General features: G+C 38.3%; 20 protein-coding genes (1 of these 20 running past the window's edge). 1 reads left to right on the forward strand and 19 read right to left on the reverse strand.

The window, feature by feature from the left end:
- From PHE88_06835 to PHE88_06860, 6 genes are all read right to left on the reverse strand, one after another.
- Positions 1 to 3166, reverse strand: a 3166-nt coding sequence (locus PHE88_06835; GenBank protein MDD5687530.1) for an Ig-like domain-containing protein, incomplete at its 3' end; no start/stop codon positions are given.
- A 117-nt stretch (positions 3167 to 3283) separates the two neighbouring features.
- Positions 3284 to 4285, reverse strand: coding sequence for a PorV/PorQ family protein (locus tag PHE88_06840; GenBank protein ID MDD5687531.1), 1002 nt, complete (start codon positions 4283 to 4285; stop codon positions 3284 to 3286).
- Positions 4286 to 5252: 967 nt separating this feature from the next.
- Positions 5253 to 10574, reverse strand: a complete 5322-nt coding sequence (locus PHE88_06845) for a discoidin domain-containing protein (protein MDD5687532.1) — start codon at positions 10572 to 10574, stop codon at positions 5253 to 5255.
- A 746-nt stretch (positions 10575 to 11320) separates the two neighbouring features.
- Positions 11321 to 14701 (reverse strand): chitobiase/beta-hexosaminidase C-terminal domain-containing protein, encoded by a 3381-nt coding sequence (locus tag PHE88_06850; protein ID MDD5687533.1) that lies wholly within the window; start codon positions 14699 to 14701, stop codon positions 11321 to 11323.
- 8 nt (positions 14702 to 14709) lie between these two features.
- Positions 14710 to 20397 carry a chitobiase/beta-hexosaminidase C-terminal domain-containing protein gene (locus PHE88_06855; GenBank protein ID MDD5687534.1) on the reverse strand — a complete coding sequence of 1896 codons (5688 nt, stop codon included), beginning with the start codon at positions 20395 to 20397 and terminating at the stop codon, positions 14710 to 14712.
- Positions 20398 to 20534: 137 nt separating this feature from the next.
- Entirely contained in the window at positions 20535 to 21485 is a 951-nt protein-coding gene (locus tag PHE88_06860) for a PorV/PorQ family protein (GenBank protein MDD5687535.1), read from the reverse strand.
- A gap of 638 nt (positions 21486 to 22123) precedes the next feature.
- Here PHE88_06860 and PHE88_06865 point away from each other — a divergent pair.
- Positions 22124 to 22915, forward strand: a complete 792-nt coding sequence (locus PHE88_06865) for an AraC family transcriptional regulator (GenBank protein MDD5687536.1) — start codon at positions 22124 to 22126, stop codon at positions 22913 to 22915.
- Between the two features lie 52 nt (positions 22916 to 22967).
- On the opposite strand, the gene PHE88_06870 is transcribed toward PHE88_06865, so the two are convergent.
- The 13 genes from PHE88_06870 to PHE88_06930 form a co-directional block, all read right to left on the reverse strand.
- Positions 22968 to 26192, reverse strand: coding sequence for a carbohydrate-binding protein (locus PHE88_06870; GenBank protein ID MDD5687537.1), 3225 nt, complete (start codon positions 26190 to 26192; stop codon positions 22968 to 22970).
- 923 nt (positions 26193 to 27115) lie between these two features.
- Positions 27116 to 28183, reverse strand: coding sequence for a discoidin domain-containing protein (locus PHE88_06875; GenBank protein ID MDD5687538.1), 1068 nt, complete (start codon positions 28181 to 28183; stop codon positions 27116 to 27118).
- Positions 28184 to 28322: 139 nt separating this feature from the next.
- Complete coding sequence (locus tag PHE88_06880; GenBank protein ID MDD5687539.1) at positions 28323 to 31034, reverse strand: carbohydrate-binding protein; 2712 nt, start codon at positions 31032 to 31034, stop codon at positions 28323 to 28325.
- A 166-nt stretch (positions 31035 to 31200) separates the two neighbouring features.
- Positions 31201 to 33654, reverse strand: coding sequence for an extracellular solute-binding protein (locus PHE88_06885; protein ID MDD5687540.1), 2454 nt, complete (start codon positions 33652 to 33654; stop codon positions 31201 to 31203).
- Between the two features lie 242 nt (positions 33655 to 33896).
- Entirely contained in the window at positions 33897 to 36566 is a 2670-nt protein-coding gene (locus PHE88_06890; protein MDD5687541.1) for a carbohydrate-binding protein, read from the reverse strand.
- 185 nt (positions 36567 to 36751) lie between these two features.
- On the reverse strand, positions 36752 to 39466 hold the full coding sequence (locus PHE88_06895) for a carbohydrate-binding protein (GenBank protein ID MDD5687542.1): 2715 nt from the start codon (positions 39464 to 39466) through the stop codon (positions 36752 to 36754).
- A 91-nt stretch (positions 39467 to 39557) separates the two neighbouring features.
- A complete protein-coding gene (locus PHE88_06900; GenBank protein MDD5687543.1) occupies positions 39558 to 41999 on the reverse strand; it encodes an extracellular solute-binding protein in 2442 nt (813 codons plus the stop codon).
- Between the two features lie 168 nt (positions 42000 to 42167).
- A complete protein-coding gene (locus tag PHE88_06905) occupies positions 42168 to 43643 on the reverse strand; it encodes a hypothetical protein (protein MDD5687544.1) in 1476 nt (491 codons plus the stop codon).
- 25 nt (positions 43644 to 43668) lie between these two features.
- A complete protein-coding gene (locus PHE88_06910) occupies positions 43669 to 44922 on the reverse strand; it encodes a neutral/alkaline non-lysosomal ceramidase N-terminal domain-containing protein (GenBank protein MDD5687545.1) in 1254 nt (417 codons plus the stop codon).
- Positions 44923 to 46179, reverse strand: coding sequence for a DegT/DnrJ/EryC1/StrS family aminotransferase (locus PHE88_06915; protein MDD5687546.1), 1257 nt, complete (start codon positions 46177 to 46179; stop codon positions 44923 to 44925).
- A gap of 342 nt (positions 46180 to 46521) precedes the next feature.
- Positions 46522 to 54870: a carbohydrate-binding protein gene (locus tag PHE88_06920; protein MDD5687547.1), complete on the reverse strand. Its 8349-nt coding sequence runs from the start codon at positions 54868 to 54870 to the stop codon at positions 46522 to 46524.
- A 156-nt stretch (positions 54871 to 55026) separates the two neighbouring features.
- Entirely contained in the window at positions 55027 to 56025 is a 999-nt protein-coding gene (locus PHE88_06925) for a PorV/PorQ family protein (GenBank protein ID MDD5687548.1), read from the reverse strand.
- 1226 nt (positions 56026 to 57251) lie between these two features.
- Positions 57252 to 57671 carry the final stretch of a PKD domain-containing protein gene (locus PHE88_06930; GenBank protein MDD5687549.1) on the reverse strand. The gene runs 3411 nt beyond the window's last position, so 420 of the gene's 3831 nt are visible here — the last part of the coding sequence; its start codon lies off the right edge, out of view; it ends in the stop codon at positions 57252 to 57254.

Raw genomic sequence — 57671 nt, forward strand, 5'->3', positions numbered from 1 at the left:
AATCACTGCCTACGGCACTTAATATTTTTGTCAAACTGTAATTCCTGCCGGTTACATATGAACCGGTATCCGTGGTAGTCATTACAAACGGACTGCCGGTTATCTCGCTTACTCCTTTCTTTATATGGACTCTTGGATACCCTGTCTTCGGGGCATCGCCATCGGCATCGGCATACTTCACTCTATACACATAACTCGTATTGGTTGTGCCGGTCTCCGGATTTATGCCATCTGATGTATAGTTTGTTTCACCGGTCCAGCTTATTGTCGGAGCTGTATTTACACGGGTTACACTTATGGATGTTTCAGTACTATTGTTTGAGGTGTCGGTTACCTTCACATATACTGTGTTTGAACCATTTACTAATGTTACGGTTCCACTCCATGAATTTGTCCCTGTAGCTGATGCATAAGTGCCTCCGGCACCTAACTTAATCTCAACTTTGCTTATTCCTATATTGTCATTTGCAGTACCACTTAACGTTAATAACGATGTTGTTAATGTAGTACCATTAGAAGGTGATGTTATAGCTATACTTGGCGCTGTTGTGTCTGATGGTGTATAGGTTACCGTTATTGATGTTTCTATGATATTATTTGATGTGTCAGTTGCCTTAGCATATATTGTATTTGAGCCACTTACTAATGTGACAGAACTATTCCACGGATTTGTCCCTGTCGCTGATGCATATGTGCCGCCGGCACCTAACTTGACTTCCACTTTGTTTATCCCTATATTGTCAACTGCGGTACCACTTATTGTTATCAATGCTGCTGTCGTTATTGCAGCGCCATTTGCAGGCGATGTTATGGCTATTGTAGGCGGTGTTGTATCAGGAACATATGTCACGGTTATTGACGTTTCGGTTATATTTCCTGTTGTATCTGTTGCTTTTGCATATATTGTGTTTGAACCGCCTACTAATGTGACAGAGCTACTCCACGGATTTGTCCCTGTTGCTGATGCATAAGTGCCGCCGGCTCCTAATTTAACTTCCACTTTGCTTAAGCCTATATTATCAGAGGCAGTACCACTTACCGTTAATAACGATGCTGTTAATGTTGCACTATTAGCAGGTGATGTTATAACTATACTTGGTGGTGTTGTGTCCGGTGGTGCATAGGTTACTGTTATTGATGTTTCTATGATATTGTTTGATGTGTCAGTTGCCTTCGCATATATTGTGTTTGAGCCATTTACTAATGTTACTGTTCCACTCCACGGATTTGTCCCTGTCGCTGATGCATATGTGCCGCCGGCTCCTAATTTAACTTCCACTTTGCTTAATCCTAAATTGTCTGATGCAGTACCGCTTACCGTTAATAACGATGCTGTTAATGTCGCACCATTAGCAGGTGATGTTATAGCTATAGTTGGCAGTGTTGTGTCAACTACCGGCGTGCAAGTAACTGTTATTGATGTTTCTTTTGTATTACCTGACGTATCAGTCGCTTTAGCATATATTGTATTTGAGCCGCTTACTAATGTTACAGTTCCATTCCAGGGACTTAATCCTGTTGTTGCGACATATGTACCACCGGCGCCTACTTTAACTTCTACTTTGCTTAACATTGTATCATCTGATGCAGTACCACTTATGTTTAACAAAGTTGCCTCTACCGTAGAACCATTTGAATGTGATGTGATAGCTATACTTGGTAATATAGTATCTGCCTTGTTGGTGGCGGCATTGGATATGCCTGACCAGTTGCCTTCAACATCTGCTACTTTCATCACAAAATAATATGTCTTATTCACCGTATCTAAACCACTTACTGTAAGACTTTGGTTTGTTCCTGATACTTGCGGAACCGGCTCGTTTGTGCATTGTGTTGCGGTAGCCCAGTTATGAGTTATACCGGCCGGAGTCGTTGCATACCTGATATCATACTGACTCGCTGTTCCCTTAAAGCCATTTGCTCCTACTGCGACCCAATTTAGCACCACACTGGTAGGTGTTATGTTGCCTACGGATAATGTAGCGATTGATGCGGGCGGGCAGGGGATATTTGATATTATCTCGCCGCTCGTGAATCCTAACCAGCTGGGGTCTCCTATATCTAAAAACATATTTCGAGGAACATTGAGTTCAGAGTTCCCTGCTACACATAGTGCTTTTGTATTCCAGCTATGTCCCCAATTAATTATCTTAAAGATATCTTGCCAAAAACATTGTGCTGTAGTCGCTACTTGGTTATTTGCCGGACCCGTTAAAACACAGCCTGTCTGATTAAAAGAAGCAGCATTATCTATAAATGTTCCCGGCACTAATGGTATTTTATTATTTAATCTGCCGCTATTGGTCTCCATAAAATCACATACCCATTGTACATCACCGAGAGCTTGATCAACCTGTTGTATCCATAAATCCATTAACGGATGTGTTTGATGCCACAACATATCTACTCCTGAAACATTTAGTGAATTATTAGTGATTGATGGACAGTTTTCTGATATATTGAATGTCGGGTTGGGTCTATTCACCGAAATCCAATCAGAAAATTCCTGCCAAAACGAATTCATTGAATCTTTCATTGCTTTTATTCTTCTTGTATCATTTGTATCTGGTCCTAACGTAGCAGTTGATACTACTATATTTATTGGAGTCGAATATGATAACCCGTCATATTGAGGTTCTTCAAAATGAATCCCGTCTATTGTGGGATAATTCTGAATAAGAAATTTTACTAAATCAAGCTCATAAGCTCTAATTTCCGGATATGCTATTTCTATTCTTTCTTCTGCCATACCTCCATCTGAAGACATTTGAGAATATCCATAACCCCATCTCCTAAAAAAACCACCTTCGTAACCTCTGGTTGGTCCATAACCAATATGTATCTTCATTCTATTGTTATGACACCAGGCAATCGCTTTACCTAACATGTCCCAACTTGCCTGAGTATTCCATGAACCACAATTTACAGGGTCTTTCGCTGCTTCTAAATAGTCTTCCCTGAGGAAAAAGAATACAGCATCAAAATTTGCATCTTTCCCGGTTTGTAAATCGGCATATAATTTAGCTTCACTATCTATCTCATACCAATGTGTAACAAACATATCGCCGCGGGTAAAATTAACAGGAACTAACGCACTGACCTTACTAATTACTCCACAAAGCATTACAAAAATAACTGCTAAACATACTCTCTTCTTATTCTTCATAGCTCCTTCCTCCTTTAAAATGTGTTATGTGTAATGTATGTTATAGAGTTTTAGGGTTTTAGAGTTTGTAGAGTTAAAACCCTATAACCCTATAACTCTATAACTCTATAACCCTTTTTAGAATTTCAAATTCAACGATACTCTATGTGTATCGCCTAAATCGCCAAACGGGACAAATGCATAATCTACACCGCAACTCTTAAGCTCTATTCCTGCTCCTAAACTTAATCCTTTCAACCCGCCTATGTCTTTTGTCTTTGTATTATATCCTGCCCTGCCTATTAGTGTTGCTCCTTCACTCGCTGCATACTTGTACTCTGTTCCTGCTCCTATACCAAGCTCACTGTCATTTACTGCTGTCATTTCTAAACCTACTAACCACTCAGGTTGAATATTATATCCTCCGCCTACACGTATCGTCATCGGCAGATTATCGCCGGATTCTATATACTTCATCTTTCCACCTAGATTCTGGAGCGATATTCCTAAGCTCGTTTTTCCTTCAGCTGGCTTGTATAACATTCCTATATCTCCTGCTATTGCTACCCCCGTATCCTTTATCTTGCTGCTTATATACTTTATTCCGGCTCCTAATGATACTTCGTCGCTTACGTCATTACCATACCCTAATGTTATTGACATATCAGAAGGACTGTAATTGCTCGTTAATACTCCAGATGTATCATTGCCTTCTATAGAACCATAACTTAAATACTGTATCCCTATTCCTAACCCGCCGGTTTCGGTTGGCTGTCCATATCCTATCCAGGTATAGCCTATGTCCTCAAACCAGACCGCATGCATTACACTTATTGATGTTTTCTCTATTCCCGCTAATCCGGCTGCATTCCAATATATATTACTTGCTCCTTCACTTACGCCTACTCCTATATCACCCATGCCACTACTGCGGGCTCCGGCGCCCAGCTTTAAAAAATGCACTGCACTTGTGCCGGCATCGCTTTTACTAAAAGCGGCATATGCACTACCTGAAGCAAGAAGCAAGAGGCAAGAGGCAAGAAACAAGCGGATTTTGACTACTTGTTTCTGACTTCTGGCTTCTGACTTCTTACTTCTTACTTCTATCATCTGACCTCGGACTGACCTTACACTTTTCATAAATACCCTCCTTTAAAATAGTGCTATGGCGTAATTGTGCGATTGTGCGATAAAACCTAATTCAGAGTTGATGACCCCGCTTTGCGGGGTTGTTTTTTTGTGTCTCCAGTAGGGGACTCAAAAAAACAAAAAAAGCTTACTAGAAATTATCTATTCACATAAACGTGCTAAGCACCTTTAGTAAATAATTTCTAATAAACTTTTTATTTTCGATAACCTTGCTGGCTTGATAGTCCTGAGTCTTATGTTTGTCGGCAACCTGGTGGCTTTCACTATCTTAGCCCTTGGTTTTGCGAACTCATCCCAATTTCTCGGGAGCAGCCTTTTCGGGTTAGTGCCCGGAGCTCGGACCTACTGGACCGAGCGAGTTAATGCGCGGAATCCGGCTCAACCGAAACGGATGAGCACATAATCCCGTTATTAACGTGGGAACACAACCCCGCAGTTTGCGGGGTAAAAACAACTGCATTTTGATATTCCTACTTTTGTATAATATTGCTATTGACATATTTAAATCTTTCCATATAATATTTGTGTTTCTTCTTGCTCTTTCTATTTAGAGTATAATGTATGGGGTAAAAAAAGTCAATGGCTAAGATTGTTAAAAAGTTGTCTAATGTTGTGGTGCTTATGCACAGTAGCAACGCTATAATTAGAAAACAAGAAAATGTATTAATTAGCTGATTTGTCATTTTGTCTTGGGTTTACTTGCTATTTTTGCGATATTGCGGTATAAAGAAAGAGTTATTTCGGTAAGACGATTGGATTTATTGTTTAAAACGTTCAAGTTAGAGAAACTTGTATCTATAGTAACAGCGGTTATGCTTGCCAAGGGCAAGCGACTACAACATTGAATATCATGTCTTTGCGGTAGAAAAGCTTTGCAAATACAACTTCGGACATTGACTTATGATGCTATCAATCTGTATCCTATCTTATTTCTTATTTCTTACTTCTTGCTTCTATCTTACTTTATCAGTCCTATCTTTCCCGTCTTCTTGCTACCGGAAGCATCTTCTATCTGATATATATATATTCCTTTACCTACTTTGTCTCCATTGTCATTCTTGCCATCCCACTCGAGCCAGCCAAGGTTACCAAAATCGAGCTCTTTTAACTCTCTTATTATCTCGCCTGTCACACTATACAATTTCATAACACTGTTAATCGGCAGGTTTGTCACCTTTAATTTACCAAGTACCGCTGTTGCCGGATTATATGGATTCGGATAGACTTTTATATTATTTAAATCAGCAGATACATAACTACCTAATATTCGGTATGTTGAGAAATGTTTTACTGTTGCGGTTACCGTGTTGTTTACTTTGTCTACTGTCTGGACTCCTGATACCAAATCCCAATCTGTGCCGGTCCAATAGTAAATCCTAAGTCCATCTTCGTTTAATGTCCCTATATCTGCTGCTGTGTATGGTAATGTTATGCTCACTGCTCTCATGAATACCTGGTTTTCCAATACCGGTGCACTTTCATTACCATATGTTAACTCGCCAAAATCATAACATATCGGATTTCTGGTATTAATATATTTCGTTGTGTTAACTATTGACGGAGGTACTTTTGTTTGTATTGCCGCAAGATACTTATTTGCGGACAGAACTCCTATCGGTATTAATATCTTTAATCCGTTGGCTCCCCGTATTGAACCACCCTGGTAACCTACTAACTTCGCTATATACATATCACTGAAATTTATCACTATTGGGGCAGTTGTATCACCACTTAATTCTACCGTAGCTATGTTACTGCGGAATGGGATTGAGATTTCTTTTTCACCTTGATCTGCCTCAATTAACATCGTATCAATCGTATCCAATTCAGTGCCCTTGCTGTTCTTGGTTGTAAGTGTTATAGTACCGGTGTAATTTGTTGCTATAATGTTATCACCTTCATCTAAATTATATACCTGCACCAAGAGCTTCAAACTCGCAGATGTTGATGCGCCTACCTTAGTCGCTGTTGTCCCATCATCGTAGTAATAGGTATATATCCTGTGCTTTATGTTGTTGTTATATGTCTTGAAATTATATTGTGCTGATGTTGCTATATTTCCGGATGAGTCGCGACTATAAACCATGTAATAATAAGTATTGCCTTTCAATAATCCGCTAATCGGAACGCTATGTAACCTATTCATACTGGAATCTAATGTTGTTGTTGTGCCCATTGCCGTTGTAGTTCCATATGTTACTTGTGAGTCTGAGTTCTCATCGGTATTCCATGTTAGAACTGCACTATTTTGTGTTACACCTGCTGACACATTACTTATTACCGGTGGATTAGGATCATTAAGAATAGTTGTAAAACTATAATCGCCGCTAGTTGTTGGATTGCCACTCAAATCTATTGACACAATCCTATAATGATATGTTGTGTTTTCAGTAAGACTACTTAGTGTAACACTGTGCGAGTATACTCCACTGGTATCTGTTACCGGTGTTTCACTGCCATAACTTGTCGTTAAACCATACTCCACTTTACTGTTTGCGAGTTCATTTGTTGTCCAAGTTACTACTGTTCCACTACCGGATATATTTACCGGCGTTATTATACTCACTACAGGTGGTGTCGTATCAGCAGTGAGTCTTATTATCTTAATGTAATTGAAATTACCGTTATATGCTCCTGCTCCGGTGTCCATTACTAATTTCATTATCTGGTTGCCTTGGCTAAGTGCTACTCTTGATGAGACTTCTACATCTTGCCATATCTGCCATCCGCCTGTATCAGGTATTGTCACTGATGGTGTTACTCGATATGGGGTTAAATTATGAGTGCCGAATTCAATGTGGAACGGACTTGCCGTGCCTAATATCGCTCCTCTCATTATTATATGGTACTCAGCAGTCTCACTCATATTTACGCTGTATTCCAGCCACTCGGTTGCTACTGCATATCCTATATCGTATCCGCCACCTGTATCACTGCAATTCTCTATATCTACATCCTCATTTGTCCTGTATGCTCCACTCTGATTACCGGATGTTGTATCATAATATGCTTCGTTCTGACCTCCTGTATCATAGTTCTCTAACTCTATTGTCGTTGTTCCAATTCCTATCAGCCACGGATTTCCATTGTTCGCATATGACATCTGACCTGTTACTGTTATTGTAAAGTTTGTATTTGAACTATCGGTCGTCCCTCCGCTTATCTCTACCAACCTTATCAAACAATTACTGCTTGCACTATTTGGCAAAGTTACTGCTTCACTACCGTCATTAGCTGTGCTGTCTACTAATGTACTCCAATTCGTCCCGCCATTTACTGATATCTGGAGCATTACATTCCCTACCCCACCAACACTTGTCCATGTTACTGTCGGCTGACTACCTACTATTAAATTCTCTCCGCCATTCGGGTACGTTATTGTTATACTCTTTGTAGGTGTTGTTACAAGTGTCCCGTATACTTCGAACTCCCATAACGAATATCCGTAAGTAGTTCCTCTTGCGGTTCCATACATCCGTATATATCTGCCGTTACCGCTAAGTCCGCTTAGTGTCTCTACTCCGCCGGTTCCGCCTGTCTTTGTGTATATTGTTGTCCAGTTTATATTATTACTTGATACTTGTATCTGGTAATCCTTTCCATAAGCGTCTTCCCATCTTAATACAACTTGATTTATATTATATGTCCCCCCTAAATCTATTTCTATCCATTGCGGGTCACTAAATTGTGATGACCAACGTGTTGCTACATTTCCATCTATTGCTTTTGTCGATTCTAAACCTGCCCCTTCTTCTGTCGATGCTGTTACTGTTTTTCCTATTGCTATATTACCTTGGTTATTTGTCTGACCACTTACTACATTAGATATTCCTGACCAGTTTGGCACTTCATCGCCTACCTTCATTCCAAAATAATAGGTTATCCCGGCACTTAAACCCTGTACCGTGTAACTCTGGTTACTTCCGGCTACTAATGGGGTTGGTTCTCCACTGCATTGCGTCGCGGTTGCCCAATTACTATCAGTTATATTTACATTTGAATACCGGATATCATAAACACCCGCTGTTCCTATGTTACCATCATCGCCTACTGATGTCCAACTTAATACTATACTGTTACTGGTTGCAACACCTGTCGCTAATGTGTTTATTGTTGAGGGAGCTGTAATGTCGGGTGCAGTTGTTGCTTTGCTTACTACATTGGATATTCCTGACCAGTTTGGTACTTCATCGCCTACCTTCATAGCAAAATAATAAGTTATTCCTGCACTTAAGCCCTGTACTGTGAAACTCTGGTTATTACCGGCAACTAAAGGAGCAGGTTCTCCGCTGCATTGTGTAGCTGTTGCCCAATTACTATCAGTTATATTCACATTTGAATACCGGATATCATATGTTGTTGCTGTGCCTGTGTTTCCATCATCACCTACTGAAGTCCAACTTAACACTACACTGTTGCTGGTTGCAACACCGCTTGCTAATGTGTTTATTGTTGAGGGTGATGTTGTGTCTGGTGGTGGAGTGTATGTTACTGTTATTGACGTTTCATTTATGTTATTGGATGTATCAGTCGCTTTTGCATATACTAAATTAGAACCGTTCGCTAATGTTACATTTCCATTCCATGGAGATAATGTTCCGCTAACTGTGGTGTATGTTCCTCCCGCTCCTACCTTCAATTCTACTTTACTCAATCCTACATTGTCTGAAGCTGTACCACTAACGGTTAATAGTGATGCTGTTACTGTTGAATTATTTGCCGGTGAGGTTATACTTATTGTTGGTGGAGTTGTGTCAGATGTTATAACTGACGGTGTCATTACTATTAAAGTAACGGAATTTGTCGTATCAGAGGGAACAAATGTGAATGTATGATTTGTACGCGGGGTAAGATTAGTATCCTCAACTTTCTCAAGATATTGTTTGTTTATATTGTACATGCAGTTACTATGTGATCTATCAACTAAATATCTTTCAAAACGAATATTTCCTGACTGAAAATTTACAGGAAGATTATTTATGTTGACATTCACACTTTCGTTGGTGCCTTTTCTGGAAATCATTAAAGCAATACCTGAATTGTCAGCACTTGCTAATGGATATACATTAACAGTTGTACTATCTGCCTTATATCGTGTTGTCTTCTGCATAGACATCATTTTAAAAACATTGTAAAGAGGAAAGACTGTACCATCGGGTAGTGTTCTCAGCAAATTGGCTGGTGCGGTTACTACACCGTCACCCGGTATGGGAGCCACAATAGAACGATCGAATCCTGCATAATCATTCAGGGCGAATTGAAATGGAATTATTTTATTTCCGAGATTAGTGTCCATTAACGTCTTCCACCCGGCAGCAACCCATGCTGCAACATATGAAAGATTATAGTCACTAATATCAGCATTTGGATTATTATTCATTGAATAATGCCATTCTGTAATAAATTGAGGCAAATCAATGCCACGATTTGTCATTTCAGTTCTTACCGCAAGCGAAAAACCTTTAGCTGAATTAATACTGTCATCAAGCACATCACTATAGTGATGATACGTTATGAAGTCACATTGTAAAGAAGGATTAGCCTTAACAAAGTCAAGAAACGAACGAATCATATCCAACTTTGTCGCAGGCTGAGCTGAAATTTCAGTACCACCTAACTTAAATTGTCCACCTTGAGCGTTGATTGCTTTTACAGCATTAGAAGTGTGCAAATAAAATTGCTTGTATATTTCACCATATGGAGAAATACCGGCATTGCTCCATCCGGCATTTACACCAAATGCCTGAGGATACTCCGGTGAATATTGCGTGGCTGGTATTGATAAATTAGGCTCGTTAAAAAGAGCGATATAGACGGTCCCCGGGTACTTTTGTTTAATATGAGTTAGAATATCTCTAATCATCGTTTCATATTGTGTCCACTTACCATTACTTACGGGCCATCCAAGCCAACTGGGCATTGTCTGCATTATTGTAACTAAGGGTGTTGCACCTTCTAAGATTATGTCATCTAATAATCCATCAGAGCCATAATATCCCCACATGTTTTTAGTCCAGTCATATTGTCCTTCTGCAGTACATATAACATGAGGACTGTAAAATACTCGTTCAAGCATAATTCCTGCATCTTTGACATTTTGTGTATCTTTGGTCCCTTTCATTTTAAATATATGATTAGTATAACCATTGTATTTTACAAACGTACCTTTGGATTGCGAAAAATCAACAGTTACATCAGCGTTTAAAAAAACACGAGAGCTCATTAATAAAAAGAAAATAGAACTTAAAATTATAAACCTGAATTTAATGTTTTTAATCATATAATATTTCCTTGTGTTATGTAATATCTAATGGATTGTATCATTCTTGTATTTCTGTTTTATTTTTTTTGTCTCTATTCATCGGAACAAAAAAAATAAAGAAGTCTACTAGAAAACCAGTCAATTAACTTAATTAAGTTTTTCAACTTAATTCATTAATTCACTAATTCACTAATTCACTTCTTTTGTTTTCGGCAACCTTGCTGGCTTGATAGTTTTTAGTCTTGCCACAAGCGGTTTATCACAAAGCGGTTTACACGCTTGTGATTTACTTGCTTGTTGTTCGTCGCTTATCGGCAACCTGTGTTGGCATTCACTATCTTAGCCCTTGGTTTTGCGAACTCATCCCACTTTCATGGGAGCAGCCTTTTCGGAATTCGCACTCGCAGGTCGGAGCTACTGCACCGACCGAGTTAATGCTCGGAGTTCGGACCTACTGGACCGAACGAGAACATAACCCCGATGTTAATCGTGGGAATGCAACCCCGCAGTAAGCGGGGTAAAACAATACTGTTTACTTTAGTTTCTGCACGTTTCTACTAATGAAGTATAACACATAAATTGAAAAAAGTCAATGACTAATATTGCTAAATAGTTGACTAATATTGTGTTATTTATACCTAAAACTACCCATAGTTGAAAAAAAATATATAAATTACTTTATGCAGACCTGTTTTATAACATCCTATGGCTTTAGATTTTGAACCCAAAACCCTATAACTCTATAACTCTATAACGCGTCTATCTTACTTTATCAGTCCTATTTTTCCGGTCTTCTTTTTACCTGTTCCGTCTTCTATCTGGTATATATATACTCCCTTACCTACTTTGTCGCCATCGTCATTCTTTCCATCCCACTCGAGCCAGCCAAGATTACCAAAATCGAGCTCTTTGAGTTCTCTCACTAATTCACCTGTCACACTATACAACTTCATAACACTGTTTATTGGAAGATTTGTTACCTTTAACTTACCTAAAACCGCTGTTGACGGATTATACGGGTTCGGATACACTTTAACATTACTCATATCTGCTGATACATAACTGCCCAATATTCTATATGTTGAGAAATGTGTGACTGTTGCGGTAACAGTATTGTTAAATTTGTCTACTGTCTGGACACCTGTCACCAAATCCCAATCTGTCCCGTTCCAGTAATATATCCTTAACCCATCTTCGTTTAATGTCCCTATGTCCGTTTTTGTATATGGTATCGTTATGTTTACTGCTCGTGTGAATGTCTGGTTCTCCAGGACAGGAGCATTTTCAGCACCATATGTTAACTCGCCAAAATCATAACATATAGGATTAACTGTGTTAACATATTTCATCGTATTTCGAACTGCAGGTGCTGCACTCGTCTTTATTGACGCAAGATACTTGTTCGTAGATAACACGCCTGTAGGTATTAGTATCTTTAATCCATTGGCTCCCCGTATTGTTCCACCCTGGTAGCCTACTAACTTTGAGATATACATATCACTGAAATTTATCACTACCGGCGCCGTGGTATCACCTGTTAACTCTATAGTATTTATGTCACTACGGAACGGGATTGAAACTTCCTTCTCACCTGCATCTGACTCGGTTAATGTTGAATCTGTTGTATTTAGGACACTACTCTTACTGTTCTTAGTTGTAAGAGTTATTGTCCCGGTGTAATCAGTCGCCAAACTACCCTCATCTATATTATATACCTGCACCTTAAACCTCAAACTCGCTGATGGTGTTGCTCCTACCTTGGTTGTAGTTGTCCCGTCATCATAGTAATATGTATATATTTTGTGCTTTAAGTTAGATGTTTTGAAACTGTATTGTGATGATGTTGCAAGGTTACCGGATGAGTCACGGCTGTAGACTTTGTAATAATAGGTCTTCCCTTTCTGTAGCCCGGTAATAGGGACACTGTGTAATCTTGTAGGTGTTGTATCTAATGCAGTTGTCGTACCCATTGCCGTTGTAGTTCCGTATGCTACCTGTGAATCTGAGTTCTCATCAGTATTCCACGTTATCACAGCACTATTTATTGTTACTCCGGCTGATACATTGCTTATTACAGGCGGATTAGGGTCATTAAGAATAGTTGTAAAACTGTAATCGCCGGTCGTTGTCGTGTTACCATTCATATCTACAGACACCATCCTGTAATGATATAATGTGCTTTGAGTAAGCCCGCTTAATGTAACACTATGCAAATACACCCCAGTGGCATCTGTTACCGGAGTTGCACTGCCATAACTTGTCGTTAATCCATATTCTATCTTACTGTTTGCTAACTCATTTGTTGTCCATGTTATAACCGAACCATTGCCGGTTATGTTAGTTGGTATTACTACACTTACTGTTGGCGGTGTTGTATCCGGAGTTATACTTATCAACTTGATGTAATCAAAATTACCGGTATCTGTACTACCGGCGTCCATTACTAACTTCATTATCTGGTTGCCTGCAGTAAGCGTTACTGAGTTTGCGACTGTTATATCTGTAAATGCCTGCCAATTAACAGTATTAGGTACGCTTACCGATGGTGTTATTACAAGTGGTGTTCCATTGTGAGGACCAAATTCAATATGGAACGGACTTGCATTTGATATTCCGCAACCTGCTCTTGCTATTACTTTATAGTTGCCACTTTGATTTACATTTATACTATATTCTAACCATTCGGTTGGTACTGCAAAACCTATATCGTAACCACCAGTTGTGATTGCTTCAATATCCACTCCCTCGGTTAGCCTGTATGCTCCGCCTAAATTGTCGGAAGTTGTATCATGATATGATAAGCCCTCACCACTACCTCCGCTTATTATCCAATCAAAATTCTCTGCCTCTATCGTTGTTGTTCCTGTTACTATATTCCATGGATACCCGCTATTGCCATACGACTGCTGCGTTGAAATGATTGTTACTGTGTATGCTACACTATTTACTGAACTATCGGTCATACCAGTTTTGAACGCACGGGCACGGACTGTTGCACTCGCAGTTAATGTAAACGGTGCTGAATATAATGTTGACGATGATGTCGGGTCTGTTCCGTTTGTTGTATATCTTATCTCTGCCCCGCTGGTTGCACAACCTAATGTTACTGTAACAGAACTTATATATGTTCCTGCTGCCGGGCTAATTGTTGGTGTCGCCACTACACTTGGAGTATCTGCAATTATTTTTACTAATTTAATGAAGTTAATATTACCACAAGTAGTTGCTACATTAGAATCCATTACTAACTTCATTATCTGGTTGCCTGCAGTAAGCGTTACTCCTGTTGAAAGTGTTACATCCGTCCATGTCTGCCAGCCGGTTGTATTAGGTATACTTACTGATGGTATTGTTTGAACATAAGTAGCATTATTTTTAGCGAACTCAAGATGTATTGGACCATTACCTGACAGTTGACTGGCTCCTCTAACTAATATCTTATATTGTCCATCCTGATTAACATTTATACTGTATTCCAGCCACTCGGTTGGTGCTGTATTCTCCACATCGTATCCAGCACCCGTATCGGTGCATGCTTCCACATCTACTCCTTCTGTTGTCCTGTATGCACCACCCTCATTGCTGGTTGTTAAATCATGGTATGAATTACCTTCTCCGGTACCACTCGTCATCATATCGTAATCTTCTGCCTGTATAGTTGTTGTCCCTGTTCCTATCAACCATGCTACGCCCGCGGGATATGCCTGCTGTTGTGGTGTAACAGCTGTTACTGTATATGCCACACTATTTACTGAACTATCGGTCATTGCAGCTTTGAACGCACGGGCTTTTACTGTTGCACTCGCAGTTAATGTAAATGGTGTGGAGTATAATGTTGACAATGATGTCGGGTCTGTTCCATTTGTTGTATATCTTATTGAAGCTCCACCGGTTGTACAACTAAGTGTTACAGTAACAGAACTTGTATATGTTCCTGCATTTGGACTAATTGTCGGTGTATCTACCATATTAGGTATATCTGCATTTATTTTCACTAAATTAATATAGTTAAAATTACCTGCAGCTTCCAATGTACCTGCGTCCATTACTAATTTAAATATCTGATTGCCTGCAGTAATCGCCACATTGGTTGCAACTTCTACATCTATCCATGTTTGCCAACCACCTGTTGCCGGAACAGTGATTGGTGGTGTTATACTATAGTACCAAATTCAAGATGTATAGGATTACCGGTAGTTGCAAGTCCATTAGCTGTTCTTAGTATAATTTTGTATTCACCACTTTGATTTACATTTACACTATATTCAAGCCATTCACCTGGCTGTGTCCAACCTACATCATAACCATTACCGGTATCGGTACATGCTTCCACATCTACTGCCTCTGTTGTCCTGTATGCACCACCTTCATTGCTTGTTGTTAAATCATGGTATGAATTACCTTCTCCGGTACCACTCGTCATCATATCGTAATCTTCTGCTTGTATTGTTGTTGTCCCTGTTCCTATCAACCATGCTACGCCCGCGGGATATGCCTGCTGTTGCGGCGTAACGGCTGTTACTGTATATGCTGCGCTATTTACTGAACTGTCGGTCATTGCAACTTTGAACGCACGGGCTTTTATTGTTGCACTCGCGGTTAATGTAAACGGTGCGGAGTATAATGTTGACAATGATGTCGGGTCTGTGCCGTCAGTTGTATATCTTATTGCGGCCCCACTGGTTGTACAACTAAGTGTTACAGTAACAGAACTTGTATATGTTCCTGCATTTGGACTAATTGTCGGTATTGAAACCACAGGTAAATCTGCATTTGCTTTTATTAATTGGATGTAGTTAATATCTCCATTACCGGATGCAGAACTATTGTCCATAACCAACTTCATTGTCTGGTTACCTGCGTTAAGTGTTACTCCGGGTGAAAGTGTTACATCTGTGAATGTATCGTAACTACCTGTGGGAGGTGTGCCTGCTGACGGTGTTGTTTGAACATAAGTTGCATTATTTTGGACGAATTCAATGTGTATCGGACCACCGTTGATTGTATCTCCGTTGGCGCCCCTAAGTATTATTTTGTAGTTACCGGCTTGATTCACATTTACGCTGTATTCTAACCACTCACCCGGTGCTGTCCAGCCTACCTGGTAACCAGCGCCTGCATCTGAAACAACTTGTCGGACATCTACTCCTTCCGTCGTCCTGTAATCATTACCCATCGAATTACCTTCATTGAGAGATGCTGTATCATGATATGCCTCACCCTCACCGGTACCACTCGTCATCATATCGTAATCTTCTGCCTGTATAGTTGTTGTCCCTGCTCCTATTAACCACGCTACGCCGGCAGGATATGCCTGCTGCGTTGCCGGCGTACCTCCGGTTATAGTTACTACTTGTGCTGATGTCGTGGCTGTAGTATTATTATTATCTGTTGCTTTCGCCGTTATACTGTAACTTCCCGCAGGAACATTATTCCATACAAACTCATATGGCGAACCGGTGTCTGTTCCAAGCCATGTACTGCCGTTGTAAAAATCTACTTGTTTTATACCTAAAGAGCTGGATGCATCTACATCTATAGTTAAAGTTGCAGGTTCCTTACCGCCATTTGAAACGTTAATTGAGGTTATACTTACATTTGGCGGTATAACAGCTGTTGTATCCAATATCCGCAGAGCTATATCTTCAGTATAAGCCGGTGGTGTTAATACCTTAGAACCTGTCGAATTTTGTGTAAAGGTTTCTGTCTTATCTATATTCCCTGTTTTAGTATTAACCCACTCTGCTTTATAATTGCCCGCTACTAAATTAACCGTAAGCGAAGCTTGACCTCCTGATCCTAAATAATAAGCATACTGTTTGTTACTACTATTACCAACCAGCGCTCTCACAGCCGGAGCTCTTGAACTGTCAGGTGTCATTTTAACAAAATTAACGGAATGAATAAAATCTTTAGCAATTTTAATAATACCGCGTAAAGACGGGTCACCTGTTGTAAGTCCGCATTGTGTGCCGTCGGCACACATTGTGCATTTAACCGAACCATCCGGTACCAGATAGGTGAACGAGTCATCACACAAATTCCATAGTGCACCACCGGCTAAAATCCATTTCCATAACATTCTGCGAATTTTAAGATAATTATCACCTTGATATGTTACCTCGGTACATGCTAAAGGTTTGTTATAACTTAAGTAATTAGCAGTAAGATCAGATTGAGCATCGGGTTCTTCATCATAATGATCCCATGCAATCACATTTGCATTTGTAAAAGGAACAGGATCGCCATTATTATCACCGACAGCGTTTTGAACAATAAGATGCTTTTTCGGGAGGGATGCCTCTGCTGCGATTATTTTATTCATTGTGTTACTGTCAAATGAACCTGACATAACTCTATTAGTTTCAGTTCCATTGTAATTAGGTTCCATTGTTAGAAGATACATAACATTGTCAAATCCATTTAATTCTGTAACCACCTTAGTAATCATAGCGTTTATATATGGTGTCAAACCTCCGTTACTGTTAAGATCCCAAACACTATTTAAACCACTGGTTGTCCAAGAAGCTGTGTTTCCTACGCCGTTGATATTATTAATTGAATTCATGGGATTACGTTTCCAGAATTCATCACCCGGAAGATCATTCCGGTTCCAAAAAGGAATGAAAAAGACAAAGTCCACTACTATACCGCGGTCACTAGCTTTCTGAACGAAATCTTTGAGACGGGGAAAATATGAATTAGCCGACGTGCCTTGATCGTCCCACTTGGACAGATCAAATTTATATGTGTTCAGGTCTACAGTTCTTCTCCAAGGACAGACAAATTTGTTATCATCCGGACCAAGAGGGTTATCTCTATAATTCCACCAGTTGTGATAACCTGGATGATTCCACCAATTGTTTCCGGCTCCTTCAGCATACATTCCGGAACAAATTTGCACATAATTAAGTCCTTTGGACTGGAGTTCATTCAAATATGGAACATAATCAAAAGCAAGATTCATTACCGAACCATAATGTTCATTGGACCCAACCAGGACTGTCGGTTTGCCTTTATATAAAAAGTAATGCGGATTATCAGGATGAAGTTTTATCGGCTCTGTAGTTATTACTTTCGTGCCTGGAGTTCCTATTGTTGCAGTCAAACTGCGCCATGCGGATTCTATCGTATCTTTAGTGGTTGCATAATCGCGACTATCGGCAAAACCTATTGTAAAATATGCCGGTGTAAAATTCATATTCTTTACTAAATAATCTGCACCTCTACCAAACCCGAACACTGTCATTGGAGTTGTAGGACCTGCCATTGTATAGTATGTATCATATAAATTATCCGGTTGGTTATGGTTAATTACATATAAACTCCTGTTTATTGTTCCATCAGCAAAATACACCCACTCGGGGTCAGGTAAATCTATGTTTGACGCTGTGGTCGCGGTTATATTCATTTGTGTATTGTTTGATTGTACTATATAATCAGAAGCAGTATTTAATGTCCCACCGGGGGTTCCTTCGTATAAAAACCAATAATTTCTTGAAGGATCTCTCTGATACAGAGTCATTCTTGCATATTTAGGAAATATATCCCAGTAACATTTCCAATTGTTGTCACTACTTATTGAGTTTATCCTGACTTTCAATGGTCCCTGACTTACTATGTTACTTGTTGATGCTCCTTTACTTGCTGATGAACCATCAAACCCCGGATGAAAATAACAGTTCAGTGTGGTATCATGCACCATATTTGGTATTCCCCGGTATTCGCCTGATGCTTGATTACCTACTGAATAACTAAGCCAATCGTTATTCTGGGAATCTACCATGCTGGAAAAACCTGCTCCTATCTTATGATAATAATATGTTGCATTCGCTGTATCAAACTTATAACTTGACTGTCCCTCATCCGTTACATTATCCGTTAATGTTACCTGATTTGTAAAATTAACTTTTGTTATTGATGAATCTACATCAAAATATATCCTGAAATATCTCGTTGCGTTTGCATTTGTAGTACCACTCATCATAAATGTAACTGTACCGATTGCATTACTTGCCGCATTATATGCAGAATCCTTATCAAACTGAAATACTACACTATCATTTATTATTGTATTACCTGTACTATCGGTCTCTCTCACTCTTAAAGAATTTTCATTTAAACTGCCATTTACACTAAGGGCTGTAAGATACTGTGTAAAATTAACTGCTACTTCTACAGGTTTATCGGACCTTGCATAACTGCCGACTGCCACTGTTACCGGTACATAATATAATGGGTCACCCTGAGTAGGAAGTGTAATAGTAAATGCCGCTGTTACGATATTGCTGTCTAACATACCAGATTTATAAGCCATTGCTTTTATTGTAGCATTACCAGATAATGTTATTGGACCGGAATATACATTACCGTTTGTTGAGGATGGGTTACTGCCATCGGTTGTATACTTTACAACTGCTCCGCCTGTTGCACAATTAATATATACTGTCTGGGCGCTGGTATATGTCCCACCATTGGGATTTATTACAGGGTCTGCCACCAACTGCATTCCGCCGGTATTATACCGGACAAGAAGCACAGGTCCGGGAAGCAGAACTTCGGTTCCATGTTCAACTGTCTGGTTAACAACTTTAACAGTCATAGCAGTATTACTCAAAAGTGATTTATCAACGGGTCTTGTTCCAAGTGCATAAGTATAAAGAGTATTGGAATCTTGAGTGTTGCCGGCATTGACAGCATTAATAGTAAACGGAGCGTTATCACTTGCCCATGTTCTCCAATACATTATACTTTCTATTGCTTTAGTTAAGTCATGCAAACCGCTCGATTGTGCAGCGGGTATTGTTATAGTACAAGATATATCAACACCTGTACGCTGTGCCCAGTCCGCCGGTAAGCTATTAGGTTTATAAATCACTGTTGTGTATCCAGCGTGTGATATTGTAAGATTTGTTATTTCGGGTGTTACATACCAGTAACCATTTGCAGCTTTTATCCTTGCTTTTAGTTTTACACTGCCTTGGTCGGGTATATATTTAGTATTCCATGTTACTCCCCACGGTGCTGAGGTCGCACTTCCGACATTGTCCCTGATTGTTAAATCAGTGGAACTTTGCACGGTTCCTAACCTGTTCCAGAATTCATGCCAATCTAAATAATAATTATTACCATTTTCATCAAACCCGTCATAATATGCAACATAATCTACTTTGGATATACTTGAACCTGCCGGAGGTGTAGCGTTTAGTGAAATTGCAACCGATTCACCAATTGTACCGGCAGTTGGTCCTGTAATAGTACCTGATGGTGCTGAAACTGCACTGGGTGTATAATATAATCTTAAGATTACACCATATTGTCCCCATTGTCCCCATCCATGAAATCCATCACATCCGGAATTGTCACCGCATGCAAAGTTAAAATTATTGGTGCCTGCTGTTAGTTGTGATAATTGACTTGTTATATTTATCTCAACATTATCTTGTAGCATATAACTATTTACATCCCCACCGCATGCTCCAAGATTAGCGATACTAACAGTATTATTAGGTACAGAAATCCAAGAATTACCATTTATATTAATAACTTTATTTATAGTTCCGGCATGTCCGCCCCATCTGTCTATGATTATTTCAGCCCTTATTACATTCTGCAAATCTCCCGATACTAAACTTATTGTTTGAGCGTCATTTGGCAAAAAAGTTTTAGCAGTTGCATTTGCTGTAGTTGGATCTGTTACGCGCCAGCCGTTATCATTATCAGCACACCTGCTATGAAATTCCTTATACACCTCTCCCGACTGCGGCGACGCATTTGAAAGCATACTTAATCCTATCATTACTACTGATAACATCATACACCATCTGATAATCTTACCCATACCTTTCCCTCCAGTTTTTCTATATATTTGATTCCTAATTTGGTTTATTTTCATATTGTAAAGTTATAGAGTTATAGAGTTTTAGAGTTTGTAGAGTTAAAACCCTACAACCCTATAACTCTATAACGCTTTTTCTTTTACTCTTTCCCTCCAAACCTTATCCCTAACGATATCCTGTGCGTGTCGCCTAAATCTTTTGTCGGAACAAATGCATAATCTATATTAAATGTTGAACTTTCACCGGCTATCTTAAAACCGCCGCCTAATGTGTATGTCTCTTCGTCATAGCCTATCTTATAGCCTGCCCGGATTCCTATCATCTCGGCTATTACTAACTCTAAACCTATATTCTCTCTTGTTGTTGCACTGTCTAATCCATAATTGACATCGGCTGCTACCGTTAAGTTGTTCTCGCCTTCAAATGCCGATAGCTTCTTGCCTAATCCGGCTTTTATATTGCCGGGTAAATTGTCACTGCCTACTTTACCGCCTATGTTCTGGACTGCTAACCCTAATTGTAATCCGCCTTTTACTGGAACATACTCTACTCCTAAGTCTATTCCAAAACCTGTTGTGTTGTCACTATCTATCTTCTGGCTCGCCATTTTCAAACTGCCACCTACATTTATTGTCTCATCTACCTGTTTGCCGTAACTTATTGCACCACCTATGTCTTTTGCACCGAAAGTGCCTACGCTGCCTACTGTATCATATGCGCCGGCTGCATCTTCTAATGTTTTGTCTATATTGCCATAATTAAGGTACATTATCTGTAAGCCTATTGTGGAACTCTCATTTATTGGATGCCCGATTGCTAAATACTCGTAACTTATTCCTTCAAAATATGATAAATGCATAAAGGATAACTCGGTTGCACTTACTGAACCTAATCCCGCGGGATTCCAATATACGCTATTGACATCTTCAGCAACTGCTACTTGTGCGCCGCCCATTCCTTCCTGCTTGGCGCCTACTCCTACCTTTAAAAACTGCATAGCTGAGCTGCCAACGCCGGCTTGTACATTGCTTGTACATATAATAGGTACAACCAGGACTGCCAACATTACTGCACTTAACATCTTACGCATTTTAACCTCCATTTTCTGAAATTTATTGAAACTTATTGTAATTTGTTGTAATTCTTTGTCGTTTAATTTCTTCTAATTTCTATCTATTTCTATTAATTTCTATAACTATTACCAAAAAATAAAAGAAGCTTACTAAAAATTACATACCTATCTAAATGCGCTATGCACTTTTGGTATATAATTTCTAATACTCTTCTTTTGTTTTCGATAACCTAGCTGGCTTGATAGTTAGATCTTTGTAATTTCTATTAATTTCTACTTTATTTCCATTTATTACAAGATCTATTTTAATTATTTGTCGCTTATCGGCAACCTGTTGGCTTTCACTATCTTAGCCCTTGGTTTTGCGAACTCATCCCGATTTCTCGGGAGCAGCCTTTTCGGATTAGCACTCGCAGGTCGGAGCCACTGCACCGACCGAGAATGCAACCCCGCATTAAGCGGGGTAATCAACATAACTTACTTTCAGTTTCCTCCTTTTCTGTTTTTGGTATAAAATTGCTATTGACAAATTTAAATCTATTTATATAATGTTTATGTTTCTTACTGCTCCTTCTAATAAGAGTATAGCGTACAGGGTAAAATAAGTCAATGGCTGAGATTGTTAAATTGTTGTCTGTAATTGTGGTGACTATCGTATGAAACTAGATTATAACTGGAAAGTTAAAAAAAACAGTAAATTACTTGTTGTCGATACTCTTGACCCATTTCCTGATTGGGAAGTTAAAAAACATTACCATTCATTTGATGAATTAGTAGTTGTTACTAGAGGTTCAGTGCGTGTTGAAATATCTGGAAAAATTATCCAGGCAAATATCGGTGATATTTTATATTATCCTTCAGGATTACAACACAAAGAATTGAATGATGCTAATGATCAGGCTGGAATTATTGTTATTCACTGGAAAAAAAAGGGAAAAGTAGAACTTCCTACTTTAATTCACGATTCAAATAAGAGAGTTTACTCTTTAGCTAACTGGGCATGTGAACAAACTAATTCGAGATATATTCGCAGACATCTACTGCAAGAAAAAATTTTAGATGTTATAATAGCTGAATTGACAAAAATAACTACATACAAAGAAAAACATCCTCTTATTGATAAAATAAGAGTTTTTATGAAAAATAATTTAAAGGAACCTTTAACATTGGGAAAGCTGGCAAATTACGCCGATATGAGTAAATATCACTTTCTAAAAACATATAAAAAACTGATTGGTCTAACACCAATGGAAGATTTAAGAATTATTCGTCTTGAAACTGCTAAAAATTTAATTATTACTACAGATTTGCCGTTAAAATCTATTTTTGCTGAAGTAGGTTTTGCTAACAAATACCACTTTTCAAGATTATTCAAAAAATACTTTAATACACCTCCAGGTCACTTCCGCAAAAAAACAACATTTAATAAAAATACTATTTTCATATAAATATGGATAAATATAAATTCTTGAAGCCGAAACTGATTTTACTCGCTAACCTTTATTTAATTAATCCTATCTTCCCCGCCTTTTTTTTACCCGCAGTGTCTTCTATTTGATAAATATATACTCCTTTACTTACTTTGTCACCATCATCATTCTTACCATCCCACTCGAGCCAGCCAAGGTTACCAAAATCTATCTCTTTGAGTTCACGAACCAACTCACCTGTTATGCTATATAATTTCATGACACTATTCATCGGCAGGTTAGTTACTTTTAACTTACCACTTACCGCAGTAGCAGGATTATACGGATTAGGATATATTTTAATATTACTCAAATCTATCGTTGAAACTAATTCCAACAACGCAAACTTACTCAAGTGATTACTCCCGGCTACCAGCTTGTTCGTTCCACTCTTTGTAGTAGGTAATCCTACCCAACTTTTATCATTATCATCATATCTGCCTATTACTAAATTGTCCTTATTATACCCTGATATTGCACTGTCATCATAAGTTATTGTTATTATTATCCCTTTTACAGGCTGCAGGTTCTTGTCATTTATTATATCTACTCCATATCCAACTACTTTTATCGTTTTGTTATTACTTGCAGGCACTTCCGTAGAGGTCAATGTTAAAGTTGTTATTAATGAAAAGGCACCCAAAGGCACAGTTACGCTTATCTCGCTGTCTACACTGCTGTTATCTCCCATTGGCGTTACTGCTATTCCACTGCTTACCTGCACCATCGGATTAACTAACCTTGTCACACTAAACGGTCTGCCTACATAATCCTGATTAACTAGGTTACTGTCAAACATTGTATACTCCATCTTGTTAGGCCAGAACCGCCAACCTGTCTTACTCGGCTCTATTGTGTAAATACCGCTTGTTAAGCCGACAAACTCATAATTATAGTCCGCTGATAGTTCGTTTGATGTTGTATAATCTGCATCTCTTAACCCGCTTAAACTCATGCTAACTCCGCTTATCCTGTTGTTAGGACTTTTATACTCACTCACTTTACCCCTGATATCGTAAGTCATCGCTGACACATCAGGTGAATCTTTTGTTGTTGTAGGGACAGATACTCCACCGTTTATGTCCTGGGCATCAAAATAATAACTGTAATCACTACCTAATCCGCTTAACTTTGTTGTGTATTTGTATATCCTGCCTACTGTATACGAACTAGTGTCATCAGTAGTAGTCATAACAAACGGGTTACCGCTTATCTCAACCCCACCCTTTAATATATGGACCCGCGGATACCCGCTCTTTGGTGCATTGCCATCTACATCTTTGTATAACACTCTATACTCGTAATTGGTATTCACATTACCGGTCTCGGGATTTACTCCATCTGCACTATAGCCTGTATCACCTGACCATTCTAATACAGGCGGATTATTGGATGTTGTTGTTCCGCCGGGACTGTTGGAGATTACTGACCAGTTCGGCACTTCATCTGCCACTTTAATCCCAAAATAGTAATTTGTATCAGGAATTAATCCTTCTACTACATAACTCTGGTGTGTCTTACTCAAATCCGGAACAGGCAAGTTAAGACATTGTGTCGCTGTTGCCCAGTTGCTTTCTGTTAAATCACTTACACTGCTATAGCGGATATCATATTGTTTTGCTGTCCCTTTTGTACCGTCATCACCTACTGCTGTCCAGCTTAAAGATATTGTTCCGGCAGTTGGATTACTCACTACTAAATCATTTACTACAGCCGGTTTGGTTACATCAGGTTCTACTACTATGCTTATGTAATTGAAATTACCGCAATCAGCGGCACTGCCGGACTCCATTACTAACTTCATTACCTGGGTGCCGGTCGTTAGTACTATTGATTGGGCTAATAATACATCACTCCAGCTGGTCCAGCTGACTGTAGGAATTCTGACAGATTCGGTTTTACAGTATGCTGCTTCGTTATGTTTCCCAAATTCAAGATGTAAAAGACCGCCGGTGCCGCTGCCGCCACGTGCGCCTCGTAATTTTATTTTGTATTCGTCACTTTTTGTCACATTTATAGTGTATTCCAGCCACTCACCGGGTTTTGTCCAGCCTACATAATACCCGCCGCCGGTATCTGTGCAATTGCCTACATCTACATACTCGGTTGTTCTGTATGCTCCTCCTTGATTATCCAGTGTAGTATCATAGTATGCTTCATTCTGACCTGAACCGGCGGACATCACATCAAAATTCTCTGATTCTATTTTTGTGGGTGTGATAGTGCTGGTTGTTATCAGCCAGGGGATGCCTGCAGAATACGCCTGCTGGGTTCCACCCCAGATATATCTTACTTTCTCACCTGCTGTTGCACCCGGTGTGGTGTCATTAGGCCACATTGAAGCGGATGTAGTGAGCCTGCCATGTATGAATATTCGTATAGAATGACCAACAGATTTAGCCCATTTAACTTGGTCAAAAAATGCCTGGTTCCAGCATGTAGGATTATCCCAATTCGGATACTGAACCTCACAAGCGTCACATAGAGATGACCAATTTAAATATGTGCAGGAAAAAACCTCAAGATTTGGGAGCCTTGACTGCCATGCTGTAACATTATACTGATAGTCCGATAGAGATTGTGCACTATTCTGAATTTCAAATGCATTGAATAATTTATTTGCATTAATGTAAACAGTATCAATTCCTATTAAAGAAACGTTAGATGCAGAGTTGGATGCTGAATTGAACGACCATACAAAGACGTCGGGTTGGTCAGTAGGTTTATACTTAGCAATTACATTTTTGCATTTAGTGAAAAAACTATTGGTGAACGCACGCCATGCTGCACCACCATCATTCGGTACTGGTGAGCCATGAAAATGTGGTTCTTCCATTTCTATACCAGCAAGAGTGGGATAGTGTTGCAATACCCATTCTAAGTCCGAAAGAAACTGGTTCTGTGCAGAAGTACTATTTTTAAAAGCTTCATAATCGTCACCGGTATATTTGCCTATAACCATAAAAAAATAAGTTTTTACACCTTTTGAATACGCATAAGTGACACCATCGCCAATATAATCATGATTCCCGTTTTTAACACCTGCTATATAAGCTGGTAGTGGGCCGGACGGAGAAAAAGAATCTGCACCGTAGTATATTGCCTTATCAATGTCAGCTTTATAATTAGTCAAATCAGCCCAATTGTTTAATACGCCCCTTTTGAAAGCTAACACTGCTGATAATGATTGTGCTGTTATAACGCTTATTAATGTCAAACCTGCAAATAAGAAAAATAATTTTATGGATTTATTCATAAATATCTCTGATTAAAATATTTGCAATGTGTAATTGTTTGTCCCGATTTTTATTTATAATGGAATTTGTTATCGGGATTGTGTTCTCGTTCGGTGCAGTAGCTCCGAACTCCGAGCACTAACCCGATTCTTATTTATAACTAAATTTGTTATTGGGATTGTTTTATTGAGTCTCCGGTAGGGGACTCAATAAAACAAAAAAAGAAGCTTATTAAAAATTAGTGTATTTGTTCCCGCCATTACGTCGTTGGCGGGCAAGGATTAGTTTGTTAGTGCTTAGGCTTTCAACCTATCCCACTAACGCACTTGCCCGCCAAAGATTCAGTGGAGGGCTATCCTACTATAACACTATTTTCTAACAACTTCTTTTGTTTTCGGTAACCTTGCTGGCTTGATAGTTTTTAGTCTTGATAACATAGATTAATGGCACGATTATCAAGACCTTTTGCTTATCGGCAACCTGTGTTGGCATTAACTATCTTAGCCCTTGGTTTTGCGAACTCATCCCGTTTTCACGAGAGTAGCCTTTTCGGATTAGTGCTCGGAGTTCGGAGCTACTGCACCGAACGAGAACACAATCCCGATCACATATTCAGTTATAAATAAGAATCGGGTTAGTGCGCGGAATCCGGAGCAACTGCACCGGATGAGTTAATGCTCGGAGTTCGGAGCTACTGCACCGAACAAGAACATAACCCCGATGTTAATCGTGGGCACATGACCCCGCAGTAAGCGGGGTAAACAATATGAAATACTTTTTCCCCCTAACTATTTATATAACACAAAACTACTTTTTTGTCAAGGTCTTTTTATAAATTAATTGCTATTCCTATTATGAAAAATATGCCAATAGCTAAAGTTGCCTTTTTTTTAATTAAAATTGCTATTATATACCATTAAAATATTGCTATACTATCAGATAGTTATTGGCAATATACCTCAAACTCAAACAATGAATATCCGTAATTCGTTCCTCTTGCGGTTCCATTCATCCTGACATACCTACCACTGCCTTTTAACGGTATTTCTTCTATACCACCAATACCGTCTGTCTTTGTATATATTGTTGTCCATTTATTGTCATCATTTGATACTTGTATATCGTAGTCCTTACCATATGCTGCTTCCCAGTTCAGAACTACTTTTTTGATATCGTAAACAGCACCAAGGTCTATTCGTATCCATTGTGGATCACTAGATGCTGATGCCCAGCGTGTTGCCGCATCACCGTCTACTGCTCCTTCTATCGGTGTCGCCCCACTTTCAATAGACGATGCTGTTACAGGTTTTCCTTTTGCAATATTACCGGCAACACTTGCTTGCTTTTTAACAGCAACTGTTTTAACCGGTTTTTCTTCCGCTCCGGCATCACTTTGTGCACCTTCGTATTTTAAAGTAATATAATCAAAATTACCGACTGCTTCTGCACCGTTAGTGTCCATAGCCAACTTCATTACGTGTTTTCCTTCACTTAAACTTACTCCTGTCTTTGTCAGTGTTTGCCAAGTCTGCCAGCTGCCTGTATCAGGTACTGTTATAGGTCCTGTCTTGTCCACATCATCAAACTCTATGTGAAAAGTACCGCCTTTACCACCTGCTGCCGCTTGTATTTCTATCGTATATGTCCCTGCTGTCTTTATATCTACCGTATATTTTAACCACTCACCTGCCGTAACCCAGCCAACATCATAACCTCCGGCAGTACCATTGGTTTCTATATCTACTCCTTCATCAAGACGATATTGTTCCCCATAATTCCTTGCTTCTTTGTCGTGATATCCTACACCTTCTCCGCCCTTGTCAAAATCTTCTGCTTCAATCTTTATATCTGCTACTGACCCTTTCTTTTTAGCAGCAGTTTTACTTGTTTTATCGTCACTTTGCTTAGCAGCAGTTGTCTTTTTACTGATAACTTTCTTCTTCGCCTCAACTTGCCCCACGCAAGTCAAACAAATCCCAAACACTATCCCTAAAACTATCCAGTTCCTCATCTTCAACTACCTCCTTTTAAAAATTATGTAACGCGTAATGTGTGTTATAGCGTTTTAGAGTTATAGGGTTTTAGGGTTTGACTTTAAAATTAGTTGAACCCCATAAACTCTATAACACTACGAACCCTATAACTCTTTTCTACTTTACCGTCACATTTACCTGGCTCACACCGGTTAGATAATTATCATCTACAGCATGAACCGTTATTATGTGTTTCCCTTTTGAATGACCGGCGGTATTCCATTGATATTCAGGACTTGACGATATTTTGACAAGTTTATTATCTATAAAATAACGGTAAGAAACTACAGGGTTGTCTGATTCAGAATTTTTTGTGGCACTAACCGCAATTTTGGTTGTTCCGCCTAATTTGGCATTTTTTAACGGTGCAGTTATTGTAACAGACGGCGATAATTTAAAGAAGTTATCATCAAACACTTTGTCATATTTTGCTCTTTCTTCCGGACTTAAAGCATAGAGCTTAAATATTCCCATGCCAAGACCAGCCATTCGAGGTGATTCTGCACGTAAATATTTTATCCACAAATCAATATCCGCCGGATGACCGTGAAAATCATCTCCACCGCTTAGTATACCTAAGGTTTTACCTTCAAGGTCAAAGTACTTTACCCAGTCAGTATATTTCTTGATATATGTTCTGTATTCCTTGGTCCCCGGGTAAATATATATCTCCGGTTTGTAAAGACTTACTATATCGCTTGCACTAGCCATTAATTCATCAAAAGCATCACCATAATATGCAGCAACTATAAAAAAATCGGGGAATTGTTTTTTCACCCGCCTGAGCGCTGCAATGGATTCTTTGACCCGGTTATCCCAATCCCCGGCAGACCATTCGTCAATTGATAGACCATAATATCCTTCATTGGCAATCTTGAAATAGGTATTATACATTTTTTCTTCAGTGTCAAGATATCCCGGATTATCAGCTTTTGATGCATCATCCCTGCTAGCATATGTAAACGGTATCGGTAGTTTACCTTTTGCAATCATTTCATCGTGCCATGATTTAGTCATCCACTTATAACCGGAAAAATTCATGGTTTCATGAGGTTGCTCGCCACTTCCTGCACACCAATAAATAACATATGGCGGGTTTATAGGTGCAAGATTAGGATTTGGGAATACTGCTCCTTCATGAAAAAGCAAATTATTGTTTGGCGGTGTAAGAGAAATTTTAAAATTATTATCTGATATGTCCCCGGGACTTCCCGTTACATCCTGTACACGTATCTTGCAAGCAATACTATCAGTATCTGGAACTATTATTGTTTCGCTACCATCATTAGCTATATTCGGAACTATTGTTGTCCAGTTAGTTCCACCGTCTGTTGATAAATCTACATTTACATTTCCTACTGTACCTTGCGTTGACCATGTTACTGCTTTCTTACTGCCTGCTACCCAATTTTCACTGCCATTAGGTGCTGTTACTTTTATTTCCGGATTTAGTTGCCCTTCACTTAATATATTAATATAATCAAAATTACCAATAGCCTCGTTACCTACAGTATCCATTACCAACTTCATTATATGTTTCCCCGCACTTAAACTTATCCCTGTCTTCTTTAGTGTTTGAAAATTCTGCCAACTACCCGTATTAGGAACTGTTATTTGTCCTGTTTTATCTATGTCATCAAACTCTATGTGAAAATTACCGCCATTGCCTTCACATCCTGCACTAACTTCTATAGTATATGTTCCAGCTGTCTTTGCATTTATCGTATATTTTAACCATTCACCTGCCATAACCCAGCCAATATCATTACCCCCACTCGCTCCACTATAGGACTCGACATCTACATCCATTTTTTTTCGGTAAGCGTTCTCCGGCTCACCTGTCGGTATATCGCGATACATTGCGTTACCTTTCGTTGTATCGTAATATGATATACCTTGACCGCCATTATCAAAATCTTCGGCTTCTATCTTGCATGGAATCTGAAATGGGACTCCCTTATATGGAACAGTTACACTTATAGCTTTTGTAGTGTTACTAGGACTATTTGATACAACTGACCAGTTTGGGACTTCATCTGCTGTCTTTATTCCAAAATAGTATTTTGTTGAAGGTGAAAGTCCAACAATTGTGAATGCCTCCTGATTAAATACCTGTTGTGCTGCCGGTGTCCCCTGAACTTTAGTTGCAGAATCCCAGTTTGCATCTGTTATCGGCGAAAGTGAGTATCGTATATCATACGGTATATACCGTGAAGCCAGATGATATAACCATTGTGATTGCGGAGTAGGTTTTTGACGATTCATATCATATGGTATATATTTTGCAGCCTGACCATTACTGTTGTCATCGTTGCCTGGAGCGGACCATGTAAGAGTTATTGAATTCGGCGTCGGGTCACTTGTTGCAAGGTCTGTTATTTTGCCGGGTGGTGTTGTATCTGTAAGAGCAGATGTTGTTGCACTCGGTGATTTGGATAATGGAGACCAGTTTGGAACTTCATCTCCTGCTTTTATTGCAAAGTAGTATTTTGTTGAAGGTGTAAGTCCAAAAACAATAAATGATTCCGCAGAACCGGCAAGATTTGGAACCATATTTACTGTAGCCTTAGTAGCTGAATTCCAGTCTGCTTCTGTGTTTATCGGTGAAAGTGAATATCTGATATCATATTTGGCTGCTGTGCCTGAATTACCATCGTCGCCAACAGACCGCCATACTAGCGTGATTGTTTTAGGAGTCGGAAATGCAGTAAGAAAATATGTTATTTTAGCAGGTGGTGTTGTGTCAGCTATACCGAACAAGACACTAACACTTGTAAATATACCCAACATAAAAATGCATACTACTTTCAACAAATTTTGTCTGGACATTTACCCCCCAATGAAAACAGTGCGATAGTGAGATAGTGCGATGGTGCTATAGTGGAACAAGAAGCAATAACAAGTATTAAAAATCTTACTTCTTGCATCTTGTTTCTTGCTTCCAATGTTTCTGACATCGGACATTGGACTTCGGACGCCTCTGCTTTTTTTTATTTTACTCTGCTGTCTTGAACTGCATTTTGGTTAAATATCTTAATTGGTATACGGTGAATCCTATTAATATAAAACCTATTAACCAGCTCATTGCTGTTGCCATTCCAAATCTTAAGTTAAAAAATGCTGTTTTAAATATTAATAATTCCGATACGTTTGTTTTTCCGGCTGGTCCGCCATCTGTCATTGCTAATATAAAATCTACTGACCTAAATGCTGATATAAATGCACCTACAAAACTTATCGTGATTAACGGTTTGATTGTAGGTATAGTTACATTCCATAATTTTTGCCAGATGTTAGAACCATCTATGTCTGCTGCTTCATATAAATCTTCAGGTATAGTCTTTAGTGCAGCCAGATAAATGAGACAACCAGGTCCCACAGATGCCCAAATAATAGGTATTATTACACAAAACATAGCAAAATTGGGGCTTTGGAGCCAATCCTGAGGAAGGATTTTACTTCCAGAAATAAGAGTTAAAATTTTGTTTAATATTCCATTATTTGATGGTTCATAGAAACTTTTCCATAATAATACTACTATTATGCTACTTATTACGCTGGGTAAATAAAATATTACTCTGAAAAATACTTTACCTTTTGGTACTTCATGTAACATTATAGCAAGGAATATTGGCGAGAAAAAACCTAAACCAAGCATTAAACCTGCAAAATATATACTATGCCACAACGTCAGCCAGAATTCTTGATTAAAAAGTACATTTACAAAATTATCTAAACCTACGAAAGTGCTTCCCCCAAGTACTTTGTAATCCAAAAAAGCCATAATAGTACCGCGTATCGTAGGAACATACTGCCACAGTACCATACCAAACACAGCCGGAACGAGTATCAAATATGCAATCCAGTATTTCTTGAATCCCCATCCTGTTTTGGTTCCTTCAGGAGTAAATACTTTCATAATATATATAAACGCAAAAATGAAAGTTAAAAAAATAACAATAGCTAAAGATAATGCCACTTTTCGTCTAAATGCCATTTTCTTCGGCGGAATTATTCCTATCATCTTCTCATTTGTCTTAGCAACTGCTATGTCTAATAGTTCTTTTATACGTTTTTTTGCAACTTCAGGCGGTTTAGTACCAAGTTTTTCTAATATTGCTAATTCTAAAGGTTCAGATACATAACCATAAGCCTCAGCACAGTTTTTACCATATGGCTCAGGAACACCGTTGTATAATGCTTCCTTGTATTTCTCTTCCCACCCTTTAGGTACATATTTTAAGTATTCGGTATAACCATATTTTCTAAGTAGTGCAGGATTAATAAAATTACCGTAACCATTCTCTACATATACTTTAGTGCGAATTTTATCTGCTTCAGGACTTCCCCAAAAATATACAAATTTCCATGCTGCATCAAGAACATCAGGGTCTTTTATTCCTGAAAATATACCCATCATAGAACAATTAAGTTCCGAACCCCTTAATCCGGTAGGACCTTTTGGTACCGGAGCTATTCCGACAATTTGCGGATCTACCTCAGCGATCATTTCTGCATTAAAATAAAATTGGAGCATACCCATCTTACCTGTTTTCCATTTTGTATAATACCAATCAGTGCCATAGAAAGCTGCACCATCAATAGTTTTACCATTTTTCACAAAAGGTTGTTGTATGAGTCGAAGCCAAAAATAAACTGCTTCCACCGCTTCTGGTGTATTAAAAACTGCGTGCCATTCTCCGGTCTTATCTTGTTCAACAAATCTTGCGCCTGCAGATAAAAGTAGAAAATAAAAATTCCATGAAGCACCTCCACCACTTGTGAATTGAGTGCCATAAATGCCTTTTTCAGGATCGGCAATTTTGCGGGCGTATTCTATATATTCTTCCCATGTTTCGGGTGGATGTTCAGGGTTAAGGCCGGCATCATAAAATAAATCTTTACGGTAAGCAAAACCCATAATCCAATTTTCATATGGGACTGCCCACCAGTGTTTAGTCCCCCCATCCGGTCCTTCACGATATACTACCGGGATTGCACCGGGAACGATTCTTTCTTTAAGTTCTTCTTTAGGCATTTGTTCTATAAATTTATCAAGTGGCTGCAAAAACCCCTGTTGAATAAAAAAATCTGACTTTTTAAAATTAACGCTAATAATATCCGGAGCAATGCCGCCTGCTATTGACATAAGTGTTCCATTTTCAGGTCCCAGAACCGATTGATTAGAAGCAACACCGCCGGACTCTATAATTTCTATCCAGGGATATTTTTCTTTGAATGCCCGAAGAACGTGCCTATTACACATTGTTGGCGCTCTTGAATCATCAGGTCTTGGAAGACCGACACTTTTTTCAACAACCAATCTTACTTTTTTGTGGTTTTCCTGTGTATATGAGGGTGTTGTAGAAAAAACATTCAAAAGCGAGGTAATTGTTAGCAGAAAAAAAACTTTTTTTAACAAGAAATGATCACCACTTTTATTTTTCATTTTCCATAACTCCTTTTTTAATATTAATGGACTCATTATAACAAATTTTCTTTATTTGTCAAATAATATTAAAAAAGTTTTTTAATAGCCTATGTAGTGATTAATGTACAATAAAACAAGAAGCAAGTATTCTAAATCTTACTTCTTGCATCTTGTTTCTTGCTTCAAGTGTTAGTACGTCGAACCTAACCCACCACTAAACCGTGCGTGCAAGGACATAGACTAAGGACATTGGATTGTCTTTATAACTTTACATTTACCTGGCTTACGCCGGCAAGGTAGTCATCTGCCACTGCATGCACAGTTATTATATGATTGCCTTTTGAATAACCGGTAGTATTCCATAAGTACTCAGGGCTTGATGATATTTTTACGAGTTTATTATCTATAAAATAACGATAAGACACAACAGGATTACCTGTTTCAGAATTTTTAGTAGCATTTACTGAAATTTTAACTGTGCCTTTAACTAAAGCATTTTTAGCCGGTGAAATTATAGAAACAGATGGTGATTGCTTGAAGAAATCATCATCCATCACCTTATCATATTTTGCTCTTTCAGGAGCAGATAAAGCATAGAGTTTAAATATTGATATCCCAAGACTAGCCATCCTTGGTGATTCTGCACGCAAGTACTTTATCCATAAGTCAATGTCTGCCGGCTGTCCGTGGAAGTCGTCTCCACCGCTCAATATGCCGATATTCTTACTTTCTAGTCCATAATATTTTAACCAGTCAGTCCACTTCTTGATATACGATCCGTAGTCCTTGGACCCGGGATAAATATATATCTCCGATTCATAAATATTTATTATATCGCTTGCACTCGCCATTGTATCATCAAAACCATCACCATAGTAAGCAGCAACCATGAACGTATTTGGATATTGTTTTCTAACCCTCCTTAACGCGTTGATAGATTCCTTGACACGGTCATCCGTTTCCCATGTAACCCATTCGTCTATTTCTATACCATAATATCCTTCCTGTGCAATCTTTAAATATTTATTATACATCTTTTCTTCAGTATCAAGAAACTCAGGATTAGCGCTTTGTGAAGCGTTATTTCTTGATGCATATGTAAATGGTATCGGTAGTTTTCCTTTTGCTATCATTTCATCATGCCACGTTTTGTCAGCCCATTTATAACCTGCATAATTTACCGTTTCGTGAGGCTGCTCGCCGGGACCGGCTCGCCAGGAAATAAGATATGGCGGATTTACAGGTGCGAGATTGGGATTTGGGAATACTGCTCCTTCGTAAAAAAGTAATTTGTCATTTGGCGGAGTAAGAGAAATTTTAAAATTAGCATTTGACGTGTCACTATACTTACCATTAATATCTCGTACCCGTATCTTACAATTACTGCTCGCTTTATTTGGAACTATTATTGGCTCACTACCATCATTTGCTGTATTTGAGACTATTGTTATCCAGTTCGCTCCCCCGTCTGTTGATAAATCTATATTTATATTCCCCAAGTTACCTTGACTTGTCCATGTCACTTTGCTTTGATTACCTGTTATCCAATTCTCCCCGCCGTTAGGTGATGTAACTGTTATGCCCGGTTTTAATTGCCCTTCACTTATTATATTTATATAATCAAAATTACCGGTTGCCTCGTTACCGGTTGTATCCATTGCTAACTTCATAATATGTTTTCCTGCACTTAAACTTACCCCTGTCTTCTTTATAGTTTGCCAAATCTGAAACCCGCCTGTATTAGGAACCGTCATTGTACCTGTTTTATCAACGTCATCAAACTCTATATGAAAATTACCGCCACTACCACCACATCCTACTCTCACTTCTACTGTATATGTCCCTGCTGTTTTTACATTGACTGTATATTTTAGAAATTCATTTGCATAAACCCAGCCAATATCATAACCTCCGCCTGCATCATTACAAGGTTCAATATCAACATCTTCTGCTGTACGGTACGAATTTCCTGAATTACGAGGTGTTGTATCATAATATGCTACGCCTTGTCCGCCATTATCAAAATCTTCAGCTTCTATCTTACAGGGTATCTGAAACGGGATTCCTTTATATGGAGTAGTTATACCTATAGCTTTTGTAGTGCCACTAGGACTATTTGATACGACTGACCAGTTAGGAACTTCATCTGCCGTCTTTATAGCAAAATAATACTTCGTTGAAGGTTTAAGACCAACAACGCTGAATGTCACTTGATTAAATACCTCTTGTGCTGTCGGTGTATCTTTTACTTTAGTTGCAGAATCCCAGTTTGCATCAGTTATCGGTGTCAACGAGTATCTAATATCATATGGTATATATCTTGAAGCTAGACGAAGTAGAAATTGTGATTCCGGGATTGGTTTTTCACGATTCATATCATATGGAATATATCCTGCAGCTTGACCTTTACTATTGTCATCGTTGCCGGGAGTGGTCCATGTAAGAGTTATTGAGTTTGCAGTTGGGTTACTTGCTGCAAGGTCTGTTATTTTACCGGGTGGTGTTGTATCTGTAAGAGCAGGTGTTGTTGCACTCAGTGATTTAGATAATGGTGACCAGTTAGGAACTTCATCTCCTGCTTTAATTGCAAAATAGTATTTGGTTGAAGGTGTAAGTCCAAAGACAATAAATGATTCCGCAGAACCCGCAGAATTTGGAGTGAGGTCACATTTAATCTTTGTAGCTGAACTCCATTCTGCTTCTGTTGTTATAGGTGAAAGGGAATACCTGATATCATATTTTGTTGCTGTACCTGAATTACCATCATTCCCGACAGACCGCCATACAAGCGTGACTGTCTTGGCAGTCGGATATGCAGTCGTAAAATACGTTATCTTGGCAGGTGGTGTAGTATCAGTTATACCAAGTAATACATTTCCCGCAAACATACTTACAAAAAACATACAACATAATCTTAACAATTTTTGCATGAACATTAAAATACCCCCTTTTTGAAATATGCTTCGCGTAATTTATTGTAATTTATAGTAATATGTTGTTTAATTTCTATAAATTTCTTAATTTCCATAAGTTTCAATATTTAATTTTTTTGAACATTGAACCTCGCCCACCACTAAATCGTCGGTGGGCAGGGACATCAGACTAATGACTGTCTTTATAACCTTACATTTACTTGGCTTACTCCAGCAAGATAATCATCTGCTACTGCGTGAACTGTTATTATATGATTGCCTTTTGAATATCCGGTAGTATTCCAGATGTACTCAGGATTTGATGATATCTTTACAAGTTTGTTATCTATGAAATAACGATAAGATACAACAGGATTACCTGTTTCTGAATTTTTTGCAGCACTTACCGCAATTTTGACCGTTCCTCTTAGTTTTGCATTGTTTGTCGGTGTGGTTATAGAAACAGATGGTGATAGTTTAAAGAAGTTATCATCCATCACCTTGTCAAACTCTGCCCTTTCAGGAGTAGACAATGCATAAAGTTTAAATATTGATATCCCAAGACCTGCCATTTGAGGCGATTCTGCACGCAAGTACTTTATCCATAAGTCAATATCTGCAGGATGGCCATGGAAGTCGTCTCCACCACTCAGTATTCCGATATTCTTACCTTCGAATCCGTAGTACTTTATCCAATCAGTCCATTTCTTGATATATGTTCTGTAGTCCTTGGACCCGGGATAAATATATATCTCCGGCTCATAAATATTTATTATATCGCTTGCACTCGCCATCGTATCATCAAAACCATCACCATAATAACCAGCAGTCATGAAAACATTGGGGTATTGCTTTTTCACTCGTCTGAGTGCATTAATAGATTCCTTGACCCGGTCGTCAGTTTCCCATGCAACCCATTCGTCAATTTCTATGCCATAATATCCTTCCTGTGCGATCTTTATATATTTATTATACATCTTTTCTTCAGTATCAAGAAACTCCGGATTAGCACTTTGTTTTGCATCATTTCTTGAAGCATATGTAAACGGTATCGGTAATTTTCCTTTTGTTATCATTTCATCATGCCATGACTTGTCAGCCCATTTATAGCCGGCATAATTTACTGTTTCGTGAGGCTGTTCGCCGGGACCGGCTCGCCAAGAAATAAGATATGGCGGATTTACAGGTGCGAGATTGGGATTTGGATATACTGCACCTTCATAGAAAAGTAACTTGTCATTCGGCGGAGTAAGAGAAATTTTAAAATTATTATTTGATATACCAACAGGACTGCCGTTTATATCTTGTACCCGTATCTTGCAAGCACTACTATCTATATTTGGAACTATTATTGTTTCACTACCATCATTAGCTGTATTAGATACTATTGTTGTCCATTTCGTTCCCCCATCTGTTGATAAATCTATATTTACATTCCCTACTGTCCCTTGTGTTGTCCATGTCACTACCTTTTTGCTACTTGCTACCCAATTCTCGTTTCCATAAGGTAATGTTACTATTATAACTGGTTTTAATTGGCCTTCACTTATTATATTTATATAATCAAAATTACCGGTTGCCTCAGTGCCGGAAGTATCCATTATCAACTTCATAATATGCTTCCCTGCACTTAAACTTACCCCTGTCTTCTTTAGTGTTTGAAAAGTCTGCCATCCACCGGTATTAGGAACTGTCATTTGCCCTGTTTTATCAACATCATCAAACTCTATATGGAAATTACCGCCATTACCTCCACATCCTACTTGTACTTCTATTGTGTATGTTCCTGCGGCTTTTGTATTTATTGTATATTTTAACCATTCACCAGCCATAACCCAGCCAATATCATAACCCCCGCTCGCTCCGCTATAGGGTTCAACATCAACATCTACTTTTTTCCTGTATGCATTTTCCGGTTCACCTGTCGGAATATCGCGATACACTGCGTTACCTTTTGTTGTATCGTAATATGATACGCCTTGACCGCCATTATCAAAATCTTCTAATTCTATTTTACAGGGTATCTGAAACGGGACTCCTTTATATGGCGTAGTTAGACCTAAAGCTTTTGTAGTTTCACATGGACTGTTTGATACAACTGACCAGTTTGGGACTTCATCTGCCGTCTTTATTGCAAAATAATATTTTGTTGAAGGCGAAAGACCGACAACTGTGAACATCTCTTGATTGAATACCTGTTGTGCTGCCGGTGTCCCCTGGACTTTAGTTGCAGAATCCCAGTTTGCATCTGTTATCGGAGACAATGAGTATCGTATATCATACGGTATATACCGTGAAGCTAAACGATATAACCATTGTGATTGAGGGGTTGGATTTTGGCGGTTCATATCATATGGTATATATCTTGCAGCCTGACCATTACTGTTATCATCGTTGGCTGGAGCGGACCATTTAAGTGTTATTGAGTTTGGTGTCGGGTCGTTTGTTGTAAGGTCTGTTATTTTACCGGGTGGTATTGTATCTGTAAGAGCAGGTGTTGTCCCGCTCGGTGATTTAGATAACGGTGACCAGTTAGGGACTTCATCTCCTGCCTTGATTGCAAAGTAATATTTGGTTGAAGGTGAAAGACCAAAAACAATAAATGATTCCGCAGAACTCGCAGAACTTGGAGTGAGGTCACATATAATCTTTGTAGCTGAATTCCATTCTGCTTCTGTTGTTATCGGTGAAAGTGAATACCTGATATCATATTTTGTTGCAGTACCTGAATTACCATCATCCCCGACAGATCGCCATACAAGCGTGACTGTCTTGGCAGTCGGATATGCAGTTAGAAAATACGTTATCTTGGCAGGTGGTGTAGTATCAGTTATACCAAACAATACATTTCCCGCAAACATACCCAATACAAACATGCATACTACAAAATTGCATACTACTTTCAACAACTTTTGCATAGACATTAAATACCCCCAATTAGGTTATAGAGTTATAGGGTTTTTAACTCTATAAACTCTACGAACCCTATGAACACTATAACTCTTTTTTTTATTCCGCCGTTTTGAATTGCATTTTAGTTAAATATCTTAATTGGTATACGGTAAATCCTATTAAAATAAAACCTAATAACCAGCTCATGGCGGTTGCTATCCCGAATTTTAAATATACAAATGCATTATAAAATATTTCTAAATCCAATACATTTGTTGCTCTAGCCGGCCCGCCACCTGTCATTATCAATATATAACCTGCTGACTGGAATGCTCCTATAAAAGCACCTACAAAACTTATTATGATTAAAGGTCTAATTGTGGGAATAGTAACATTCCATAATTTTTGCCATATGTTAGAACCATCTATGTCCGCTGCTTCGTATAAATCTTCAGGTATCGTCTTTAATGCAGCAAGATAAATAAGACACCCCGGTCCGACAGACGCCCAGACAATTGGTATAACAACACATAGCATAGCCAAATTGGGATCTTGAAGCCATTTCACCGGAAGTATTTTACCCCCGGAAATAAGAGCTAAAATTATATTTAATATTCCATTTGGTGTGGGGTCATAGAAACTTTTCCATAAAAGGATCACTACTATACCACTTATCACAGCAGGTAAATAAAATATTACCCTAAAAAATATTTTGCCTTTTGGTATTTCATGTAACATTACAGCAAGAATTATCGGCGAGAAAAAACTTAAACCAAGAATTAAACTTGCATAATATACAGTATGCCACAATGCCTGCCAGAATAATTTATCAAAAAGCACATTTGCAAAATTATCTATACCTATAAACTTGCTTCCCCCAAGTATCTTGTAATCCAAAAAAGCCATAATAACACCGCGAAGTGTGGGAATATACTGCCATATTATCATACTTAATGCAGCAGGAAGAAGTATTAAATATGCAATCCAGTATTTCTTGAATCCCCAGCCGGCTTTGGCTCCTTCCGGCGTAAATACTTTCATAATATATATTAAAGCAAAAATGAAACTTAAAAAAACTACGATAGCTAAAGATAATGCTACTCTCCTTCTAAATGCCAATTTCTTCGGTGGAACTATTCCTATCATTTTCTCATTTGTCTCAGCGACTGCTATATCCAATAGTTGCTTTATGCGTTTTCTTGCAATTTCAGGAGGTTTGCTGCCTAAGTTTTCTATCAATGCTAATTCTAATGGTTGTGATACATAGCCGTATGTCTCAGCGCAGTTTTTACCGTATGGTTCAGGAACACCGTTGTATAATGCTTCTTTGTATTTATCTTCCCATCCCTTTGGAGCGTATTTTAAGTATTCTGTATAACCGTATTTTCTAAGTTGTACAGGATTTAGAAAATTACCATAACCGTTCTCAACATATACTTTAGTGCGTATTTTTTCTGCTTCAGGACCGCCCCAAAAATACACAAATTTCCACGCTGCATCAAGAACATCCGGGTCTTTAATACCTGAAAATATTCCAAGCATTGAACAATTAAGTTCTGAACCTCTTATGCCTGTTGGTCCTTTTGGAACCGGTGCTATTCCGATAAGTTGCGGATTTACTTCGGCTATCATTTCTGACTTAAAATAAAATTGACGCATACCTACTCTGCCGGCATTCCAGTCAGCATAAGCATCAGGACCGTAGTATGACGTACCATGGATAGTCTTACCATTTTTTACAAACGGTTGTTGTATAAGGCGAGTATAAAAATAAACTGCTTCTACTGCTTCGGGCGTATTATAAACTGCTCTCCATTCGCCATTTTTATTTTGTTCAACAAATCTTGCTCCTGCAGATAAAAGAAGAAAATAAAAATTCCAGGAAGCAGCCCCACCGTTTATAAATTGAGTACCATAAATACCCTTATCAGGATTTGTAATTTTGCGTGCGTATTCCAAATATTCTTCCCATGTATCAGGCGGACGGTCCGGATCAAGTCCGGCATCATAAAACAAATCTTTGCGATAGATAAAACCCATAATTTCTTTTGTATATGGAAACGCCCACCAGTGTTTTTCATCAGTCGGTCCATCACGGTACATTACAGGAACTGCGGCAGGTAGAACTCTGTCTTCAACTTCTTTTTTAGGCAATTTCTCTATGAACCCGTCAAGCGGATACAAAAGACCTTCACGGATAAAAAAATCTGATGTAGCGAAACCAAGACCGAAAATATCAGGAGCGAGACCGCTTGCTATTAACATAAGTCGTCCAACTTCAGGTCCCAAAGCTGAAGCACTGGAAGATACACCGCCGGACTCTACAATTTCTATCCAGGGATATTTTTCTTTGAATGCCCGTAGAACAGCCCTGTTGCACATTGTCGGCGGTCTTGAATCATCAGGTCTCGGAAGACCGACCCCTTTTTCAACGACCAATCTGACTTTTTTATGATTTTCCTGCGAAGCAAAGAGTGTTACGCGGAAAATATTGAATAGTAAAACAATCACCGATAAAAAACGTATTTTTTTTATTAATAAATATTTTTTACTTTTCATTTTTCAGTTCTATCCTTTTTTCTTATTAAGTTCTTATGTTTCTTAATACAATTAGCCAAAATATTTATAATGTACAACGTATTTATTATTTTAATCTTACCTATTGCATCTTATCTTTTGCTTCTGATGTTAGACATCGGACATCGGACTACGGACAGTCATTCTTTTCTAAATCATTCTAATAGACACTTTATGTTTTCCTTTATGTTTTGCCGTAAAAAAATATTGTTTAGATTTTTTTCCGTCAATACTGAAAACACCAATCTTATTTCCTGAACCTATAATTTCAATATTCAACAAGGAATCGCGATAACTCAGATTTTTAAGAATAACCGATTTTAATACTTTCGGGATAGCAGGTTTAAATTCAATTCCGTCACATTTAAAATTCATTCCCAGAAGTCCCATAAAAATCATTCGTATATAAGCTGTCGCGCTCCATGTCTGTCTTGAACAGGACTTATATTCCACCATTTTCCCATTTTGTTCCTGTAGTCCGCCGTATATTTCACCGGTATCAGGATGATATATTTCAGCGAATTGACCGTCTCTATAAACAAATTTTGACAAGTGGAATAGCTCGTTGAAAAACATTTCTGTTTTGTTCTCAAACGAAGCGGCAGTTGCCCAAAAACCCTGTATGTGCGGCCATACAGTTCCGGAATGTCTCCCGTAACTTTTTTTACCAATGCCTTTATTTTTATACCGGTCAAATGTCGGCCAGACACAAGGGATACCATTTGGAGTAATATGAATATTTTTTAAAATTGAATTACGCTGGTTTTTATCGGCAACCCCAAAAATAACTGCAAAACTGTTCCCCATTCCCTCCTGGTGTTTACATAAACCCCATTGGTCTATAAAATAATTATATATGCCTGCCTTGGGATTCCAGAGATGTTTATTTATGGATTCTTTTAATTTTTGGGCTTTTTTCTCTGAACATATTTTATTTTTTATCTTTAATTCATCAGACATTTTTTGAAGTAAGACATATCCATAGAAATAAAGACAATTTGTGGATAGTGTGCACATAGGAATACCATAACCTTTGTTGGCTTTTTTATCCGGATTTTCTTTGGTCCATTCAAGGATACAATCTGAGTTACCTGTTTTTGAATAGAAATCAGGATATGCAGCTATACCGTCACCGGAACAGGCAGGACCACGAAAAAGATTAAACGTATCATCATATTCCGTAGATTCATAATACTTTATTGAATTTTGTGCAGCTTCATAGGAAAGTAAAAGAAATTCTTTGTCGCCGGTATAAAGATAATACCACCAAGCACCGATTATCCATATTATTGCATCCCAATATTGATTATATTGTCCGCCAATATATACCTTTTTATCTTTATATTTAAGTACTGATAACAAAGTATTGCGGGTAATATCCGGAAAAAGTAATCCTGTCCCGTTCCACGAATTTACAGCAGAATCTCTTGTCCATGTGACATCATATTCAAGTCCTGCAAGAAAGACCGGTTTTTCTTCTTTTAATAGTCCATCTTTGAATTGAACAATATTTCCGACAATATCACCGATTGCTATCCGGAATGCAGAATCAATAATAATATTTCCTGTTTTAAGATTTGGTAATATGTTGGAAGTTGTTGTTGATGTTGCATTCCCAATAACCATTCTATTAATTTTCCTTAGTAGTAATCTATTGTTTTAGTATCATATCCTTCACTTCTTTAACGAGCACATCTCCGACATCATTTCTGAATTTAAAAAATCCCGCCATATATGGAACCATGCTTGATGCATAATTCTTTTTTTCAAAATCTTTTTTATCCGGTATATAACCTATATAATCATTTGAATAGCAAACCACAAATATGTTTTTTAACCCGGATATTTTTTTTATTCTCATACCAAATTCTGTGAATAATTCACAGGGCAGAATAACAAACGATGCGTATTCTCCTAACTTCAATAATTGTATTTCCGTAGATAATGTATTCCTGGGGTTTTTGCTTAATTCATTCAATATATCTTTTTTCCAATCCCCAAAAAATCTTTTCCATTCTTTGGTTTTGCAATCTCTTGCAGAAAAATATTTTATTTCATCATCTACTTCTGATTCAGTAGGTATAACTAAAGGCAAATTAATGATTTTAGATTTAACTGAAATTTTATTAATGTTTTTTGTTTTTGTATTTGCAATAACTTTCAACACTTCATCTGCGGTTCTGTCTCCATATAATTTTGCCGAATCAAATGTGGGTCGTAGATAAATAGGGTCAATGTCACCGCAGAATCCCTGTAAAAATATAGCAATAGATTTATTGCCAGTCTCTGTCTCTATTTTCTTTGATGCATAGCCAGGATAATCTGCTGATATTGAAAAATTCCTTTCTCTTAACACTACTGCATGGCAATTATAATTATAAAAAACAGCAGCTGGCTCTCCTTTTTTATCTTCAACTTTCATTACCATTATCTCGTCATCTACTTTGCCGTTATCTACCACTCGGTTATAATTTATTTTTAATTTTCCTTTACCAAATCCTATGGTTACCGGTTTCGTCTTTTTACTTGATTCTATTCCTACTTCAATAATTTTACGGATTAATTCTTTTATATATCCCTTGTCTATCTTCCCCCATCCTCTTAAATATATCGTCGCCGGTCCCGAATGTGTATGAGTAGCTGAAATAATTATATTCTCTTCCTTAAGACCTTCTATTTTAGCGGATAATTCTTTTTTACAATCTACAACGATTCCTCTATTTAAACCTACTAAGTCACATATTATCCATAATACTTTAGTTTTATTATCATCAAAAAATATTGCTTTCGCATACAAATCATCATGTACATCTTTAGCTGTTCTTCTAAGATATGGACCATAACCTGACAATTCTACTCCTAATGGAGGAGTTATTTTTATTATCGAGATACCCGTTTTAATCATTTATTTTATGTTTGTAACCTTTTTCAATTCATCTAAATTCTCTTTTATCTTTACAATAGCATCAATAATTCTTTGTATTTCAGTTCGAGGCATAAGTAATGCAGGGTGCCATAACGTCATCTGTTGATTGGCACAAAAATTTTCCGCTACCGGCAAATAGATTTTTTCATAATCCGGTAATTTACCTAATACCCGGGAAGGCAAAACTTTCTCAATTTGTGATTTGCGAAAAGCATCATTTTTATACAGTGGTACTCCATATCCTGCACCAAAATACACTCCTTCAGCATCCAAAGCTTTTAAAAATATATCCCTATGGACACCCGCAAATTGCCTGCTGTCATATTTAACAATAAAAGAGTAATACCCGCGTTTTGTAATTCTTTTATCTCTAGGTAACGGGTCTACACCACCAATCTTTTGCAATTCCTTGGCAAGAAACTCACCCATTTGGTATTTATAATTTGTTTGCTGGGGTAGCCGTCTAAATTGAGAAAGTAAAATTCCCGCCTGGAATTCTGACAAGCGATAATTTGAAGAAAGAATATAATGAATATACCCGGGTTTACCTATCACCCTGCCAATATTATGGACAAGAGATGCTTTTTCATATAAATCTTTGTTGTTAGTTAAAACTATCCCACCGTCACCACAGGCTAATGATTTACTCCCTTGAAATGAAAATGAACTAAAATCACCATAGGAACCCACCTGCCTACCTTTCCACTCAGTTCCATGTGCATGTGCACAATCTTGAATCAGTAACAATTTATGTTTTCGTACAATAGGAATTATTTTATCTAAATCAACAGGATAACCGCCATAGTTTACAACAATCACCGCTTTGGTACGTTTAGTTATTGATGCTTCAAGTGCTTTTGGACTTATTTGCAATGTTTCCGGATCAGAATCTACAAAAATAGGTATCGCCCCTACATCACTTATTGCACTTGCTGAAGCAATAAAAGTTACTGCCGGAACAAGTACTTCATCTCCAATTCTAACACCTCCGGCTCTAAGCGACAATTCAAGTGAAACTGTTCCATTTGCAACTGCAACAGCATGTTTCGTACCAATCCATTTTGCATATATTCTCTCAAATTTCTCTGCCCAGGAATTAGGATAAAGTCTGCACCAGTTTCCCCTTCTTAAGACATCTAAAACCATCTTTTCATCACTTTTATCTGCGATTGGCCATCGCGGAATTTTCAACTCACTTGCTGCTTTTTTTCCTCCAAGAATCGCTAACTTTGACATTATAAATTACCCTCCTTATTATGAGCTTGATTTCAATGAATTTTATATCAAGTTCTATTATACTTTTTTCTAAAAATATTACAATAAATTTTACTTTTTTTACAGATATTAAACAGAAGGTGCTGAAACGAACAGCACCTTCTGTTTTTATAACTTGATGTATAGGAATTTCAATGTTATCACGCCGAGGGCGTGAAACTACAATTTAATTATAGTTTTGTAGTTGTCGCCAGACCCTTGGCAAGTCTAACTTGTTCAAGTATGTCTTAGCGTCATTGGGTCTTAGTGTTTTGTCTTAAAACTCTATGACCCTACGACCCTACGAACTCTATGACGCTTTTCTTATTTGATTAATCCTATCTTCCCGCTTTTCTTGCTACCGGCAGCGTCTTCTATCTGGTATATGTATATTCCTCTGCCTACCTTGTCACCATCACTATCCTTGCCATCCCATTCTATCCAACCCAAATTACCAAAATCTATTTCTTTAAGTTCCCGGACTAATTCACCTGTCACATTATACAATTTCATATTGCTGTTCATTGGTAAATTGATTATCTTCAATTTGCCAAGGACCGCTGTCGCCGGATTATACGGGTTAGGGTAGATTTTCACGTTACTCATATCAGCAGATACATAACTACCCAATATACGGTATGTTGAGAAATGTTTGACTGTCGCTGTTATTGTATTATTTACTTTGTCTACTGTCTGGACTCCTGAAACCAAATCCCAGTCTGTCCCTGTCCAGTAATAGATTCTAAGTCCATCCTCATTTAATGTTCCTATATCTGCTGCTGTATATGGTATTGTTATGTTTACTGCTCTTGTAAATACCTGATTTTGTAATACCGGCGCATTATTATTAAATGTTAACTCTCCAAAATCATAACATATCGGATTCACTGTGTTAACATATTTCATTGAGTTTTGGACTGCCGGAGCTGCACTTGTCTTTATTGATGCAAGATACTTGTTTGCAGACAGGACACCTGTGGGTATCAGTATCTTTAAACCGTTGGAGCCTCGTATTGACCCGCCCTGATAACCAACTAATTTAGCAATATACATATCATTGAAACTTATCACTACTGGTGCTGTTACATCACCGGTCAGTTCAATTGTATTTATATCACTACGGAATGGGATTGCGACTTCCTTCTCTCCTGCATCTGCTGTAATTAGTGTCGAATCTGTTGTATCAAGGACACTACTTTTGCTGTTCTTGGTTGTAAGCGTTAATGTTCCTGTGTAATCGGTCGCAATACTGTTCTCATCTACATTATATACCTGAACCTTGAACTTCAAACTCGCAGCTGCTGATGCACCTACCTTTGTTGTTGTTGTCCCGTCATCGTAATAATAGGTATATATTCTGTGCTTTAAGTTATATGTCTTGAAACTGTATTGTGCTGATGTAGCAAGATTATTAGATGAGTCACGGCTGTAGACCTTATAATAGTAGGTTTTGCCTTTCTGTAACCCGCTAATGGGAACACTGTGTAGTCTTGTAGATGTCGGATCTAACGTGGTTATGGTGCCCATCGCCGTTGTAGTTCCGTACGCAACCTGTGAATCTGAATTTTCATCAGTTGTCCATTTTATTACTGCACTGTTTAGCGTTACACCGGCTACTACGTTGCTTATCACAGGTGGATTAGGATCATTAGATGTTGTTGTAAAACTATAATCTCCGGTTGTTGTTGGGTTACCATTCATATCTACGGACACCATCCGGTAATGATATAATGTGTTCTGAGTAAGCCCACTTAGTGTAACACTGTGTGAATATACTCCATCGGCATCTGTTACCGGAGTTGCACTGCCATAACCAGTAGTTAATCCATACTCTACTTTACTGTTCGCAGGTTCATTTGTTGTCCATGTTATAACTACTCCACTGCCAGTTACATTCGTTGGTGTTACGACACTTACTGATGGCGGTGTTGTATCTGTAGTTAAACTTATTAACTTGATGTAGTCAAAATTACCTACATCTGTACTACCGGCGTCCATTACTAATTTCATTATCTGGTTACCCGCAGTAAGCGTTATTGATTCTGCGACTGTTACATCTGTAAATGCCTGCCATTCAACAGTATTAGGTACACTTACTGATGGAGTTACAAGATTTGTTGCATTGTGCGGACCAAATTCAATATGGAACGGGGTTGCACCTGAAATTCCACAACCGGCTCTTGCTATTACTTTGTAGTCACCACCTTGATTTACATTTATACTGTATTCTAACCACTCGCCAGGTTGAACGTACCCGATATCGTAGCCACCGTTACCAATGATGACATTCTCTACATCTACACCTTCAGTTGTCCTGTATGCTCCACCCCTGTTTGTAGCATCCATATCATGATATGCTAAACCCTCACCACTACCACCAGTTGTTATCCAATCATAATTTTCTGCTTCTATCGTTGACGTTCCTGTTATTATAGCCCATGGATTTCCACTGTTTCCATATGACTGTTGAGTTGAAACACTTGTTACCGTGTAAGCTGCACTATTTATTGAACTGTCAGTCATTGCAGTTTTAAACGCACGCGCTCTGACTGTTGCACTTGCAGTTAATGTAAACGGTGCTGAATATAATGTTGATGATGATGTCGGGTCTGTTCCGTTTGTTGTATATCTTATCTCTGCCCCGCTGGTTGCACAGCCCAATGTTACTGTAACATAGCTTGCATATGACCCTGTTCCAGGAGTAATTGTCGGTGTTTCTACTGTATTAGGTGTCTCAGCACTTACCCTTACTAACTTTATGTAATCAAAATTGCCTGTATCTGTACTACCGGCGTCCATTACTAATTTCATTATCTGATTACCTGAAGGAAGCGTTACTGAGTCAGCGACTGTTACGTCTGTAAATGCCTGCCAATCAACAGTATTGGGTATACTTACTGACGGTGTTACAAGAGAACCAATTTCAATGTGGAACGGACTTGCGTTTGATACCCCACAACCTGCGCTTGCTATTATTTTATAGTTGCCGCCTTGATTCACATTTATACTGTATTCTAACCACTCGCCAGGTTGTACCCACCCTACATCATAACCATTACTGGCGCTAGCGACTATCTCTACATCCACATTCTCGGTTGTCCTGTATGTGTTTGCGTGGTCTTGTTGACCGACTGTTGTATCGTGATATGCTTCGCCTTCACCTATACCGGTTGTTAACATATCATAATTTTCTGCCTCTATAGTTGTCGTTCCTGCTCCTATTGACCATGCAACTCCGCTTGGATATGCTTGCTGTGTTGAAACGCCTGTTATTGTATATGCCACGCTATTTACTGAACTATCTGTCATTGCTGCTTTGAATGCACGCGCTTTTACTGTCGCACTAGCAGTTAATGCAAACGGTGCAGAATATAGTGTTGATGATGATGTTGGATCTGTTCCATTTGTCGTGTATCTTATTTCTGCCCCACTGGTTGCGCAGCCTAATGTTACTGTGACAGAACCTGTAAATGTTCCTGCTCCCGGGCTAATTGTAGGTGTCGCTACTATATTAGGATCTTCTGCACTTAACTTTATTAATTTGATGCAATCAAAATTACCTACATCAGTAGTGCCGGAATCCAGGACTAACTTCATTATCTGGTTGCCTGCAGTAAGCGTCACCGATTCTGCAACAGTTACTTCTGTATAAGTCACCCAATCACCGGTATTAGGTACACTTACTAATGGTGTTGCAGTACTTGTTGCTCCATGCGGACCGAATTCGATATGGAAAGTACTTGCATTTGTTATTCCACTACCCGCGACTGCTATTACCTTGTAGTTGCCACCCTGATTTACATTAATACTATATTCTAACCATTCACCAGGATGTGCCCAACCTACATCATAACCATTACTTGCACCAGGGATTGCTTCTATATCTACACCTTCTGTTGTTCTGTATGCATTACCCTTATTAGCAGTATCAATATCGTGGTATGTCTCACCCTCACCTACACCACTTGTTAACATATCGTAATTTTCTGCTTCTATAGTTGTCGTTCCTGCTCCTATTGTCCATGCTACGCCATTAGGATATGCCTGTTGCGTTGATGGAGGAACGCTACCTCCGGTTATTGTTACTATTTGAGATGCAGACATCGCTGTAGTATTACCGCTACTATTATCTGTTGCTTTCGCTGTTATACTGTAACTTCCTGCAGGAACATTATTCCATATGTACTCATATGGCGAACTACTATCTGTTCCAAGCCAGTTACCACCATTGTAAAAATCTACTTGCTTTATGCCGTCGCTGCTGGATGCATTTACATCTATCGTTAAAGTAGCAGGTGCATTACTACCATTTATAACACCAATTGTGCTTATGCTTACAACCGGCGGAACATGAACGGCTGTATCAAGTATCCTCAGTGCTATATCCCCACTATAACTTGGAGCATTCAGTGTCTTGTTACCTCCGGGGTGACTCGCAATTGTTTCTGTCTTAACTACTAACAATTGATTATCTGCTGTCATACTTTTTGTATCAATCCATTCTGCTTTATAATCGCCTGCCAGTAAATTAACCGTAACAGAAGTCGGACCTGTTAAATAAAAAGCATACTGTTTATTAGTGCTATCACCAACCAGTCCCCAAGCATTTATACCTCTTGAAACGTCACGAGTCATTTTTATAAAATTAACAGAATGAATAAAATCTCTCAAAATATGATAGCACTTACGTAATGCCGGATTCCCTGACCCGATGGATTGTGTCCCGCATGCAGTCGGAGGAATTAAATTCCACGAACCATCTGCTTTAGTTGTGGTAAATGATAAGTCAAGGTAGTTATATAACGCTCCGCCATAGATAATCCAGCGCCATCCTGTACGGCGATACCAGGCATCATCTTGCTTGTGATATGTTATTTCATCATTTGCTATGGGTTTAGGATAACCGTTATATGCGCTAACACGAACATCACTAGGATCTTCGCTATAGAAATCCCAGGAAAGAATATCCACATTCGCAAGCGGTGTATCACTGCCATTATTATCACCGACAGCGTTTTGAGAAATAAGATGCTTTTTAGGTGTGTCTGCCGCTACTATTTTAGAAATGATGTCATTATCAAATGTAACTGACATAACTTGATTGGTTTCAGTTCCATTATAGTTAGGCTCAATACTCGGCTGATAAATGACATTGTCATATGTATTCAATTCCTGAACTATCTTCGTTACCATTGCTTCCTGATATGGTCTCAAACCGTCATTACCGTTAATATCCCAAACACTATTTAAACCACTGGTAGTCCATGATGCTGTATTACCTACACCATTAATATTATTACTTGCTTTAAATGGAGAACGAATCCACATGACTTGACCAGGATTGTCATTAGTATTCCAATAAGGAGTGAAAAATGTAACTTCTACTACTATACCTCTATCACCAGCCATCTTAACGAAACCCTTGAGGCGGGCGAAATAGTTATCGTCCCACTTGGTCAGGTCAAACTTATTGCTTGGATGTTTGGGTGAAACTGCTGACGGAGTATCATCATAAAAACCGGGAGTTGTACTTCTTGCAAAAGGACAGCTAAGTTTGTCGCTTTTTGGACCAAGCGTATTTTCATCAATAATCCACCATGGTGGATTACACATTGTATATGACGGCTCTACATAGACACCGGTAAATATACGGGTATAATTAAGCCCATTAGCCTGGAGTGTGTCTAAATATGTTGTAGTGTTAAAATCAAGATTCAGTACTGCACCATAATGTTCATTAGAACCAATCAGGACTGTCGGCTGACCTTTATATAGAAAGTAACGCGGATTATCAGGATGAAGTTTTATCGGTACGGCTGATGATACGCTATCTTTTTTCTCTGCTGTCCGCTGTACCACACCCAAATCACGGTATGATGATTCTATCACTTTACTCATTACCGGGTATGTTTTATCGTTATAAAGTCCCATTGTGAAATGTGCCGGGACTGCACTCATATACTTAGTTACATTAACAGCGTCATTTCCTGCAATATAGTTTCTTCCAAACCCAAATACTGTTAAATCTGACTTAACCACATCATGAAGAATAGGCCAGTAAGATTCCGGTTGAGAATCATCTTCACTATGTGCAAAGAAAATTGAACGGTTAAGCGAACCATCTTTAAAGTACGCCCACTCAGGAGTTATGTCGCCTGCCCATATACCTGTGGCTGAAAGCGGTGTTTCTACACCATTTGCTCCACCAGGACGGACACAGGCATCTGTACTCGGGTCTAATGTGCCGCCAGGTGTTCCTTCATATAAAAACCAATAGTTGTGACCGACAGATGTTAGTGTCATCTTTGCGTACTCAGGATATATTTCCCAATAACATTCCCAACCACCGCCTACTACTGAATGAATTTTCGCTTTAATAGGACCTGAACTAACTAAATCAGTTGTACCGTTAGTTGCATTAGGATGAAAACCGGGTAGTGCATCACCGTGAATCATATTAGGTATCCCGCGATATATATCACCTTCATTGCCGGCTGTTGGCGCACTATGATAGTTTATCCAGTCGTTGCCGGCACTATCTACAAGACTTGAAAATCCTGCGCCTGCTTTCTGGTAATAATATGTCCCCTGGTCTGTCACTATTTTATAACAGTCCTTGCCTTCATCCGTTGAGTTTGTTAGTGCTACATGTGCTGTTACTGAAGGAACTGTTAAATTTGTACCTGTGTTAAAATATATATGATAATATCTTGTAGCATTCGCTACTGTCGTATTGTCCATAATAAACACAAGTGTCCCAGCCGCATTTGTAGTTGCGTTATATGTGCTTGACTGGTCAAACTGGAACGGAACTGATGCATTGACTACCGTACCATCTCCAAGAACTTCTACTACACGGATAGAACCTGGGTCGAATGCTCCACTTCCTCCCAATCCGGTTATTAATGTCGTGAAATTTATATCTTTTTCTACGGGTTTATTTTTCCTTTCATATGCGCCTGCCTGGATATCCAACCCTACGCGATAATTCCAGCTATCATTCCACCAATTACCTACGGTTGAACCTCCGGTTACGGTTATACTAACAAGATTGGATACTCCTATGTTCCCAAGATTATCAGTTGATTTTACTGAAATAACATAACTTCCTGCGGCAACATTTGACCATGTGTAGTTATATGGAGAACTAGTATCTTCTCCTAACTTAGTAGAACCATTATAAAATTCTACTTTACTTATTGTTCCATCACTGTCTGTTGCCGTTGCATTGATTGTTATATTCGCAGGTGAATCAAATGATGCATTATTACTTGGAGCTGTTATACTCGCGGTTGGTATTCCTTGAGTTGTATATTTAACTAATAGTACCGGTCCGGGCCAGTTTACTTCAAGTGCATGATGCTGTGTATTGCAACTCATATAAAAGTCATTTGTGCCGGTGTGTAATAAATTTGGATTAAAATCATATGTATTAAATGCGGGGGCTACCACTGCGCCAATCGGTCCTGCTAATTGACCTCCGGCATCCACTATCCTCACGTTATTAATACCAAATTCACGGATACTGGCTGCAGCACAAGGAACAAGGCTTTCCTGTCCTGCACCACACCAGGTTGCTATCATAAGTTTTGCACCTGTCGCATTGGTTAATTGTTCATTTATAGTATAAGAACATGTCCTTGGATTAGATGTAAAACTAGCAGCACAAAAACCCGGTGGAACATTATTTGAAGCATATAGTTTTACAGAATAGCTGGTTCTGGAAAAGGTAAGATTATCTACAGCATCTGTTATATAACACATACCATCATTACCTACTATACGAGCTACTACCTTCATTGGCTGATCCTGGTCAGGTATCCAGCGAGTATCCCATGTTGCCGAATAGGGACTGGTAGTATCAGTGCCTATATGTTTATCAAGTACTCCGTCTTTATATGTATGATGCCAGTTTTGAAAACGGCCATCGCCTTCCCAGTTAAAGTCTTTATACCAGCCAATAAAATCTACTTGTCTTATTCCACCTGTATATGTAGGCACATTGGCTGTGAAAGTCTGACTATCTCCTAATGCACTCCCTGAAGTCGGTGATGTGATGCTGCCTGTTGGATGAGTTTTGGAACTGCTATAATATACTCGAATTGTAACTGAATATACCCAGAAAAATGGCATACCGCCACCTTGTGAACCGGCAGTAAAAGAAATATTATTGTTACCTGCAATTAGCGAGCCTGCTCCACTTAACGGAACAACTGTTGGTACTGTATTATATAATGTCCTGAAGTAATAACTCCCGCTTGTTGGTGTTGTAGGCAGCGGTAAAGGTTTCCAGTCGTTATCGCTTGTGCTATTTACACGGAACTTCTGGTCTTGTGTGCCATCATGACCACCCCAATATGATATATATACTTCTGCTTTTGTTGCTCCGGTAGTATCTACTGAATTCACTGTCGCAGTAACTGCCGAATTTCCCCCACAACTTGTTAAAGTACAGCCTCCATATCCTGCGCATGGATCTGATGAAGTAGTGTCGTGAGCAGTGTACGGATTTCCACAAATAGCTGTACCGCCATACCAACCTGTGGATACTCGCGTAAAATCTTTGTAAATATTGTCTGTTCCGGGATAAAAATCTGCCCAACTTTTAGTTACAATGCCACTCGCAAATATTAACGCCGCTAAAAACATACACCATCTAATAATCTTACCCATACCTTTTCCTCCCGTTTTGCCATATATTTTATTAAAATTTTGTTTTATTTTCATATTTTAATCTTTTTGACATCGGGCTATCTTTATTTACATCTTACCATTTATTCTTTAATTTTTCAATCTTTTTTGACCTCGGACATTGGACATCGGACTGCTTTATTCTTTTCCGCCCCCAAACCTTATACCTAGCGATACTCTGTGCGTGTCGCCTAAATCTTTTGTCGGAACAAACGCATAATCAAGATTAAATGTTGAACTCTCTCCACCCATCTTAAACCCGCCGCCTAATGTATAACTCTCCTCATGATAACCTATCTTGTAGCCTGCACGAATTGCTATCATCTCTGCTACTATTAACTCCATTCCGATGTTCTCTTTTGTTATCGCACTGTCTAATCCATAATTAACGTCGGCAGCTATTGTTAAATTATTCTCACCTTCAAATGCTGATAGCTTCTTGCCTAACCCAGCTTTTATATTTCCGGGTAAACTATCACTTCCTACCTTACCACCTATGTTCTGAACTGCCAGTCCTAATTGTATTCCGCCTTTATTGGGAACATATTCTACACCTAAATCTAACCCAAATCCGGATGCAGTATCACTGTCTATCTTCTCACTTACCATCTTTAAACTGCCACCTACATTTATTGTTTCATCTACCTGCTTGCCGTAACTTATCGCACCACCCATATCATTTGCACTATAACTGCCTACGCTGCCTACCGCATCATATGCGCCATTGGCATCTTCTAATGTCTTGTCCATACTGCCATAATTAAGGTACATTACCTGTAACCCTATTGTTGAACTTTCGTTTATTGGGTGTCCTATAGCCAGATATTCGTAATTTATTCCTTCAAAATATGATAAATGCATAAATGATAACTCGGTTGCGCTGACTGAACCTAATCCTGCCGGATTCCAATATACGCTATTGACATCTTCAGCTACTGCTACCTGTGCACCACCCATAGCTTCCTGTTTCGCACCTATGCCTACTTTCAAAAACTGCATAGCAGAACTACTAATGTTAGCTTCTAAATTGCCTGTACATATAGTACCTACTACCATTACTGCAAATATCACAGTGCTAAGCACTTTGCGCATATTTTCCCCCTTATAGTTTTTAATTTCGCTTATTGTTATTTTCATAAAGCTCTCCAATTTAGTACTGTTCTTGTGTTCTCGGTTTATTATCCCGATTTTTATTTATAACTTAATATGTAATCGGGATTGTTTTATTGGTCTCCGGTAGGGGACTCAATAAAACAAAAAAGAAGTATATTAGAAAACTAGTTAATAATTAGTTGATTAAGTTTTTAACCTAATTCGCTAATTCACTAATTTACTAATCCACTTCTTTTGTTTTCGGTAACCTTGTTAGCTTGATAGTTAGATCTTTGTAATTTCTACTTTATTTCTATTTATTACAAGATCTATTTTAATTATTTGTCGTTTATCGGCAACCTGTTGGCTTTCACTATCTTAGCCCTTGGTTTTGCGAACTCATCCTGATTTCTCAGGAGTAGCCTTTTCGGAGTTTTACTTTATTTTATCTTTGCCTCCTTTCGATTATTTATCTTATTTACTATTTCTTAAGGTTTTTATTATTTAAATATTCTTTTTAATTTGTATCTTCTAATAGTAGTATAACGTATAGTTACAAAAATGTCAATATCCATAATTGCCGTTATCTTATCTATAATTGCTAAAGAACATTAATTAGCTATAATTACTTTTTACGTGTAAAACTAAATCTTATTTAAAAACTCTCCGTTGGTTGATGCTCACATCTTGCTAACATATAATCACTTCTTGTGCTTCACTATATATATAACACACTATTGATTTTCTGTCAAGGTCTTTTTTTTATGATAAATTGTCGCAATAAATATCATTATTTTTTTAATTATTTTTCATTTCTCGTCGGATTATCAAATGTGTTGTTATCGGCAATTGTTATATCTTTATCTATTATTGTTATATATTAATTTTAACAATATGCTATAAAAACTAAATAATGCTCGGTAATATAAACGGTGCCACTTTTTACTACTATACTTTTATCTAATATTAGGGTTTCTAAAAAAACGATATTGCTTAAAAATTAAATATTATTTTAATGTATAGGAATTTCAATGTTTGTAGTTGCACGCCCTTGGCGTGCCTAACTTAAAACAAAAGGTGCTAAAATCAACTTAGCACCTTAAATATTTATTATTTATTCGAGTAACCTTTCAACCACATTAGACTTTGAACATTGACATCAGACTTCGGACGCCTTTATTTTACTTCTCAAACTTAATATTAGTCTCAATCTTTTTTCAAATTAACTAAGTCTCTAATCAACTAATTAACTGGCACCATAAGATGGTGCGCTACTTCTCTATCGCAATTTTTACTTTCTTTATTCCTGTGGTACCTTCTATATATATTATATATACTCCACTTGCTACTAACTTGCCACCATTATTCTTGCCATCCCATACAACATTACCACTATTACCACTTTCTACTAACTCCCTTGCTAACTCGCCGCCTAGTGTATATATTTTTACCGGTGCTCCTGCTGTTAATCCTTCTATCGTCATTCCTTGAACATGTTTCGCAGGATTATACGGACTAGGATATATATTCACATTACTTAAATCTTTTGCTGACAATACTGATTCCAATAACGCAAACATACTTAAATGACTACTTCTTCCCACGACCTTGTTATCACTAGGATAAACTGTCGTAGGCAATGCTTCCCACTGCTGGTTATTCTCATCATAGTAACCTACTACAAATTTGTT

The sequence above is a fragment of the Elusimicrobiota bacterium genome, assembly GCA_028718185.1.
Classification (GTDB): Bacteria; Elusimicrobiota; UBA8919; order UBA8919; family UBA8919; genus JAQUMH01.

Bases quoted from the DNA above. Each gene is read 5' to 3' on its own strand.
- PHE88_06840 (MDD5687531.1), bottom strand. From the start codon at position 4,285: ATGAAAAGTGTAAGGTCAGTCCGAGGTCAGATGATAGAAGTAAGAAGT.
- PHE88_06845 (MDD5687532.1), bottom strand. From the start codon at position 10,574: ATGATTAAAAACATTAAATTCAGGTTTATAATTTTAAGTTCTATTTTC.
- PHE88_06855 (MDD5687534.1), bottom strand. From the start codon at position 20,397: ATGGGTAAGATTATCAGATGGTGTATGATGTTATCAGTAGTAATGATA.
- PHE88_06860 (MDD5687535.1), bottom strand. From the start codon at position 21,485: ATGCGTAAGATGTTAAGTGCAGTAATGTTGGCAGTCCTGGTTGTACCT.
- PHE88_06865 (MDD5687536.1), top strand. From the start codon at position 22,124: ATGAAACTAGATTATAACTGGAAAGTTAAAAAAAACAGTAAATTACTT.
- PHE88_06870 (MDD5687537.1), bottom strand. From the start codon at position 26,192: ATGAATAAATCCATAAAATTATTTTTCTTATTTGCAGGTTTGACATTA.
- PHE88_06875 (MDD5687538.1), bottom strand. From the start codon at position 28,183: ATGAGGAACTGGATAGTTTTAGGGATAGTGTTTGGGATTTGTTTGACT.
- PHE88_06880 (MDD5687539.1), bottom strand. From the start codon at position 31,034: ATGTCCAGACAAAATTTGTTGAAAGTAGTATGCATTTTTATGTTGGGT.
- PHE88_06885 (MDD5687540.1), bottom strand. From the start codon at position 33,654: ATGAAAAATAAAAGTGGTGATCATTTCTTGTTAAAAAAAGTTTTTTTT.
- PHE88_06890 (MDD5687541.1), bottom strand. From the start codon at position 36,566: ATGCAAAAATTGTTAAGATTATGTTGTATGTTTTTTGTAAGTATGTTT.
- PHE88_06895 (MDD5687542.1), bottom strand. From the start codon at position 39,466: ATGCAAAAGTTGTTGAAAGTAGTATGCAATTTTGTAGTATGCATGTTT.
- PHE88_06900 (MDD5687543.1), bottom strand. From the start codon at position 41,999: ATGAAAAGTAAAAAATATTTATTAATAAAAAAAATACGTTTTTTATCG.
- PHE88_06905 (MDD5687544.1), bottom strand. From the start codon at position 43,643: ATGGTTATTGGGAATGCAACATCAACAACAACTTCCAACATATTACCA.
- PHE88_06910 (MDD5687545.1), bottom strand. From the start codon at position 44,922: ATGATTAAAACGGGTATCTCGATAATAAAAATAACTCCTCCATTAGGA.
- PHE88_06915 (MDD5687546.1), bottom strand. From the start codon at position 46,179: ATGTCAAAGTTAGCGATTCTTGGAGGAAAAAAAGCAGCAAGTGAGTTG.
- PHE88_06920 (MDD5687547.1), bottom strand. From the start codon at position 54,870: ATGGGTAAGATTATTAGATGGTGTATGTTTTTAGCGGCGTTAATATTT.
- PHE88_06925 (MDD5687548.1), bottom strand. From the start codon at position 56,025: ATGAAAATAACAATAAGCGAAATTAAAAACTATAAGGGGGAAAATATG.